The sequence below is a fragment of the Proteus sp. MB838 genome (assembly GCF_054767435.1).
This window is the reverse complement of record NZ_BAABMO010000011.1, coordinates 57,672-109,424: the sequence shown is the minus strand read 5'-3', so window position 1 is coordinate 109,424 and position 51,753 is coordinate 57,672. Positions and strand designations below refer to the sequence as shown.

The window sequence follows — 51,753 nt, the reverse complement described above, 5'->3', positions numbered from 1 at the left end:
GCTTTACAGTGTAAATTTTAAAATGAAATATAACTAATTGTTATTTATAGAATAAATAACCCTATTTCATTATCTGTCAATATATTATTACAAAATTCTACTAAATTTTGTCGCATTCTTTTCATTAAATGACTAGCTTAATTAAATTGTTTTTGCAATCTATAAAAAATGACATTAAATTAAACAAATGATTTATCTTAAATTAGAAATGGCAACTTCAATGTCTAATATCTAAAAAAAAACCACATCATAATAAAGAAAACATTCTATTTTTTATTTTTAATACTCTTTAAATAATAAAGAAGCTACTACTTTATATTCTTTTTATTTATTGGTATTAAATACAGTGATACTTATATAATAATTTTGGGCGAAAAATGAATACAATACAATGTGGTGAAAACACTAAACAAGATTGCGTTATTCAAAAACTCTCTTATTTTTATCCGCAATATCAAATATTAGAAAATAACCAAAAAGCTTTATACATAATCAGAAATAATGCGCTGGTATTACAAAACTGCACAAATACAATAACTATTAACAAAGATCAGATTATTTTCTTACAACAAGGAAATTATACCATAAAAACGCTAGGCAATGAGCCTTGTGAAACAATTTATATTCCTCTTTCTGATGATTTCTTAAGAAATTTCATGTCAAAAAATAGTGATATTCTCAGTAATATCGATAGAGAGGAAAATTTCTCATCGGCTTTTATCTGTTTTGAAGATTCACCTCTGATCCATTTTTGTAGTAATGGTTTTGATTATCTTTCTTCACAAAATTGTCCAGATACTTTTACTCAATTACGTATTGAAGAAATGCTCATTCTATTACTTTCTTCCGAGCAAGGTGCCAATCTTATGGCGTTACTACGCCAATTAAGTCATAGGCAAGTTGATCGCTTGAAAATATTTATGGAAAAAAACCATCTAAAAAATTGGAAGCTAAAACAGTTTGCTCGCGAGTTTGGTATGGGTCTCACCACATTTAAAGAGTTATTTAATCATGTTTATGGAACATCGCCAAGAACATGGATATGCGAAAGAAGAATTATTTACGCACATCAATTATTATTAACAACAGAAATGAGTATTGTCGATATTTCTATGGAGTCAGGATTCTCTAGCCAATCTTACTTTACACAAAGCTATCATCGACGTTTTAATATGACACCGAGTAAAGCGAGACATCTTAAATTAAAATTATAAAAAATCCGACCTATTATCATAATATCATCATTCAATTCATCGCTAGAATATGCAAAATTTGTTCTGATGAGTGAAACTATTGTGATAAAGCGACAAACTAATACTAGCAAATACCAATATTATCGTTATTTTAATTTGCTAAAAAAAATGATGGCAGATGAAAATAAGAAAACTGTTGATAATTTATTTAATCTTCAGTTTTCTTTACTTATTACAAATAATGATATAAATGAGAAACAAATTAAAATATTATCTCGTTTATTATGCCGTGAAGCTGTAGACAGTTTATTGCAATCCACATGGTTTTTACGCAAAAAACATTGCTCAGTGCCATTAACTAAAGAAAATATTAATGCCGTAGTAAATTTGGCTGATAAGTACCAATCTAATATATCAGATATTAATTGGAACGCTTTAAATGCAAAAATCAACATTGCTGATCATGCACGTTTAATTCAAGCTATCATAAAACCCATTTTTATTTGGTGGGTTGAGCATATAACACCGCATATATTTACACTTTATGAGATAAAAAAAGATCTCAAATATCAAATTAATCAATGTGAAAACATTAAATTATTTGAAGAAAAGGAACCATCAAATATAGCCTCTTCTTTTTTATCTTTAGAAGATATAAAAACAAAATTAGAAGCTGATAAAGCACGGATCGTTGTGATAGATGATTTGCTGAAAAAGGATATTAAATTAGTTATAGAAGCTTGGGAAAAAGAGCCAGTATTCAATAAAAAAATAAATAATACATTAGAGTACTTACAAAATACACAACCGCATCCTGAGTTATTACAACCATTATGGGATATTTTAATCACTATTCCACAACACCCTGAAAATTGTAAAAAACTAAAACACTGGCTAGTAGAACACTCTTTATGTTTAATTAATGATGAATTTATGTGGCATGTATAAAATATCAGCTCTTCATTATTTATAGAAGAGCTGACAACGGTAATTTATTAAAGGGTGCTATTTGATAGCTAAAATTTCAATTGTCACTATAGACATCGATTCTGGAGGTACTTGCCCTGGGATACCATCTTTCCCATACCCGCCATCAGGTTTAATATAAATTTTAGCTTTGCCATTTAAGCCTGCTTTAGCAACAAAAGTATTAAGAGGCAGTGGAAGTTGGCGGTATGGTAAAATTAACGGCTTAGCTTTGTCATAATTAAGTGTTACTGTACCATCAGTTAATTGTTCATGCATAGCGAAAACAACTGTTTTACCTGCAATTGAATCCACAGGTTTCCCTTGTTTTAGGATTTTAAAGTAAGTGTTATCATCGTATTGCACATAGTTCTGTTTTTGTATTTCCGACAGAATTGATTTATTTCGTTGGGCATTATCTTTACCGATAATTGAATAGGCATATGCAAGCTGACTTGCAATAATCTGCCCTTCTCCCATAGCTTTATCCAATTGCTGTTTTAATGTTTTATTCTCTTTTTGAACACTCGCACTTTCGCTATTTATTTTTTTAATTTCACTCTCTTTTTCTTTTAATTGCTCACTTAATTTTAATTCTTTTTCTTCAAGTGTTTTCGTTAGCGCACGCTGAGCTTCAAGCTGCTTAGAGACTTCATTAAACTCTTTTTGAGAATTCGCTAAAACACTTTCTTGTTGCTTAAATTGAGCCGTCGATTCTACTTGCTGCTGTTTTAATGAAGCAATTAGTTGGTTACTTTCAGAATTTTGTTTTGCTAACTGATCTTTAGCTTGTGTTAATTGTGTCGTTAATTTATCAGTAAGCGATTGTTTTTCTGCTAGTTGTTTCTCTAATTGAGCATAAGCGTTATCGTTCGCTATTTTGCTCTCTTTAAGTTGCCCAATGGTGGTATTGTTCTCTTTAAATTGGGTATCCAATGCTTGATACTTATTGGCGAGATCTGCCTGAGCTTTCTCTAATTTAGCGATTACACCATTTTTTTCTGAAATCAAAGCATCAAAAGCTTTCTCGCCCGTAGATAAACTTTTTTTCAGCTCAGCTAATTCATTAACCTTATTTTGTAACTCAAGCTTCAACGCTGGGATCTGTGTTAATTGATCATCTGCTTGTGCTTTTTGTTGTTGAAGAGTCACTAACGAATGATTTAACTGTTGTTGCTCTTGGTTTATTTTTTTATGTGATCGTTAAGTTGAGCTATCTGTTGGCGTTGGGTATCAATTAACTGATTATTCTTAGCTAGAGTAGCTTCAAAAGAGGCTTTGTTTTTAGCTAATTGATTTTCTAAAGATTGGCGCACTGCTGATAAATTAGTTAAAGAATTTTGTAGTACCTCAATCTCTTTTTTAGCACTGTTATTTGTTAATAACCGTTGAGCCTGCCCATATTGTGATTGTAGCTGCTGTTTTTGTTGCTCAAGTTGAGCAACATGGGTAGTCAATTGATTTAATTTTTGTGCCTGAATATCAAAATCTTCTTGCTGTTTAGTTAATACTTTATTTTTTTCTGTCGCATCAAACAGCAACTGATCTTTTTCAGCTAATTGTGCAAGCAACGTATCCTGCTCTTTTTTAGACTGTGCTAATTCATTTTGTAACTTAGCCACAGACTGTTTTAGGCTATCATCATTAAGTAAATTATTCGCTACAGCCAGTTTATCCTGCGTTTTTGCCAATTCCGCTGTTAATTGTTGAACTTTTTCTTCTGCGGTTTGCAGTTTAGTTAAACTTTCAGTTAATAACGCGGTTTGTTCAGTAAATTTCTGATACAGACGTTGATATTTTTCGCGAGTATTTGCTAAACGATTTAATAGCTCTTTATTAAAGAGAGGTTGCTTATGGTCAAGCAAAGAACGTTTAAATTGATATAAAAAATGAAAAGGTATTTCAGTCACTGAATACACTGTATTTGGAATGAAATCTAATAAAGTATTATCAGTAGACTGATATGGCTGCCCTGGATAACGCTTACGCGTATAAAGCATTAGAGGATTATAGACCACGGATTTACTTTGATAATACCGATTCAAGTCCTCAGGGGTAAATTGCGGTTTAATCGGTACAAACGAAAGCAGTGGTGTTAAATAATGAGTGTAATCACTGTTTATTTTGTTGGTATTTGTAGATACCACAGAGCATTGTTCAGACAAAGTCACCTGAGGTACAGAGGGAGTCGCCACTACTGGCTGATGCTCATTGCGTACCACGGTTTGATGTTCATTCCGTACAACAGGCTGTTTAGGCTGAATTTTTTGTTGTGGTTTTTGTGGTGGCTTTTCCTTTAATGTCACAGTGGAACGCACCGTTCCACTACGCTGATCGGGAGTAGATGAAGATGAAATTATTGCAGAGGGTTCAGGCTTAATATCAACGGGCTGTTGTGCTTCTAAATAACGGTCAAAATCTTCAATGACAAAATTAAACTCATTATTAGCAAAAGACAGCGCCGGAAACATCATAAAAGCGAGACAAGCACTCTGCTTTAATTTCATAGTAATTATTCACCTAATTTCTTCAATGTCGAATTCACAGACATAACCGAAAGATAGCGCACTTTAGCACATAGTACTTCGGTCTTAGATTCGATACTCATTTTTAATAATGCTAAGCTATCTTTACTGGCGGTATTTTCAACACTACGGTATAACGCATTAATTTCACTGATTTCCTTAAATTCATCCACCATAGATTTATACTCTGCTGGTGAAAATGTTTTTAAAGAATCAAGTTGCTTGATACATGCTGTTTGTGATGCCAGTTTTTGCTCCCCTACGTTCATCTGTTGATAATTATTATCAGCAGGTGAACTTACCGTGGATTGCACCTGTGTTGGCACCACCTCCACAGGTTGGCTATCACCAGATAAAATGCTACATCCCGATAGTGTGAGAACAGTAACTGCCATAGACAGAGCTAAAACATTGTTTTTATTTTTCAATAAGGACATCATTTTTCCTTAATTCCGATCAGTCTAAATAAGAGCGTATGTAGTATCGCATTTTAAGCTATCTTATTATAATTTTCTATTGTCTATTGCGTACTAAGTCAATAACCTAGCGCATAAATGACAATAACGGCTCCTATCCTTTCATTTCATTATTTTTTCTTACAACATTGCATCCGTCACATTAAAATCATCATTAAATGAGTATCGGTATTTTTAATTGGAAAAATGTTGTCGTGTTAGAAGCAGTTATTTCTACACAATGAAGATAATAGCAGATAATCAGAAAAATAATAACATCTAATTTTATCATTTAATTACCTTTATAAGGTGTAAAATAATACTCTTTTAATGTGTTATAATTACTTTTATTTTGTTGCTGTTTTCTATTATCAGGATAAAATCAAAATATGAATATCAAAATAGTAATTGATATTCATTGTTATCCTTCAATATAGGAGAGTTAAGATGAGTCATTTTAACATTGGTGTTGTAGTCGGAAGCTTAAGAAAAGATTCCTATAATAAACAAACAGCAAAAGCATTAACCTCGCTATTTCCTCAAGAATTTACTTTTCAGTTCCTTGATATCGGTACTCTTCCTCTCTACAACCAAGATGATGACGACAAAACACCTGAAGCCGTTGTCGAGTTTAAGCAACAAATTAAGCAATGCCAAGGCATTATCTTCGTAACACCTGAATATAACCGCTCAATCCCTGGTGTGCTAAAAAATGCGTTAGATCAAGCCTCTCGCCCTTATGGTACTAATGCATGGGATAGTATTCCTGCTGGGATCATCGGTGTTTCAATCGGTAATATTAGTACTGCTATTGCACAACAGCACCTGCGTAATTCATTAGCATTTTTAAATATGCCAACCTTAAATCAACCAGAATGTTTTTTAAAATGGTATGATGGAATGGTAGAAAACGGTCAGTTTTCTGAAAAAACAGCAGGTTTTATGCAAAACTGGGTTAATAGCTATATTAACTTTGTAAAGCATAATCAAAAATAGCTTAAAATAGTCCTAAATAGATTTCACAGAGTGTGGTTTATAATAATTACACTCTGTTTTATTTTAAAGAGAGGGAAAGTAAAACTAACTTGCTAACCAATCAATAAAAATATAATTAACTATTAATTATCAATATTTAAATAGTACCTCCTAATAATAACTAACTTTATTATAGCAAGTAGCTCATGTATAAAAATGACATTTAATAATCTATTTAAAATAGTAAGTGGTATGGTATTTTTAGTCTATTAGTTAGCGCAATTAAAAAACCAATCAATAAAATCATTATGTTATTCTTTCTATCTAGCTCATAAAAACTAATAAATTAGATATTACTTTAGTTACCAAAACAAGGGGAGAATAATTATTATCACTCATTTCACACATCTTGCGCCTATTAAACATATTGTGCGTTATATCTCTCAATAATCTCTTTCTATAATTGTGATATATAAAAAAATTACTTATATTAATAATCCATTAGATACTGACAGGTAAATCATGGATAACAACTTAAGAGAAATCGAATGCGAGCTCGCTGCTTTAAAAATAGTCACTAAATCTCTACTTTGTGCATTAAATGATAAGCAACGACGCGATATGTTAGGCAATATATCTTTAGTTATTGAAGATACTTCAAGCAGATATCCACATCACAATGAAGTTATAAATCTTACTGAGCAATATGTGAAAAAACTTATCCAAGCATAGACTCATTATATGATTTTAATGGTTTCCCCACCAATTTAACATCATAGGATGCACAATATTGCATCCTATGCTCTTCTTTTTACTAAAATAACGTTCACTCTTTTCTATTACTTAAGTCAAATATAACCTCTTACACTCTATCTTTATCCTCCAGTGATTAAGTTAATAAAATAGATCACTTTAGATAAAGCGCATCTGTAAAAGCGTTCTTTCTGTACTAATACATTTTTTACTTGGATTTACTTAAATAATTAATTAATATGCAAAATTATCCCATTGCTATCGTAATAGTTCCTCGGAAGAATATATGGAAAAAAAATTAGTTAACATAGAACATGAAGTTGCGGCATTAAAAGTGATTTTAAAATCACTATTACTTACATTAACAAATAAACAAAAGGAATCTGTTATATATGATATAAACAAAACCATTAGAAATGCTTATGCTGAACATCCACAATACCAAGATATAATAGAAAAAACCGAACAATACATAAAAAAGATACTCCAAAAATAGTTGTGATTTACATCACTATCAGTAAATAGCTATAACTATTTATATTGTTATTCATTATTTTTAGCTTTATATCTATAAATGCTGAGTTATTTTAATATGACATCATCAATGATTGATTGAGTTATAATATATGGCTATTATTTGCCATGTTATAAAAAAAACAACAACACAAAGAATTATTAAATTTATTAATAAATTACATACAGTTAAAATATTAAATCTAGTATATTATTTTTTTAGATATTCTCTACCCATTCTCTCCCATTGATCAGTTTGTTAAAGTTGTTGAATACACTCGCCAATTTCCTGAATCATTGATCACGGCATAATCTATCTTAGTTCCTTCAACAACGGATTGTGGTAAATCAAGATAGTTTTTTTCATAGGGCGCCAGCATAATATTATGCTGTCTACGCTTATCAATGCTAGTCATGATCACTAGACTCATATACCACGGTGTGGGGTTTGTTATCATCACACCATGTGAGGTAGCACTAAAATGTAGACGCTGTTCATCCTTTTCTGTCGGTACTTTTAATCCTGCGGGGCGAATAAAAACTTTTAATCGCAAACGTAGTGGTAAAATTAATTTTCGTGACACATCTTGTGTTGCGAGGTTTTCTGGTGGTATCTGATAAAGGTTAAGCCAAAATACACTTTCTCTATCGGTGGGTAAATTATCACGAGAACTAAGCACTAAACGAAGTGACCTCAACTCACCAGGAGCCATTTTAAAGATAGGTGGTAATATAATAAGTGGTGTTCTGTTCGTATCTGGTGAAGAGTGAATATCACCAATATCGGACCAAACCTGTACCAACATAGGTATCGCACTATCATTTGCAAGTGTTAGTGATTGGTTTATATCATTTGCTGCAAAAACTATCCGAGTTCGATCAACATTAATCGCAGCAAATGATGATATGACAATACCAATTGATAGAAATAGTAATATAACTAGCTTATTGAAAACTAACCACGGCTTGTAATTGTGCATTAACACTCCCCACGGTTACGGTTTGTCCACTAAGAGCTTCTAAAGAAGCAGTAAAATCACCATGCCAAGTTTCTATAGAACCATTTTCTTTTGTACCAGAAAACGTAGTAAGATCTTTATACGCATACCACCCTCGAGTACTTCCACTTGCCGTCACCATCCTGTCCGGTAGCAAATTAATTGCAGCACCTTGTTTATCATAGATTTTGATCCCAACCCCAGAAGCAACGCCTTTTTCACCATAATGTGTATCCAATAGCCATGTTAATCCACCACCAGATGTTGTTAGACCTAAACGACGGGCGGCCGCAACCGCCGTAGGTTGATTAACTAAAAAGCCCATTGCTACATTCGCAATATTAGTTGTAGGGTGAGTTGAAGACATTGCTCCTGATTCGCAATTAAGTGTAAGACTAAATGTTGCTTGACTGCTTTGCCCTGAAGAGAGTGCCCTAACAGTAATTTGAGGCAGGATAACTATTGAGGGATAATCCTCTATTGTACAAGTTGCACCTCGAATATAAGTAACTTGATTATAAGTTCCCCATGCGCCCGGCCATACATATGGCCATCCCAAATATTTATTGGCATGATCATCTCCTTCTTGGATAGCAAAAGTATCTAAGCCAGGCCCTTTAAAAGCAATATAACCTCGAGGTTGGTTATAAGTATCTTTATTAATTCTACCCGCATAAATAAACTGATCTGAGGCTGAGATTTTTATCATCTCATACAATATATTGCTAAATGCGCTAGCAGGAATATAAATAGCGTGATCATCTTGAAACCAACTATCTGCCGTAAGTTGGCGCTGTTTCCAATAACGACTATAATACTCTCCTGTACTAAGATTAGTCATACGTACAGCGACATTACGTTCTACATCATAATAGGCTCCTTCCAATTCTTTCGCCGGACGCCCTCCCACAAATATGTTATCACCATTGGTGGAATACAATTCATAAAGTTGCCCTGCATCCTTTAGCTCACAACGAAAAAGGATCTGTTTCGCACTATATGGTGTTCGAGTTGCTGATGTAAGAAAATTAGCAATAGAGCTCGCTAGTACAGTACCAGAAGGTTGAAATTTATTACTGGTACTCACACTAATTACAGATGGTAAGCCTAAATGCCCAATATTATCATCAAAGGCACCATACCAGTTACGAGCAGTATAGCCTGCCTTAATTGCACTATCGGATAGAAAACTATTATCTGTTACCTTAATACATACCGCTTTGCTTACAACGCTAAAGATCAGACTAATGAAACAAATAACTAATAGTAACATTCGGTGAAAATACAACATGGTTTATTTATCCTCACAAATTGTCGTTAGATAAATCACCTTTTTAGATGAATGTAAATCAATCTGGTAAGGAACTCGACAATATTGATTAACACTTTTTCCCCAACGAATAAGTAGTCTTCCTGAATTATGATTAATTCGGGCATAAACTTGCCCTCCTTGTCCGACCATTCCTATTACCGCCCCTTCATCACTGAGCACTTCAGCGCCCATTGGTGGTATACTGCCATCTTTCTTTTTCACGTCTATTAGTACCGCCTTACCTGTAATTGTTGCAAAATTGACTTTAGCCACTGCACCTGAATATGGAACAACTTGCTGGCTTCCCCCTGACAATTCGGTATCACGGTTCATATGGCGGGTATCAAGGGAGATATTATTGCGACGGTATGGTGATAAAGTGGGCAAAATGGCATAACCAAAATGATCGATGACGGCTCCTTGCCCATTTTGTACAACAGCACCTTGCGCCCCATCAGCATGAATTAAGGCAAAGGTATCACTAGTGTAAGGGCCTAAAGTTATCCCACCAGAATGCAAAACTAAGGTTCCTGACGTACCTAGGGATAATTGACGATAATTTTTACCCTGATCAAAACCTGCTCTCAGTGTTCCCAAGCTAGTATTTTGTTGAAAGCCAGCACCAAAGTTTGTCGATAAATGTTCCTTACCATAACGATGGTGATCATAACCACCATATAATGACCAAGAAAAATCACTTTGATCTCCACTAGAGCCAGTAATAGATAGCGTTGAAGATTGACTGTTTCGTGATTGGCTATAATTTATTGCTACCGAAGTACGGTTGTCTTTCCAATCAAATGGAATAGAAAGAGTCAATGACAGTATTGTTTCAGTATATTTTTGCTTTTGGCTTTGATCTTGCAATTCATCAATATGGTGATAAAAATGATCACCATAATCCTGAGTAGTACGCTGTCTTGCAAGGTTAAGACCGTAGCTTAACTTTCGCCACTGGTTGCTATAACCTATTTGTAACTGAGTGATCCGCGATTGATTATGGTAATAATCAGCGGTACTGGCACTAAGATTAACAGTACCGAACTGGCCTAATGGCTGGCTGATTGTTGCAGAAAGACGATTTTTTTGGTGAAGAATATCGGAATAGTAATCAATACCCGTTTTCAGTTGGCGACGTACACCAAGTACATCTTGTAAATCACGAAAACCATCCGTTGAATAGCGGTAAGCGGCTAAAACTAAGTTAGTCCCTGAAGAAAACGTTTTACTATAACTTAACTCTGCACGCCAACCTTGTTTGCGATCATCATGCTGTATACGCGCATGAGACAAAGTTGCATTCATGCCAATAGCGCCAAGGCGAGTTGCCCATACTGCGCCCCCCAACCAGGCGTAATAATCTTTGGCTAATCGCGATCCAAGATTAATGGTGAGGTTGTTATTAATACCAAACTGAGCAGTACCTTCAAAAAAACGGTTATCAACATGCTTATATTGCCTCACCTTCCCCAAAGAAAAAGAGTAATGCCAATTACCAGGACGTACCGAATCAGGAACCGATGAATAAGGAACAATAAAATGTGAAATTTTTCCGTTAGCTTCAATTACCTCAACCTGTAAATCCCCTTGATTCTTTGTGTTATAAAGATCATCAATATAGAATGGACCTGGTGGAACGTGAGTTTCATAAATTACTTTTCCCAACTGCTTAATCACGACTTGAGCACTGCTAGCCGCTACACCATGCACCTCTGGTGCATAGCCACGTTTACCTTGTGGCCACATACGTTCATCAGTTGCGAACTTTATGCCACTAAACAATAAACTACCAAATAGACTAGGATCTGTGTAATTATCTCCTAGTGTCATGATACTGTTAATCGCAGAAATTGGCCGTTGCAACCATGTACGAACACTCGTGTAATACCAGTCGCTACCCTGATTATGACTATCGGTATGGCGTAGATTTCCTTGATGCCGCACCTGCCATAATCCAAAATTGCTACCAACATTGATGCCACTCCATAAATATTGTGAGTGCAAGTGCTGGTCTGTATTTTCAGTATAAGTCCAATTGGTATTGTGACGTAAAAAAAGAGCTAGTACACCACTATCCCATTGTGAGGGAGATATATAGCCCCGTGGCCGATGAATTAATTCATTCATTGGGATGCTAAGTCGTAATTGTAAAGTAGCTCGATCAAAATGCCATTCCCCTTGTGATACCCATTGCCTAAGAGAACGACAACTTTTACCATGATCTACCGCCTTATCTGATAGCGATTTAACTTGTGCTTCTTGCATTAAAGATAAAGGTAAACACGGTTCCACTTGTTTTCCATTATTAATGGATTTGAAAATAATTTTCAGGCTTGATTTTATGAGAGTATCATTCACAAAAACATCCACAATGTACTCACCTGCCAATATTTCACCTCCATTAATACTGGCAATGCTTTTGCTATAAGCAGAACCTTGTAAAAGAGTGGGATCAAAATAGTACTCTTCCTCCGCCGCCTGACAGGTAAAGCAAATCGCTATCATAAAGGCCATATTTTTATAGTGAAATTTAACCTTCGTTAACATGATAATACTCACTTATCCTTGCACCTTGATCATTAATGAGTGTCACGGTAACAGTACCTCGTAGTGATTTGAGATTAAGCTTGCGAGGTAACCAAAAAGTATGGTGAGAAAAAGGGGATATCATTTCAATATCAAGTTGATGCGTCGTACCATTTAATGTAACGCTTAAGTTACTCATTGATGCAAACCATGGATTAGGGTTATCAACGGTGATGCCAATCCCTTTTTTAGTATCACGAAACATAGTTACATGGAGTTTTTTGACTAGATTATCTGGTGAGCCGATCTGTTCTGGTCGGTAAAAGAGTTTAATACGAGTGCGTAACATCACCAGGACTTTATTTTGTTTTTCCCCGCCTATATTGGCTGGAGGAACTTGTAACGCATTAAACCAAAATAAAGACTCACGATCTTGTGGTAAAGATTTATTAGCTCCATAAACAATGCGTACTATCTGCCCTGATTTCGGTAAAATACGAAACACTGGTGGGGTGGAGATAAAAGGAATAGTACTCGCGTTTTCTGGTTTAAGATCAATATCGCCATCATCAAACCAAGTTTGCACAATATAAGGGAATGCATCGTTATTTTTTAGTTGCACATCAACTGAAGGAGCGGTTGATGGATAAATAATACGACTACCAATAATAGTCACACTGGCCCATGATATAGTCATGGGAAAAATAAATAGCATTAGCGTAACGAGATAACGAATTGCAACGCAAGTAGCATCCTTTTTCATCTTAATAACTCCATGATGATTAAAAGCCCGACAAGTGATATCGGGCCGAATAACGGTGTTACAGATAAGAAACCGCATATTGTAGAGTTGCTTCAACAGTACCCGCTGATGCGGCACCTGTAGCATAGTATTGTGCAGTGTAAGTTGCGCTGGCTTGCGTTTCTCCTGGCTTTAATTGCAGATCTCCCTCACCTTTAAAACCACCAGTTAAATTGATAACTTTCTGAGCAGTATCCAGAAGTTGAATTTCCACATTGGTAGCGTTTCCCGTATTGCCAAGGTTGCCATTGCTGGTAACTTGATTGCCGACAAAAACCGTCGATATTTTAGTGGGTTTATCTGTATTACCTGTACAACCAGAAAGACCAATATCAAATGTTACCTGTCCTGCGGTATCTCCACTATCTTTTAGCTCCTTGGCACTAACAGTCGGTAAAATAACCACAGGTTTTGCCTGATTACCATTAATTGAGACAGAACAAGTTTCATCAGAAACTTCCCCCTGAAAAGTAATAGTATTATCAGATAACGCCAATGCATTAGTAGAAAGAAAGAACGTTGCAACAAATAAAGCTAGTGTTGTTTTTTTTAACATATTCGTATATTTCCTTTATTGATATTTATTTTTAATTAATATTACTTCTCTCTATAAGAAAACAGATAAAGTAGATATATTTATTCATTTTATATGACATTATTTTCTCGTTATATTTATATACAGAGGGTGCCTTAATGTTTATATGTTGATACATTAATCGCAACTTTCCCTATAAATAAATTAATTTGTTACATTAATCTTAAGCTAAGATTAAGAAACAACTTTATAAAAGTGCTTACAACACATCTGAATAACTCTTAATTTTTTCTTACTCACTAATTAAGTTAAATTTCAGAAGTTAGAATAAAGGTAAAAAAATAGCCCAAAACAAGAATAATGCATTGATAATTAATAAATAAATATCTTAATACACCTTATAAAATCATATCCATGCCCTTTATCCTAATATGAGAGATGTTAATAATGTGAATATATTGCTTTTATCCATGTTAATATAGTGTTCTACGCACAAAACTAGATAGTAGTATTAGATGAATTTAAATTCAGGCTTACTATGGATGAGAAAAAATTCTTAATTGATGAAAAAGTAATATTTGACAGCAATAAAATGATATTAGCTAACAATAATAAAATTATTAAGATCTCGGAATCAGAATCTAATTTATTACTTGCTTTCTATCAGGGGATATATAAGAAAGAAGATATTATTAATTTTGTTTGGAAAAACCGTGCAGGTTGTGTTTCTGAATCGAGTTATTACAAACTTATTAATCAGATACGTAATAATTTTACCCTTATAGGTTTAAATGCAGATGACATAGTGACTCGTCCAAGAATTGGTATCTCACTAACGGTAACACTAGAGCCAATAGTAACGGAAAAAACTACACCATACGAAAGCAGTAAAGAGTTAGAGAATACAAGGGATCAACAACCAAAAATAATTTCTAGCAATAGCATAATCCCCAGAAAAAAATTATTGATTATTTTGGGGAGTATCCTAATTCTACTGTCTACGATAGCGTTACTGATAGTGCATGGTCATGAATCACATAGATACCATAGTCACTTCCAGCTCCTTGGTCACTATGATAGTTATCATTTTTATAAAATGACTACAGATAAAGTGGCATTTGAAGAAGTGGTTGCAGCATACGATAGTCTGACACTACCAATATGTCGCGCAAATGGGCACTATCTTTATTATATCCGAGAGCCAAATATGGATCTTTTTTTACAATGTTTGAATCCTGTTGAATCGGCGGTACCTAAATGCATGACAATAAAAGAACGTTATTAATCATCCTATGTCTTTTGTTATGTGGATGTATCGCGCTAGTAATTTGGGTATTAGACAGCTATAAACGTGATACGCTGGAAATACAAAATCTTATTTGTACAGCAAAATCAACTATCTATATAAAACCTAAACATCTTATAATGAAAGGGACATTGGTTCTTGATTTACAATCGAATCGAATCGCTATCCACTATACCGTTCAACATAACCAACAGGAGCAACAGCTATTTTTTCAAGATATCATTATCAGTCCTCTTAGCCGTACAGGAGTGCAAAATTATACTTTCGCCGTTAAGTCAGTGCATAAATTTGATTCAGATACTACAGGAGAAATGTTTGCTTGGTTACGCCTTTTACAACCAACAACCATTAACGAGCTGACGATAAATAAAATAGGTCAAAACACCTATCTTTTTTCACTTAATAGGCAGATATATAATTTCTGTACAACAGGAGGAAGAGAAAAATTGTAGTTTTTATAAAACGATATAAGGTGATTTTGATGGCAACCATATCCCCTTTGGAAGATTAATGAGATGCTAGGAGAATTATGATGCTCTTGTTTATTTTTCGCTTCAAATATGACTGATTAAAAATAATGATAGTTATATTGTGATCTTTTAATATAGCCATATTCAACACAGCGATTATTATGGCTGAGTCCGATGATGATATCTTAACAGAAGGCCGTATAAGTAATGAGTAATAAGTATTTAATTGATAATAAGGTCATTCTTGATATCGATAGAATGACACTATCACACGATCATGAAAGTATTAAAATTTCTGAATCTGAGTGTAATTTGTTATGTGCTTTTCATGAGGGACTCTTTAAAAAAGAGGATTTAATTGATTGGGTATGGGGACGTAAAGGTGTCATTGTTTCTAATGCCAGTTATTATAAATTACTTAATCAATTACGAGGTTCATTTGAAAAAATAGGTCTTTCGGCATCCGCTATTTTAACTCGCCCTAAAGTAGGTGTGACGCTTTCTGTCACTATTGAAAAACTTCCTGATGAAATTGAACCCCCTTATTCAACAGAAGCTCCGTTGAATGATACACATGAACCAATTATAGAACTACCTGTGGTAACAAAACTCATACCTCGGCGAGTTTCTCTGCGTAAAGAATGGTTTTTTTAGTTTGTGCTACCCTGTTCCTTGCGAGCTTACTATTTCTATTTAACAAGCAGAATACCGACTATTTTTCTCCACTTGGAACCTACAATGGTTATCAATTTTATGGTGTCACCAAAGATAATCGTACTTTAGAAAATGCCGTAGAAGCTTATACGGAACTCAGTAGCCAAGTGTATAAGCAAAATGGTAATTTTATTTATTATATTCGTGTTCCTAATACGAATATTTTTGTTCAGTGTCTTAATCAGCTGAATGTTGAGGAGCCCAAATGTATAACTATAAAAGAAATATACTGAGAGGAAGCACATTGCTTATTTTAGCGGTTGCTATTGTGTTACTGATTTTATTAATACAACGCCAACGCCAACCTAATCCTGATTCCTTTTTATGCACAGCCAAAACAGTAACGAATATTCAACCTAAGAATTTTAATGTAAGTGGTAGTATCGTTCTTGATTTTAAAAAGAAAAGGATCACTTTGCAGTATGACATCATCACAAATGAACAGGTGAAAAAAGTACTCTATCGAGATATCTACATTAATAACCTACATACTCCACAACCGGGTGTTTATACTTTCGATGTTGACTCAGTGAAAATTTTTGCCACTGATACAGCGGGCGATTTTTTATCTCATTTTAGGCTACTACACTCAGGTGCAGCGAATGAAATACGGATCACAAAAGTAGGGAATAATACTTATTTATATTCATTAAATAAGCAAATTTATAATGTTTGTACTGCACAATAGTTCTATTAATTATTTGAAAAATAAAGATTGATATACCACTTACAATCTTAATAACTGCATATTAAATTTTCTGAAAATGTTAGTAAAAAATCTGTAAGACTAATTTCATAACTTTCACTCACCATTTCTGGTTATATAGTTGGCGCAATTATGTCTTATTACGATTTGCCATAGATATAGATATAGTCATTTTTCTACTAACAAGGGGTTTTTAAATGCAGCGTATATTGTCGTTATTCATGCTGTCAGCACTATTATTCGCCACGCCATTTGCGTTTGCGACAAAAAATACCACGGTATCACTCGGCTATGCTCAAACCCATATGGGAGCATTAAAAAACTCTGCCAGTAACGACCTTCGGGGATTAAGTGTAAGGCTCCGTTATGAGTCTAGCGCAGTATCTAATGCCAATTGGGGATTATTGGCCTCTTATACAGTAACAACCCGCGATATAACCAACTATCGCTGGGAAGATGGAAAATTACATAAAGAGAATAATGATACCGTAAGATATGGATCCTTTATGATGGGTCCCACTTATCGTGTTAATAATTTTCTGAGCTTATATGGCAATATTGGTGGAGCGGCGATGAAAATAAAACATAAAGAGCGAGCTAGTGAATCAGAAACTTCATTTGCCTATGGTGCAGGTTTTATTATGGAGCCATTTACTAACCTTTCACTCGATTTTTCTTGGGAAGCAAGTAAGTTCGATTTTGCAAATACAAATACTTTTGGCATGGGTATTGGCTATCGTTTTTAAGCCCGATTATCTCGATAAATTGAGTCAACGATGATTATCACAATGATATTACTGGCTATACCCTATAAATAACGAGCTCTTTTATTAACACATTAACAATATATGAGTCTTTCAAATATAGAAAGGACTAGCCTTGTATTTTTTGATTTTCAGGAAAATCATATGAACAAGATCTTTATTTTTATTACCACATTACTATTAACCGCATGCAGTGCCAACTCACTTCACTCAGGTGCACAAATGGTACGTATTACACACAATGAGCCAAATGCATCTTGCCGATATTTAGGTGATGTCACAGGAAGTCAGGGAAACTTCTTCACTGGTGGCTGGACATCAAATAGCAACCTAGAAACAGGCGCCCGCAATGATCTAAAAAATAAAGCATGGAAAATGGGGGGAAATGTGGTTGTATTATTAACTCAACGGGCAGGACAAACGGGAAGCGCTTACCGTGGAAGTGGCTCAAGTCAACAAACCAACGTTACATTAAGTGGTGCTGTATATCACTGTCCACAATAATAGTCGTCTTATGTAGCTTTAGATACATGATCAAACTCATTAATCAGGATTGATAGAGTTGAGTAAATAGATGGAGCGGGCGAAGGGAATCGAACCCTCGTATAGAGCTTGGGAAGCTCTCGTTCTACCATTGAACTACGCCCGCAGTAGATTTTCTGATTATACTCCAGCAAATTTTAACGGCAATCCCCTGCCTATTTAAATGGTTATCAAATAGACAATATAGAGTGTAATCCCTTGAAATTTAGACATAAAAAAGCCATCTTGCGATGGCTTTTTTCATATGGCGTATTTATCGTGACTCAACAATTATTTTCCCGGACGCATCGCTGGGAATAAAATAACATCACGAATAGTATGACTATTGGTAAATAGCATTACCATACGGTCAATACCAATACCTAAACCTGCTGTAGGTGGTAACCCATGCTCTAATGCAGTGATATAGTCATGATCAAAGAACATGGCTTCATCGTCACCCGCTTCTTTTTGACGAACTTGCTCTTCAAAACGCTCCGCTTGATCTTGCGCATCATTAAGCTCAGAGAAACCATTACCGATTTCACGACCACCAATAAAGAACTCAAAGCGATCGGTAATAAATGGATTATCATCATTACGACGAGCCAGTGGTGAAACTTCTGCTGGATATTCAATGATAAAAGTTGGCTGGATCAAATGGCTTTCAGCTACTTCTTCAAAAATTTCACATTGAACACGGCCTAACCCCCAACTCTTTTCAATCTTAATACCAATAGATTGAGCAATAGCAACGGCTTTATCCATATCATCTAGATCAGCCATATTGGTTTCAGGACGATATTTGCAAATAGCTTCTTTCATGGTCAGTTTTTCAAACGGTTTACCGAAATCAAACTCTTCATCACCATATTTGACGATAGTCGAACCTAATACATCTTGAGTTAATGTACGGAATAACTCTTCAGTCAATTCGATAAGATCACGATAATCAGCATAAGCCATATAGAGTTCCATCATTGTGAACTCAGGGTTATGACGTGGTGATACACCTTCATTACGGAAGTTACGGTTGATTTCAAAAACGCGATCAAACCCACCAATAACTAAACGTTTTAAATATAATTCAGGTGCAATACGTAGATACATATCAATATCTAGCGCGTTATGGTGAGTGATAAACGGACGTGCACTTGCTCCACCTGGGATAGTTTGCATCATCGGTGTTTCTACTTCCATAAAGCCTTTATTCACCATAAATTGGCGAATAGCAGACATGATTTTCGAGCGGATCTTAAAAGTATTACGTGAATTTTCATTAGAGATCAGGTCTAAATAACGCTGACGATAACGTGTCTCTTGGTCAGCTAGACCGTGGAATTTATCAGGTAACGGACGTAGCGCTTTAGTCAGTAAACGTAACTCAGTACAATGAATACTCAGTTCGCCTGTTTTGGTTTTAAATACACGGCCACGGCCACCTAAAATATCACCGAGATCCCATTTTTTAAACTGCTCGTTATAAACGCCTTCAGGCAGATCATCACGAGAGACATAAAGCTGGATACGGCCACCCATGTCTTGCAATGTAGCGAAAGATGCTTTCCCCATAATACGGCGAGTCATCATACGACCTGCAATAGCAACTTCCACATTAGCAGCGTCTAACTCTTCTGCACTCATTGCATCATATTTTTGATGTAATTCGTCAGACATGGCATCTCTGCGGAAATCATTTGGGAATGCGTTACCATTATCACGTAAAGCTGATAATTTTTCGCGGCGAGTTTGCAGTTCGTTATTTAAATCAGGTGCCTGCTCCGCACCTTGTTGCTGTTGCGACATGTTTTTCCTCACAGGCCCGCTTTTAAGCTAGCTTCAATAAATTTATCGAGATCACCATCTAACACTGCTTGTGTATTACGCGTTTCCACACCAGTGCGTAAATCTTTAATTCGTGAATCATCTAGAACATAAGAGCGGATTTGGCTACCCCAGCCAATATCTGACTTATTATCTTCCATCACTTGCTTATCTGCATTTTTCTTTTGCATTTCCAGTTCATACAACTTCGCTTTCATCTGTTTCATTGCCTGATCTTTGTTCTTATGTTGAGAGCGATCATTTTGGCATTGTGTGACAAGCCCTGTAGGAACGTGGGTAATACGTACCGCAGATTCTGTTTTATTAACGTGCTGACCACCAGCGCCTGATGCGCGGTAAACGTCGATACGCAGATCGGCTGGGTTGATTTCAATATCAATATTGTCATCAACTTCAGGGTAAACAAAAGCAGAGCTAAATGAAGTATGGCGACGTCCACCTGAGTCAAATGGGCTTTTACGCACTAAACGGTGAACCCCAGTTTCTGTACGTAGCCAACCATAGGCATATTCTCCTATGATTTTGATTGTTGCTGATTTTAAACCTGCAACATCACCGTCAGACTCTTCAATAATTTCTGTTTTAAAGCCTCTAGATTCAGCCCAACGTAAGTACATACGCATTAGCATACTTGCCCAATCTTGTGCCTCTGTACCGCCAGAGCCTGCTTGTAAATCAAGATAGCAATCAGCACTGTCATATTCACCAGAGAACATACGACGGAACTCTAATTGCTCAAGCTTTTTGTTTAATCCTTCTAACTCAGCAACTGCTTCGTTAAATGTTTCTTCATCATCGGCTTCAACAGCAAGGTCAAGTAAACCAGAAACATCTTCTAGTCCTTGTTCGAGTTGGTCGATTGTTTCTACAATAGCTTCAAGAGATGAGCGTTCTTTTCCTAACGCCTGCGCCTTTTCAGGCTCATTCCACACGTCAGGTTGCTCTAATTCTGCGTTGACTTCTTCTAAACGCTCTTTCTTGGCATCATAGTCAAAGATACCCCCTGAGGACTTGAGTCCGCTCAGCGACTTCTTCTATTTGGTGTTTTACTGGATTGATTTCAAACATACTTTTTCGTCTTAACGTTGTTTTTAAAAACAATTGGAATAAATTTTGAACCGCATATTGTAACGGATCTCAGCGCGGGTTTATAGCATTTATATACAATTGTCTATCGGATTATTGTGCTCATAACAGCGCGCTGCTCAATACAACCATAAAATGACTTATCTATCGCGATTAACAAGGCCAAATATGCTCCACCAGCAGTTGTGCATTGCGCTGTCCTCTAAATTCATTGACGTCTAATCGGTAAGCAAGCTCAACCGTTTTAATACTGTTATCCGGCCATATATTAACATCAACATTAAATGCAATAGCATCAATCATTACATGGCTATTTATCGGTTGAAGCATCATTTTTAAATGTTTGCTTCCCACAATACGTTGCTGTAGTAAGGTGAATTTGCCATCGAAAAGTGGCTCAGGAAAGGCTTGCCCCCAAGGCCCTGCTTCTCTTAACATTTCCGCAATAGGTAAAGATAACTGACTGTCGCTTAACTCGCCGTCTGTTAAAATCACGCCTTGTAATTGTTCAGCAGAAACTAATTCCGCCATAAGTGCCGAAAAGTGACGCTGAAAAAGTGGAAATTTATCTTCTTCCAGAGATAGTCCGGCCGCCATCGCATGGCCACCAAACTTCACCATTAATCCCGGATTTAACGTATTCAAACGTTCTAATGCATCTCGCAAGTGTACACCATGAATAGAGCGTCCGGAGCCTTTTAGTAAACCATCACCGCTTGGGGCAAAAGCAATCACTGGGCGATGTAGTTTTTCTTTAATTCGTGAAGCGAGAATGCCAACCACACCTTGATGCCACTGAGGATGATAAATAGCTAATCCATTCGGTAAGTCATCTTGTGTGGTGATAAATTGGCGAAAAATTGTCGATGCTTCTTCTTGCATTCCCGCTTCTATTTCACGACGAGTCTGATTTAATCCATCCAGTTCATTGGCAATTTCACGGGCGACACCAATATCATTAGTTAGCAGTAAAGCAACGCCAACAGACATATCATCAAGACGCCCAGCCGCATTAAGTCTTGGCCCTAATGCAAAACCTAAGTCACTGCTGACTAATTGTGACAACGTTTTACGTGAAACTTCCGTCAAGGCTTTGATCCCTGCACAGCAACGTCCTGCACGAATACGGCGTAATCCCTCATAAACAAAAATACGGTTATTTTCATCAAGAGGAACCACATCAGCAACCGTGCCTAATGCGACTAAATCAAGGTAATCGGCCATATTGGGGCGAGCTAATCCCTGTGCTGTAAACCAACCTTGTTTTTCTAATTCAGCTCTTAATGCGGTCATTAAATAGAAAGTGACACCGACACCCGCTAATGATTTCGACAAAAAGGCACAATCCGCTAAATTAGGATTGATAATTGCATCAGCTTGAGGAAGGGAGTGACCCGGCAAATGGTGATCAGTAACCAATACACGGATACCATATTCATGAGCAACATCAACACCTTCAAAAGAGGAGATCCCATTATCAACCGTAATAATCAGATCTACGCCTTTCTTTGCCACATCATGAACCACTTGAGGGCTAAGTCCATAACCATCATCAAAACGATTAGGAATATGGTAACTTACTTGCTGAAATCCCATTTGCCGTAACGCTTTAATAGCAAGAGCTGTACTGGTTGCCCCGTCGGCATCAAAATCCCCTACAATAACGATCCGCGATTGCAGCTTTAATGCCTCAACTAATAAAGAGATAGCAACATCAATACCGTTTAAATCTTGATAATGCAATAAGCCCTTTAACGAGCGCTCGAGCTGAGTTTCAGAGGTAATACCTCGATTGGCATAAATTTGCCGTAATAAGGGATCGAGGCTTTCTGGCAATGCTGTTGCTTCCGCCACACGCCGACGTAATGTCGGTTCAATAGTAACCATAAAACGCTATCACTTCTCTTTTTTATTTAATAATTCAAGTAGATTAGTCGCCGATATATATCCGCCATAAATACTCGCATCAGGTAATACAATCGCAGGCGTACCTTGAATGCCCATCATAGTGCCAAGTTTAAAGTGCTCATTGATATTAATTTTTTTACAGTCATCAATCGCAATAATTTTGTCACCTTTAAACGCACTATCGAGTGATTTTTTAGGAAAACCGCTACACCATACGGCATTCATCTGTTGACTGACCACATTATTTTTCACCCCGTTACGAGGAAAAGCCAAATAACGTACCGTGACACCTTGCTTATTTAGCTCTGGTACTTCTTGATGCAATTTTTGGCAATAAGGGCAACTAATATCGGTAAAAACCGTGATCACATATTTTTCATTAGCAGCCTTATAAACAATCATTTCATTTTTCAGTGAATCAATTTTTTTCATGATCACTTGATTAGCGATACTGACAGGCTCCTCACCATTAATATTATAAATCGGCCCTGCTGTAAGGTATTTCCCATCATCAGTAATATAAAAAATGCCTTTATCAGAAAGCACTGCATTTAAACCCACTATCGGTGTCGGTTGAATGCTCTCTGCTTTTATCTGCATTTTTGCCAGTTGCGCTTTAATAGCAGCGTTATCTGCAAACACTGGCATTGACACCATACTGAATAAAATGGGTAACCAGAGTAATTTCTTTTTCATTTGAATTCCTATTTAACACCAGCCATTCGGCGGTTATCCCCTTGGGTGATGTTGCTGATGAAGCACTTTTAAGCGCTCTGTAGCAACATGGGTATAAATCTGTGTTGTAGAGAGGTCACTGTGCCCCAATAACATCTGTACAACACGCAAGTCTGCTCCATGATTTAATAGATGTGTTGCAAAGGCGTGGCGTAACACATGGGGTGATAATTTCTCTGAATCAATTCCGGCGATCACCGCGTAATGTTTTATACGATGCCAAAATGTTTGTCGCGTCATTTTTTGGCCTCTTAAGCTTGGAAACACAATATCATCGGTTTTCCCTTGCATAAGGGCTGGTCTACCATATTGCAGATATTGTTCTAACCAGTAAATAGCTTCTTCACCTAAAGGAACTAATCGTTCTTTATCGCCCTTACCTATCACACGTAACACCCCTTGCCGTAAGCTAATATCAGATAAAGACAATCCTACTAGCTCAGAAACCCGTAATCCACAGGCATAAAGAACCTCAAGCATCGCTTTGTCACGTAATTCTATTGGCTCATCAATACAAGGAGCACTAAGTAAATTTTCTACTTGCTGTTCACTTAAGTCTTTGGGTAAACGTTTGGGTAATTTAGGTGTAGAAAGCAAAGCGCTGGGATCATCTTGGCGTAATTTCTCACGATAAAGATATTGGAAAAACCGACGTAAGGTACTTAACAGTCGTGCCGCACTGGTTGCTTTATAGCCCTCATCCAAACGAGTGGCAAGAAAAGCGTGTAAATCTAACGTCGTCACCGATAACCAATTGAGTTTTTGTGTGACCAGCCACTGGCTTAACGCCTGCAAATCTAAACGATAAGCGCTGAGTGTATTCGCAGATAACCCTTGCTCTAGCCAAATACTATCGAGAAATTGTTCTATGATAACGTCATTATCTTCATGGTTATTATCTGTTGTCGTTTGTGTCGATAACTTGGTCTGGGTCACGGGTTTACTCTCTCTTCTTTACGTTGTTACTTGTACATTATGCCTCATAGAAAAAGTTTTCTGGTACAATAGTGACCTTTATTAGCAAAAATATCCTAAAAATCTTTATGAAAATTGGTCTATTTTACGGTTCCAGCACCTGTTATACCGAAATGGCGGCAGAGAAAATTCGTGACATTCTCGGTGAAGAGTTTATTGATCTTCATAATGTTCAAGAGTGCGATATTACTCTGATGCAAGAGTATGACATTCTTATTTTAGGTATTCCAACCTGGGACTTTGGTGAGATCCAAGAAGATTGGCTCGCAATTTGGGAAACGCTACCAACATTAGATCTCAAAGATAAACTCGTTGCTATGTATGGAATGGGGGATCAAATTGATTATGGTGAATGGTTTTTAGATGCATTAGGTATGCTCTACCACCATTTACTGCCAAGTGGTGTTAAATTTATCGGTTTTTGGCCTATTGAAGGGTATGAATTTACCAGTCCTAAACCACTTACTGATGATGGTAAACATTTTGTCGGGCTCGCATTAGATGAGGTGAATCAATTTGAAGAAAGTGATGAACGTTTATCACAGTGGTGTATGCAAATTTTACGAGAAATAGAAGAAAACTTGTAAATCGCAATCAATCTATTGCTTCAGGTTATCTACCGCAAGGTAACACTTTTAACCTTAGTCAATCAGTAAGCATTCTAACGGTTTATATACATACCCAGAATTAAATATCTGGGTATTGCATCAGCAGTTGTGAAAAATTTCGCCACTCATTTTCCGGCATACTATCAAAAGCAACCCATAGCGTGATTTGCTTATTATTTAAGATAGAATCTAACGTTATTTTTGCACCAAATCGGCTGATCCACGGTTGTTTTGCAATCTGCCATTCATGATATTTCCATTGAATACGATTGCCATTAAGCAGCACTAAATCCCCTTTCCTTTTATTGATATTTTTTTGGCTAAAATACCAACCTAATATAAGTAAAAGTAACAAAGGAACCCAGATATAAATAAAGCCAGGTGGCCAAGGATATAACAGCAATGCTATTTCAAAAATAACGTAAACACTAGTTGAAAATAACTGTGTAAACCAAGAAACTGTTAAATGTGATTTCCATAAAGTCACGAGTGATATTAGCTCCTGCTTTAATATCTTATTATTACAACAAGATATCGTCGTCGTTTTTTAATAGCATAACTGATTTTTGTAAAAAAAGGAGAATATAAAAAATAAAATGACGATCCTCTATTTTTTCTTTGAAATGCCACGCAAAATTATTGTCACTAAGATTTAATATTACCTCATTAAAATTTTCTATTCTTCGTTTTTTACTTACTAAAACGCCCTTATTCATTTAATGAATAAGGGCGTGATACTTAGTACTTCAGGCTTTATTTAATGCACTTGGTTTTATATTCTATTTTTATTAGTGCTAATACTTATTAACAATTTCAGCCATACGAATTCTATTACGCTCTTGAATTAACTTTACCATGTAATAAAGATCTTCATCATCAGGGCGGCCGTGGTTCATCAACCAATTAAATAAATCAGGATCAGCACATTCAAGTAAACGAACAAAGAGCCTTTTGTCGTCATCAGAGAGTGTGTCGTACTCGTTTTCGAAAAAAGGCATGATAGAAATATCTAGTTCACGCATTCCACGGCGACATGCCCAATTTATTCGTGCTTTATTTTCTATATCGATAGTCATATTCTGCTCTTTAATATGTTCACTTCAAGAAATACCACTATTTCTTCCTGCCTTGATGATAGTCTTATCGCACTCTTTTTAACATCAAAATGATCACAATTTGTCGCTTTCGTCCAATAGCAACGCTTTGAAGCATCAATAAATTGTTATGCACAAAATTCTTTCTGTGCGCTGAAAATAATAATGACTTGCATTGTCTTGTGACTCTTTTACCATAAACAGTGTATCGGATTAACTACATAGCGGGTGATGTCATGACTCAAAATTCTACTCAGACAAAACGCCCTCATGCCGCAATCAATTTACCACTCACCTTGATCTCTTTAGATGATTGGTCATTGATAACTGCAACAGGGGCTGATAGTGAAAAATACTTACAAGGCCAACTAACAGCGGATATTGCCGCATTACCGACTACAGAGCACACTTTAGCCGCTCATTGTGAAGCTAAAGGGAAAATGTGGAGTACATTGCGCATTTTCCATCAACAAGCAGGATTTGCTTATATATTGCGGAAAAATGTTGCTGAAAAACAACTTACTGAGCTTAAAAAATACGCCGTATTTTCAAAAGTGACTTTTACTGAAAATACAGATGCGGTGTTATTAGGACTTGCGGGGCAAGGCGCGGCACAAGCCTTAGCGGAATTCTTCCCTGAGATCCCCCGTAAAGCCAATGAAGTGGTTAATCACCAAAATAGCTACTTACTGCAACTCCCGTTACCTACAGAGCGCTTTTTAATTGTTACAGATGAAGAGACTGCCAAAAAACTAGCCACGACATTGCCCGCAGAAACCAGTGATAGTGACCAGTGGTTAGCCCTTGATATCGAGGCGGGTTATCCCATTATTGATACCCCTAATATCGAACAATTCTTACCACAAGCGACTAACTTACAAGCATTACCATTAAGTATTTGCTTTAAAAAAGGTTGCTATACAGGTCAAGAAATGGTGTCTCGTGCCAAATTCAGAGGCGCAAATAAACGTGCTATGTATCTGTTATCAGGTGGCGCAGCACAATTGCCGGACATTGGCGGTAGCGTTGAGTGGCAATTAGGTGAAGATAAATGGCGCAAAACGGGCACGGTATTAAGTGCGGTTCGTATGGCCGATAACACGATTATCGCCGAAGTGGTGATGAATAATGATATGGATGCTGACAGCGTATTTCGTGTCCAAGGTGATACCACCAGCCGCTTAACGATTAAACCTTTGCCTTACTCTTTAGAAGATGAGTGATAGCACTTCCATATGAACGGATTTTTATGACACAACAAACTAATGGGGCTTTTGGCCCCTTTTCAGATACCATCAATTTTATTATTGAACTCGATAAACTCAAACGCGTTTACCGCAAAAATAATGTATTAGACAATAGCCGTGCTGAAAATACCGCTGAGCATAGTTGGCACTTTGCTGTTGCAGCAATGAGTTTTCAACCTTATGCCGGTGATATTGATATAGGTAGAGCGATCCAGCTAGCTTTAGTGCATGATATTGTCGAAATCGATGCTGGCGATGTGATGGTTTATGATGTTGCTGCTCGTGAAGCGATTAAAGAGCAAGAGCAAAAAGCAGCCAGACGTATTTTTTCGTTGTTACCTGCACCACAAAGTGAATATTTTCTTAATCTCTGGCTTGAATATGATGCAGCACAAACCCCTGAGTCACAATTTGCCAATATTTTAGATCGCGCAATGCCAATGTTAATGAATCTACATAACGAAGGGCAAAGCTGGGTTGAAAATAATATCCGTTTAGAACAAGTGATTGCACGAAATCTATTTATCGAAAAACAGTGGCCAGAATTTTGGCAATACCTCTATCCTCAATTACTAGAGGCTCAGAAAAAAGGCTGGTTAAAATAATTTTTTGCTGTTCATTTGATGATGACCAAAAAAATACCGAAGGTAGATTTTGAATTTACCCTCGGTATTTTATTTAGTAATAGCGCTAAATTAACCTTTATTCATAATCACTTATTGGCGCACAAGAACAATGCAAATGACGATCACCATAAACATCATCAAGGCGTTTTACTGCCGGCCAATATTTATTGCGTTTCGTTGCTTCACTTGGGAATACCGCACATTCACGGCTATAGCTATGTGACCATTCTTGCACTAATTCATACTGTGTATGTGGTGCATTCACTAGCGGATTATCATCAATCGGCCATACCCCGTCATCGACTTGTGCAATTTCAGCACGAATCGAGAGTAACGCATCAATAAAGCGGTCAATTTCAACTTTGCTTTCAGATTCGGTTGGCTCAATCATTAATGTCCCCGCAACAGGGAATGACATGGTTGGCGCATGGAAGCCGTAATCAATTAGACGCTTCGCCACATCCATTTCACTGATACCATAGTTAGCTTTGAGTGGACGAATATCAATAATACATTCATGGGCAACATAACCTTCCGCCCCAGAATAGAGGATGTCATAGTCATCTTTTAAGCGTTGAGCAATATAGTTAGCATTTAAAATCGCTACTTGGCTCGCTTGTTTAAGCCCTTCTGAGCCCATCATACGGATGTACATCCAGCTAATAGGTAATATTGAGGCACTACCAAACTGTGCTGCTGACACGGCACCTTGGGTCGTAACACCGTCCATTTCCACGACACTATGTCCAGGTACAAATGGCGCTAAATGTGCTTTTACGCCAATAGGTCCCATACCTGGGCCACCACCGCCATGGGGGATACAGAAAGTTTTATGTAAGTTTAAGTGTGATACATCAGAGCCGATAAAGCCTGGCGTCGTGATCCCCACTTGCGCATTCATATTGGCGCCATCAAGATAAACCTGTCCGCCATATTGATGAATGATCTCACAAACTTCACGTATACCCTCTTCATAAACACCGTGGGTTGAAGGATAAGTCACCATCACACAAGAAAGCTCAGCTTGGTGCTTCTCTGCTTTCGCTTTTAAGTCTGCAATGTCGATATTACCATTTTCATCACATCCCACGACAACCACCGTCATACCCGCCATATGGGCTGATGCAGGGTTTGTACCATGGGCTGAGCTTGGAATTAAACAGATATGGCGATTTCCTTCTCCTCGGCTTTGATGGTAACGACGAATAGCTAACAAGCCAGCATACTCCCCTTGCGCCCCTGAGTTAGGTTGCATACACATCGCATCATAACCCGTTATGGCAGCCAACCAATTAGATAGCTGCTCAATCATTATCTGGTAGCCTTGCGCTTGATAAGGTGGGCAGAATGGGTGCATTTCGGTAAATTCAGGCCATGTGATCGGCAGCATTTCAGCCGCAGCATTAAGCTTCATAGTACATGAGCCTAACGGGATCATTGCTTGGTTAAGCGCTAAATCTTTATTTTCTAAACGATGCATATAGCGCATCATTTCAGTTTCACTGTGATAAAGATGGAAGTTTTCATGGGTTAACACCGCATCTTTACGCAACATTGCCGTTGGAATTGAGGTCGATGAAGAAGCTACCAGTGCATCTAATGTATCAATGTCATCAGAGAAAGCTTTACCACTGATAATCTCAATCAATCTGACAACATCTTCGCGAGTCGTCACTTCACTTAAAGTGACACCTACTGCACCAACAATATCGGTTCGTAAGTTAATTTCAGCATCTTTAGCACGTTGTAATACACCCGATTTATCCGCTGTTTCAACGGTTAAAGTATCAAACCATGTCTGATGGCGTAATGTCATGCCATTTTGAATTAAACCCGCGGCTAAAATATCCGTTAAGCGATGAATACGCTGAGCAATATTTTTTAGACCTTCAGGCCCATGATATACCGCATACATGGCAGCAATATTGGCCAGTAATACCTGTGAAGTACAAATATTCGAGTTAGCTTTTTCACGGCGAATATGCTGTTCACGAGTTTGCATTGCCATACGTAACGCTCTGTTACCTGCAGCATCACGCGAGACACCGATAATACGTCCTGGCATGGCTCGTTTATATTCATCTCGACAGGCAAAGAAAGCAGCATGTGGACCACCATATCCCATTGGCACCCCAAAGCGTTGGGCTGAGCCTAATACAATATCCGCTCCTTGTTGCCCTGGAGCCGTTAATAACACCAGTGCCATTAGATCAGCCGCTACACTGGTAATAATTTTTCGCGTTTTTAGTTCACTAATGAGCTGACTATAATCATGAATTTCACCGGTTGTGCCGACTTGCTGTAATAGCACACCAAAGACACCTTCTAGCTCTAACACTTTTTCAGCTTTATCGACAATCACTTCAAAACCAAAGGTGTTAGCTCGGGTTTTTACTACGTCTAGTGTTTGGGGATGAATATCATCAGCGACAAAAAAACGCTCCGCATTTTTTAGTTTACTAACACGTTTTGCCATTGCCATAGCTTCAGCGGCAGCAGTGGCTTCATCTAATAGCGAAGCAGAGGCTAAATCCATGCCAGTATAATCAATGGTTACTTGTTGAAAGTTAAGTAATGATTCAAGACGCCCTTGAGAAACTTCTGGCTGATAAGGAGTATAAGCAGTATACCAACCTGGATTTTCTAGCAAATTACGTAAAATAACAGGAGGCAATACAGAAGGCGCATATCCCATACCGATATAAGAGGTAAAACGTTTATTTTTACGGGCTATCGCTTTTAGTTCTGCTAATGCTTCTTGTTCAGTAGCCCCCCCTCCGACATTAGGCGGCGTTGCTAATTGGATATTATCGGGAACAATCTTTTGTGTTAATTCATTTAATGAGGAGATGCCAACAACATCAAGCATCTCTTTAATCTGTTCTGGCGATGAGCCAATATGGCGACGAATAAATTCATCACGATATTCTAATTGAGTTAAAGTTTGTGTCATTGCGGGTAATTCCTGAATTCACAATAAATGGATAAGCTGTTCTTACTGATTTGAAAATAGGCTGATAAATAAAAACGCCCCGACTTTTTAATGACGAGGCGTTTATTTTTACTCTTCGTTTTCAACTAACTCTTGGTAGCCAGCCGCATCAAGGAGATCGTTTAATTCGCTTTCATCTTTTGCTTTTATGCGAAATAACCATCCATCCCCATAAGGATCACTATTAACCAGCTCTGGTGAACCATCCAACTCCTCATTTACTGCAATAATTTCGCCAGATAATGGGGCATAAATATCTGATGCAGCTTTTACTGATTCAGCCACAGCACAATCATCCCCAAGATCAACTTCACTGCCTACATCAGGAAGATCAACAAACACCATATCACCTAACAACTCTTGAGCATGTTCAGTGATGCCGATAGTGTATTCGCCATTGCCTTCAGAACGGATCCACTCATGAGATTGCGCATATTTTAATTCACTAGGTATTTGACTCATTGACCGTACTCTCCATTTAAAATAATAATGCTTTATACCAATGCTTTACCTGAACGAACAAAACCAGGTTTTACCACCTCTACCGGTATTTCACGATTACGCAATAAAACAATTGCGCTATCTTTAATACCTGCGGGTACTCTGGCTAATGCAATACTAAAGCCCAATGTCGGTGAAAATGTGCCACTAGTAATAACGCCTTCTCTTAATTCACCTAAATCATCGGTAAAGTGCACGGCACTACCTGCACGTAACACCCCTTTTTCTCGCATCACCAGACCAACCAGTTTATCTGTGCCTGTTGCGCGTAATTTTTCTAATGCTTCTCTACCAATAAATTGACGATCTTCGGGTAACCAGGCAATCGTCCATCCCATATTAGCCTCAAGAGGATTAATAGTTTCATCCATCTCTTGACCATAAAGATCCATACCCGCTTCTAAACGTAAAGTGTCTCGAGCACCTAACCCCGCGGGCTTAACCCCCACTGCTAATAACTTTTGCCAATAATCAACAGCTTGCTCTTTTGGCATGGCGATTTCATAACCTGCTTCACCGGTATAACCTGTCGTCGCGACGAAGAGATCATCAAGTTGTACGCCATAGAAAGGCTTCATCGCTGCCACTATTTGGCGATGCGATTCACTAAATAAACGCTGTACTTTTTCTTGTGCGTGAGGGCCTTGTACTGCAATTAATGCTAAATCATCACGTACTTGAATATCGACGACATAATCTTTGGCATGCTCAGTGATCCACGCTAAATCTTTTTCGCGGGTTGCGGAGTTAACCACCAGACGATAGAAAGTCTCATCAAAGTAGTAAACAATCAGATCGTCAATCACACCACCAGACGCATTTAGCATACCAGTATAAAGTGCTTTGCCTTTTTCGGTGAGTTTAGCGACATCATTCGCTAATAGATAACGTAGAAAGTCTTTAACTTGCGGGCCATGTAAATCAACAATCGTCATGTGAGATACATCAAACATACCTGCATCTTGACGCACATTATGGTGTTCATCAATTTGAGAGCCATAATGCAGTGGCATCATCCAACCATGAAAATCAACCATACGAGCACCACAGGCGACGTGCTCATCATATAACGGAGTCTGTTTTGCCATTCTTCCCTCTTTCTATTTTTAGTTTAGATGATCCAGAGAACGCAATTTGTTAAATATAAAATTAAACTTGATTAAAAATCAGCGTGTTAATTACAAGCTTAAGTTTATTTTTAAACATTATTTTAACAAATATGAGCAATTAACGTACAACGCAAACGATACCTTTACTTTGAACTTATCACTAAGAGAAAAAATAAACCATAAGTTAAAATAGGGTATTACCTCTACCAATCATAATGTAGAGAAATAAGTATGCAGAATGAATGATTGTAATTATGCGTATCAGCCCTCATTTTTAGTGAATAATGACTAAAAAAAGGGGAGCAATACAAAGAATAGACTGAAAAAATAGCTATTTTTAGTGTTATTTTTCCAGTCTGTTATAAAGAAAAGTAATGTGAAATGGCTGTTGAATTAGATTTTTTCAGCTGAAACAGAATTTTTATGCTTTAGCCATTCTGGTAAATCAGAAAGTCCCATCGCCTGTTCAAGTAACTTTGGTTTTACTCCTGGTAAACTATCTGCTAACGAAAGACCGATATCACGCACCCACTTTTTAATAGGGTTATTACCTTCAAATAATTCGCGGAACCCTTGCATAGTCGCTAACATGACCGCAGCGGCATGTTTACGGCGGCGCTCAAAACGTCTTAAATAGAGATACTCACCAAAATCTTTACCTTCTGCTTTTAAACGACGGATTTCACCAATTAATTCAGCAACATCCATAAAGCCAAGGTTAACCCCTTGTCCAGCTAAAGGGTGGATGGTATGCGCGGCATCACCTAATAACGCTAACCGTGGAGCGGCAAATTGACGTGCATAGCGACCCGTTAATGGAATTGTCATACGTTCACTGACTAATTCACACTGGCCTAAGCACATATCAAAAGTAACACCTAGCGTACGTTCAAATCGCGTTTTATCTGCACTCTTATAATCTTCAGCCAATGAGCTAGGTAGCGACCACACAATAGAACAAGTATGAGGATCTGCAAGAGGTAAAAAGGCTAAAATCCCCTCACCATGAAACACTTGGCGCGCCACATTATCGTGGGGCTGTTCTGTGCGTATGGTTGCGACTAAAGCGTGATGTTCATAATCCCAAAAAGTCAGTGGAATATCAGCATTTTTACGCAACCAAGAATTCGCACCATCGGCGCCAACAACCAGCCTAGCGGTTAACATTTCGCCGTCATTTAAACTGATAAAGGCTTCATTTTCTCCCCACACAATGCGTTCAATTTGAGCAGGGGAATAACAGGTAATATCACTATGACTGGTGACCTTTTGCCACAGCACTTCACGAATAAGATGATTTTCAATAATAGTGCCAAGATGAGATAACCCTTCTTGTTGCGCTGAAAACGCAATACGTCCAAAACTATCTTGATCCCATACTTCCATACCTTGATAAGGAGCTGTACGTAATGCCGTTAAGTTTTCCCATACCCCCAATTTCTTGAGTAATAACTCACTGGCAGTATTAATCGCAGATACCCGTAATGCAAAATCATCTTGCGGATGGAAATGCGTGGTGACTGGGTGATTTTCTATTATCGCTATACGTAATCCACAGCCATGTAATCCGCAGGCTAATGCAAGCCCGACCATTCCACCACCAGCAATAACAACATCAAATGATTTCATAATAAAAGTATCCTAAAAAGCAATTATGCTCAGTTTGTCCAACCTAATGTTTGGTGTGCTAATTTGTTACGAAGTGCAGGCACTAATTCCATCGTCATTAAGCCTAGATTACGGGAGATAATTAACGGCATACAACGATTCGCAAACACTTTCACTAAGCCATCAGTGATCGTGATAGTACTTTCTCTATCCTGTTCGCGAAGCTGTTGATATTGTGATAATACGCGATAACTGCCGATATCAAGACCTGATTGTATGGCCGAGGTTAATGTATTGGCTAATGTCATTACATCGCGTAAACCAAGATTAAAACCTTGCCCTGCAATAGGGTGCAAGGTTTGAGATGCATTACCTATCAATGCTAAACGATGGCTGATCATTTGCTGTGCTTTTTGCAAAACTAATGGATAGCAATGACGCTGTCCTACTTGTTCAATCTTACCCAAACGCCAGCCAAAATCCCGTTGTAACTGTGCAATGGTTGTTTGATCATCCCATTGTGAAACTTGCTCTAATTTTTCAATAGGATGGCACCACACCAATGAACTACGCCCTTCGCTCATGGGTAACATTGCTAATGGACCAAATTGTGTAAATCGCTCAAATGCACAACCTTTGGGATCAATCTCTGTTTTTACATTGGCGATCACCGCAACTTGATGATAAGGCGTTTTCTGCCATTGAATATGACATTGATGACCAATGGGTGAATGTGTACCATCTGCGGCAACCAGTAAATCACCGCTAAGTTGCGTACCATCATCAAGTGTCACTTCAACGTTATCGAGATGGCGCTGAACATGCTCCACTTTAGCGGGACAATATAGCGTAATATTGGGTTGTTTTTTCAACTGTGCAAACAGTTGACGCCCCGCATCATGTAATTCAATAACATAACCGAGTGCGTCAATATCGTAGTCCTGTGCATTTATGTTCACAAAACCGCAATGGCCTCTATCAGAAACATGAACGTGATTAATAGGTGTCACAAAGGGTTTTAAGACCGACCATAATCCGATTTGTGCTAATCGCTTTGCTGTGCCATGCGCTAAAGCGATCGCTCTAGCATCGAATCCGGGATGCCCATTATCTGGCTCTCGCGCTTCAATAAGCGAAATGGAAATATTCCCCTTATTTAATGCAGAAAGTGCTAGTGCTAACGTTGCACCCACCATTCCGCCACCCACAATAATCACATTCATGCTGATTTTAGCCTTAAATTTTTCCTGCCATCAGAGCTTCAATTTCATCAGGATCTTTAACAACCATAGCCGTTAAATTTTCATTACCTGTTTCAGTAATAACAATGTCATCTTCAATGCGAATACCAATACCACGATACTCTTGTGGTACATCTGCATCTGGCGCAATGTAAAGTCCTGGTTCAATAGTCAACACCATACCCGGCTCTAAGATACGATCGCGATCGGTGCCATAGTGTCCAACATCATGAACATCAAGACCTAACCAGTGACTTAAGCTATGCATAAAGAAGCGCTGATAGGCTTTTGTCTCAATGAGGTGTTCGATATCACCGTGCATAATGCCGAGCTTAACTAAGCCTTCCACCATGATATACACGACATGTTGAGTGACTTCTTTGATGCTTGTACCCGGTTTATACAATTCGAGGGATACATTGAGTGATTTTAAAACAATCTCGTAAATTTCACGTTGTTGACGGCTAAATTTACCATTAACAGGGAAAGTTCGCGTAATATCACCCGCATAACCTTCATATTCACAGCCTGCATCAATAAGGACTAAATCCCCATCACGCATTTTAGTTTCATTTTCAGTATAATGTAAGATACAACCGTTCTCACCACTACCGACAATACTGTTATAGGAAGGGAAACGCGCACCATGAGAGATAAACTCATGTTCAATTTCCCCTTGTAATTGATACTCATACATACCTGGCTGACATTTTTGCATTGCGCGAGTATGGGCTAACGCAGAAATTTTTCCGGCTTTGCGCAGTAATTCAATTTCAGCATCAGATTTAAATAACCGCAGTTCGTGCACTATTGGGCGCCAATCAATAAGCGTTTGTGGCGCTTTTAAATTACGGCGAGAGCCTTTTCTTAAGGTATCCAGAGCATTAAAGACGATTTCATCGGCAAACGCATATTCACCTTGGGCATGATAAACAATATCCAATCCATTGAGTAATTGATAAAGTTGCTCACCTACATCTTCGTAAGGTAGCGCTTTATCAACACCTAATTTTTCAGGGGCAGCTTCTTGCCCAAGACGACGACCAAACCAGATTTCCGCGGTTAAATCTCTAACCCGATTAAACAGTACGCTATGATTATGTGTTTCATCACTTTTAATCAACACAAGGATAGCTTCTGGCTCACTAAATCCGGTGAGATACAAGAAGTCACTATGTTGGCGATAGGGATATTCACTATCAGCATTGCGTTGTGCTTCTGGCGCAGCAAAAAAGATAGCTGCACTTGCTGGTTTCATCTGAGCTAATAATGCCTGACGACGGGATAAAAATTCTTGCTTATTCATACCCACTCCTATCCTTTATTGATCTTTTGGTTATCTAATTAATAAGGCAATTATTAATGTAATGTCCGTTGTTCATCTTGTTTATCATTTTCTGTTGTTGTCTCTTTTGAGGCGACAAAAGTGATATAGCACAGCTGAACAGAGACTTTGACATATTCTGTAACTTCTTCGAGTGCATCTTCAAGCTCTTGTTGATTTTCATCTTCTTCATAGCCTAATGCACCAATATTACGCAAATCAGTGATAACTTCCGTCAACTCTTTATGCTCAGATAACTTAGGTTGTGCAACACCTAATCCTAATAGAAAATGATTAACCCACCCTGCAAGGGCATCAGCTCGAGGAAAAACAGATTCTGCATCGTCAGGTAACAGCATAGAAAAATTAAATACGCTGTCATCAAGTTGCTCATGAGTGACGTGATAAAGTGATTCAAGGGGTTCTGATAACGATTTAGGGAACGCTAAGCCCTCATTAGTCAGTTCATGTAACAAAGTTTTCCAACTATTGTCATGTACTGCTCCACAAATAAACCCAGTAATTAGGCCATGCATCTCTGCGGCAGTTAAAGGCACGGCATGTTGTTGTAATAATGAATCAATTGCTGAGTAATCTGGTAATGTGTTTTGTATTGACATAAGAATAAACGTCGCATTTAGGGGAATAGTTCAAGATATGCTACCATCAATAGAACGCACTGTACCAGTTAAGCTATGTTAAACATTGGAATTTTTGCAGTAATAGCGTTTAATACTGCCTTATAACCGTATACACTACTAAACACGTAGCACAGATTTTATGTCAGGAAGGAATCATGTCCGCACAACCCGTTGATCTTCAAATTTTTGGGCGCTCATTACGTGTCAATTACCCACCAGAACAAAAAGATGCTTTACTGGCTTCTGCTGCTGAACTTGAACAACGATTACAAGATCTCAAAGAACGCAGTGGTGTTTCCAATACTGAGCACTTAATTTTTATCGTGGCATTAAATATGAGTCATGAGTTGGCAGAAGAAAAGTTAAAAACGAGAGACTATGCCTACAATATGGAAGAGAAAATAAAAATGCTACAACAATCTATTGAACAAGCTTTACACGATCAAGGCAAGCACCATGATCGCACTTTTTCAACATCAAAGTAGATTTGTTCAGAAAGCATGCGCACACCACGAAATTAACAGATAATAGGTTGCTTTCTACAATTAAAATAATACAATAGTTCATAGATAAGGTGCTTAACAGCACCCACCTAATTTCTCTGAGATGTTCGTCAGTGGGTAAGTCCCCTGAGCCGATATTTCAAAAAAAATAGAATGTGGTGATCTATTACTTGTGAGCATACCTGATTCGTTCAGGCAGCCTAATGGTGATAGCACTATGTTCACCTTGGACCACGGGTTCAAGGGTTACAGCCTACAACGGCATCTTGGAGACCCCAATTCAAGTTCTAAACACTGAGTACTGATTAAGTATTTAATGTTTAGAGCTTTTTTTATTTCTTTTGCCCCTATCTTTCTTGGCTTTTCTCTTTTTTACCTCTAAAATGTAATAAATTCATAGAAGTGATATATTTTTATTCATACTAATTCCTTGCTGATGGATTAATCATGACACAACCCCCTGTTTTCCAGCAAAGAGATCAGATACGTAAAGCTATCCGCCAAAAACGCCGTCAACTTACTGTGGCACAGCAGCAAGATGCTGCACATAAACTCTCTGAACGGGTACTCCATCATCCCAAAGTCAAGCAAGCTAAAACAATTGCCTTATTTCTCTCTTTTGACGGCGAGATTGATACTACTCCCCTAATCACTCATTTATGGGATTTAAATAAACAGGTTTGTCTGCCCGTATTACACCCTTTTCATCGCCATCATTTACTTTTTTTACGTTACGCTCCCACCACGCAGTTAGTGAAAAATCGTTTTAATATTTTTGAACCGCCACTCAATGTGAATAACATTATTCCAATATCTGATATTGATATTATCTTTACGCCACTGGTTGCCTTCGATGAAAGCGGTCAACGACTCGGTATGGGCGGAGGTTTTTATGATAGAACATTAGAAAATTGGCAACGGCAGTCATTTTATCCTATGGGACTTGCTCACACATGCCAACAAGTTCATTCGTTACCGAGCGCAGATTGGGATATACCGTTACCTGAAATTATTACACCTGATAAAGTATGGCGTTTTAATGAACAACTGATACAGAGAAATTAAGACGAGCTTTTAACGCTATCTTTGTTTTTTTATATTATTATCTTATTTTATAAGGTTAAATCTCTATTTTTAACCACATTGTATTTAATATGAAAAATAGAGAAAGTACGAAATTTATAAAAAGCATTAATATCATTCTTAATCTTTCGGGAAAACAATTAGATAATACAAAACCAAACATTAATAAATACGATGATACTATCGCATCATTAGAAAAAAAACATGCTTTTAAACTAAAGAAAAAAAACATTCATTATATTTTTAAAAAACAATTACACTACCCTATGATTTTTTTAGATCGTTCTAAAAATATATTTATTCTTTTAAAATATAACAATAATGAATTTCTAATTTATAATCTACAAACTGACAATATGGAGACATGGAATAAAGAGAGATTAATAAATAACAGTATAAATCACTATTACTATCTGGACTTTGCAGAAAAGCATTTTTTTGATATCACTTGGTTTGTCCCAACCTTTATGAAATATCGTATATTATTTCAAAGTGTATTATTTTACTCGTTAATTCTTCAACTGCTAGCACTTGCCTCCCCGATTATTACGCAAATAATTATGGATAAGGTAATTATCCATCAAGCCCTATCCACGCTTGATGTGTTAATAATAGGTCTTATTTTTGTCGCCGTTTCAGAATCTGTATTAAAGGGGATAAGAGAGTATATTTATCATCATACAGCAAATAAAATTGATATGTTGCTAAGTTTGAAATTAACTAATCATTTATTCAAACTTCCTATCAGTTATTTTAAATCTCGCCAAACAGGTATTATTGTTACACGAGTAAAAGAGCTTGATATCATTCGAGAGTTTATAACAAAAACCTTATTAATGTTATTGGTTGATTTCTCATTTATCTTTATTTTCCTATTTGTTATGGCTTATTTGTCATTAAAGTTAACATTAATCTTTCTTGCCACCATCCCACTCTATTTTATCTTAGCTAAATTAATTGCCCCTAAAATAGAAAAAACCGTACAACAGCTTTATCAATATTCAGCAACAAATAGTGCTTTTTTAACAGAAACCCTAGGAGGTATAGAAACAATAAAAAGCCTTTCATTAGAACCACGTTTTACACAACAGTGGCATACGCAAATCCATCAACTGACTAATGAAAATTTAAAATTACAAAATATTGATAACTTATCGCAATACATTGTTTCATTTTTACAAAAAATAACGACAGCGATACTTTTATGTCTAGGTGCTTTTGAAGTCATTTCACTTGCAATGACAATAGGTCAACTCATTGCTTTTAATATGCTATTAAACCACTGTCTACAACCTTTAAGTTCTGCAATAGAAGTTTGGGGAAAGTATATCCGAGCCAAAACGGCTATTTATAATTTACAAGACATTCTTAATCTCCCAATAGAGCAAGAAAAAGCCAATAAGAAAATGACCTTACAAGGTGAAGTGAGTTTTGAGAATGTCAGTTTTAGTTATCAACATGATGCCCCCCCTGTTGTAAGGCAAATTTCATTTAGAATAAATAAATATGAAACTATTGGTATCGTCGGGACGTCTGGATCAGGGAAAAGTACATTAGCGCGCATCATCGCAGGGCTTTATATCCCACAATTAGGTCAAGTTAAGCTTGATGGCATTCCGGTTTGTGAAATTCCCCCCGCAGTATTACGTCAACAAATAGGGTTTGTCTTACAAGAGAATTTTTTATTTCATTTAACCGTGCTCGACAATATCCGTTTAACGCAGCCATCAGCCTCATTAGATGAGGTTATTCATGTAGCTAAATTAGCAGGTGCTCATGAGTTTATTTTAAAACTTCCTTTAGGGTACGACACACTCATTGCTGAAAATGGCAGATCTTTATCTGGGGGACAATGCCAACGTATTGCAATTGCTAGAGCCTTACTCTCATCCCCTAAAATTTTAATTTTTGATGAAGCTACCAGCGCATTGGATGGTGAGTCTCAAGCCATCATCGAAAAAAATCTTCCCCTTATTACCCAAGATAAGACCGTCATTATGATTGCTCATCGCCTTTCCACAATAAAAAACTGTGACCGCATTATTGTATTAGAAAAAGGCCAGATAATTGAAGAAGGCAAACATAATGAATTGATTAGAAAAGATGGCGCTTATAAGAAACTTTGGCAACATCAACAAGGATAACAATGATGAAATCAAAAATAAAACAAATGATTGCTCACTACTTTAAAACTAAAAAAGAGCCTAAAAACTATGATTTTTACCCTAATCATATCACCGTACTTGAGAAACCGCCGACACCTTATAGTCGTATTATTGCAATAATAATTTCATTAAGTGTGATTATATTTTTACTCTGGGCATATATAGGTAAATTAGATGTGCTTTCTTCAGCTATAGGAAAATTAGTGGTTTCAGGTTATTCGCAACAAATTCAAATTTATGAACATAGTCGCTTAAGCGCCATTCATGTAAAAAATGGCCAACAAGTTACCAAAGGAGAAGCGTTATTAACACTTGATATTTTAGGTGTTGATGAGGAGATTAATAATCTAAAAAATAAGATAGAAAATCTATTATTACTAAAAATTCGTTATCAAGCATTAGGTCAAAACACCCGACCTGATGCAATTGATGATTTTAATTTACTAAATAAAGAAAAAAAAGAAGCGATTCTATTAAGTTATCAAAAAGAAAAGGATGAATTTGATGCTAGTATTAATCACATTAACTCTGAAATAGAAACCAACAATAAAAACAAGCTTCTTACTCACCAAGAAATCAATTCATTAAATGAATTAAAAAACAATATTGAAAAACGTTTTAATATAAAGAAAAAACTCTATGATAAAAAAATCATTAGTACCATGGAGTTTTTAGAAAATAAAAAGGAGTTATTAGAAATTAATCAAATCATTAAAAGAAAATCATCAGAACTGGTTATTTTATCCAGTCAAGAGCAACAATATATAAAAAATCGCGATAAATTAGAAAAACAAAAACACCTAGAGTGGCATGACAAATTTAAACAATATGAAAGCGAAGTTTTTATTTATCAACAAAATCTTTATCATGTTCAGAAACGTCAACAATTAAAAATTGTTCGTTCTCCTGTTACAGGTACAGTACAACAACTCGCTGTTCATACCCTAGGAGCCGTATTGCAACCTTCACAAGCGGTGATGGTGATAGTGCCCGATACTCAGCATAATGTTGCTGAGGTGAATATTCTCAATAAAGATATTGGTTTTATCTATCCGGGTCAAAAAGCGGTGATTAAAATTGATGCCTTTCCTTATACCCGTTATGGCACCATTGAAGGTACCATTGTCAATATAGCAAAAGATTCCATACAACATGAACAATTAGGCTTAGTTTATCCCGTCCTGATTGAACTTGATAAGCAAGTAATGGGTGAAGATGAAGCACAATATAAACTGGCTACAGGTATGTCTTTAGTTGCCGATATAAAAATTGAAAAACGTCGAGTGATTGATTATTTACTCAGTCCAATAGAAGTTTATCAACATGAAGCATTAAGAGAAAAATAATAGCGAGATATCTATGAACTATATAACTGAAAATACGCCATCTCTTCATCCTTCAATTATTGATGGGCTTATTTATTTTTCAAAAAAAAATAAAGGAACATTAAAAAAAGAGCAGCTTATTCATTTTTTAGGTAATGATGACAATCTCTCTGAATTAAATATCATAGAAGCCGCTCAACAACTCAATTTAAAATGCGAATTTTCATTTTTTAATAGTGAAAGTGAGTATAAAGATAAAATAATTATTGATACACTTATCGAAATTAATGGTTATTGGTATATTCTAAAAAATAGAATAAGTGATAAATTAATTATTATTGACCCAAGCACTAACACAGAGAGTCATTATCATATTGATAAAAAAATCACTTATACCACACTGCTAATTATTAATAAGATATTTACCCCTAAACAGAGCAAGTTTAGCTTAATGTGGTGCATTCCATCACTATTAAAACAAAAAAAATCATTATATTTAATTTTTATTTTATCTTGTTTTATTCAATTATTTGCTTTAGTTAATCCAATTATTTTGGAAAAAATTATTGATAAGGTATTAACAGGAAGAAGCCTCTCTAATTTGCAAGTTTTAGGGGTACTCCTCGTGCTGCTTGCTATTATAGAGCCTATCTATCTTTTATTACGAGATAAACTTTATGCTTTTGTTTCTTGTACCCTAGGTGCCGAATTCTCAGGGAAAATTTATCAACACCTCATTCGGCTACCCAGTCAGTTTTTTAATCAACGTCAATCTGGGCAAATTATTGCTCGTATTCAAGAGCTTGCTCATATTCGCCAGTTTATTACTGGCTCTGCGTTGATGATGGTACTGGATTTTATTTTTATTATCGTATTTCTTTCAGTAATGTTTGCTTATTCCGTATTATTAACTTGGATAACCATAGCAGCATTAGTCGTTTACTTTTTATTTTGGCTGATACTTGGCCCCATGATCCGTTATTGGGTTGAACAAGAGTATCAAGCAAATGCTGATAATACGAGCTTATTAACAGAGGCTATTAATGGTATAGAAACCATAAAAATAACAGCAACAGAACATCAATTTATTGAAAAGTGGCAATATAAACTCACTAATTATATCCTTAAGCGTTTTTCAGCGGCCAAAAAAGCGTTATTTGCTCAGCAATTAATTGGGGCTATTCATAAAATTACTATGGCAATTATCTTGTGGCATGGTGTTAATCTGATTATGAAAGCGCAATTAAGTGTGGGCGAATTAGTGGCTTTTAATATGTTTGCCGCCCATATTACACAACCTATTTTACGTTTAGCCCAACTTTGGCAAGATGTTCAACAAACAGGCATCTCTATACGTCGTATTGGCGAGATCGTTAATACTCCCACAGAGCATCAGCATCAAGGACTTGCTACTGTACCTAATATTGCAGGAAGTATAGTATTTTCTCATGTACGCTTTCGTTATACAGCCAATACTCCAGATGTGATTGAGCAACTCTCTTTTTCGATCCCCGCGGGCAAGTTTATTGGTATTACAGGACCCTCGGGTTCAGGGAAAAGTACTATCACACGTTTAATTCAACGTTTTTATACTCCTCAACAAGGCCAGATTTATATTGATGGTATGGATCTCGCCATTGCCAATCCCCTTACTTTACGCCAATCAATTAGTGTTGTTTTACAAGATAATTTTTTATTTAGTGGCACTATTATGGAAAATATTCGGTTATCAAAACCCGATTGTAGTGAAGAAGATATTATTGAAGCGAGTAAATTAGCCGGCGCTTTTCATTTTATTACTCAACTCCCTGAGGGATTTAATACACAAGTGGGTGAAAGAGGTAGTAATTTGTCAGGAGGACAGCGTCAGCGTATTGCGCTAGCAAGAGCACTTTTACCTGATCCACGAATTCTTATTTTAGATGAGGCAACATCGGCGTTAGATTATGCCTCAGAAGCGGAAATTTTAGCCAATCTTCCGGCTATTTGTAAAAATAGAACGGTAATTTGTATTGCTCACCGACTTAATGCTATTTCTATTTCAGATTATATTTATGTTATTAATAAAGGTCGTATATTAGAAGAAGGTACACATAGCGATTTATTAAATAAGAAAACACTTTATCAGCAATTGTGGCAGCAACAGACACAGCAATAAACCGTGATAAGTAATGAACCATAAAAATAAAGGCTCTAATTATTGAGCCTTTATACTTAATATAAAAATAGCGATATTAGTACAACATACGAGCACGAATGGTACCCGGTAGTCCTTTTAGTTTCTGCAATACTAACTCAGCTTGTGCTTTCGTTTGTGTAGTAACGTCAATCACTACATAACCCACATTCCCAGCTGTACGTAGATATTGCGCAGCAACGTTAATATTTTCTTCTGTAAATACGTTATTGATACTATTCATAATACCCGGACGGTTTTCATGAATATGCAGTAAACGGTTTACATCATCACCATGACTAGGCAATGATACTTCAGGGAAATTAACCGCAGATAATGTAGAACCATTATCAGAATATTTAGCTAACTTACCAGCAACTTCATAACCAATATTTTCTTGGGCTTCTTGGGTTGAACCACCAATATGTGGCGTTAAGATCACATTATCAAATTTAATTAATTCTGATACAAAAGGATCGTTCGTATCGTTATTTGCCCCCGGCTCCGTTGGGAAAACGTCCACCGCTGCACCTGATAAATGTTTACTCTCTAGCGCTTGTGCTAATGCCGGAATATCAACCACAGTTCCACGAGAGGCATTAATAAGAATAGCGCCTGGCTTCATTCGTAATAGCTCTTCGTGACCAATCATATTTTTTGTTGATGGCGTTTCTGGCACGTGTAAGCTAACAATGTCACACATATTCAGCAGTTCGGATAAGTGGCGAACTTGGGTTGCATTTCCTAAAGGAAGTTTGTTTTCAATATCATAAAAATAGACATCTAAACCAACACTTTCCGCCAATATCCCTAACTGGGTGCCTATATGACCATAGCCAATAATCCCCAGTTTTTTACCTCGCGCTTCAAAACAGCCTTTAGCTTGTTTATCCCAAATACCACGATGGGCTTTAGCATTAGCTTCTGGAATACGACGCAGTAATAACAGTAATTCCCCTAACACCATTTCAGCCACGGAACGAGTGTTTGAAAAAGGTGCATTAAAAACAGGGATCCCACGACGGGCAGCCGCATCTAAGTCAACTTGGTTAGTACCAATGCAGAAGCAGCCTACAGCAACTAATTTTTCAGCGGCTGCAAAAATTTCTTCTGTTAAGTGAGTGCGGGAACGGATCCCCACAAAGCGTGCATCACGGATAGCTTGTTTTAATTCTTCTCCCGATAATGCACCTTTATGATATTCGATGTTGGTATAACCTGCTGCTCTTAAATTCTCTACCGCACTTTGGTGTACACCTTCCAATAGTAGGAACTTTATCTTTTCTTTTTCCAAAGATACCTTGACCATTTACCCTGCCCTATTTGTGTTACATGAATAAAAACGAAATCCTGTTTCACCAACATAACAAAAATAGATTTTGAGGCAATACAACCGATTGCACTGTTGACAGAATAAGCGATAGATAAAGTGATTTTCTACCGAGCAAAATGATTTTGACAATAAAAATGGCAGCATTTTAAAGAGAGATATCTCTATCGTGTGATATATATCACTGAATTTATGGTTTTCAAAATAATTTGCAAAAAGTCATCATTCTGATTATCTAAGGGGAAAGATAAAAGAGAGTGGGAAAACAATATAGTTCTCCCACTCTCTTTAAGAGGATGTTGTTATCTCTGACTAGAGATACAATTTAATCGTGTTATTTAATGGTTTTCACACCTTCAGAAGTCCCCATTAATACAATGTCTGCTCCGCGATTAGCGAAAAGCCCGACAGTGACCACCCCTGCAATACTATTAATTTTATTTTCTAGCTCGATAGGGTTCAAAATAGTGAGATTATAAACGTCTAAGATCACGTTACCATTATCCGTCACGACGTTTTCACGATATTCAGGTAACCCACCTAATTTAACCAGCTCGCGAGCCACATAAGAGCGAGCCATTGGGATAACTTCAACAGGCAGAGGGAATTTACCCAAAACATCCACTTGTTTTGATTCATCGACAATACACACAAAGGTTTTTGCCACCGCTGCAATGATTTTTTCACGGGTTAATGCCGCACCACCACCTTTGATCATCTGCATTTGATGGTTAATTTCATCAGCACCGTCTACGTAGATATCGAGCGAATCAACTTCATTACAGTCAAAAACGGGAATGCCATAGCTTTTTAGTTTTGCCGTTGAAGCCTCTGAGCTAGAAACTGCCCCTTCAATTTGACCTTTCATTGTTGCAAGAGCATCAATAAAATGAGAAGCCGTAGAGCCTGTTCCAACGCCCACGATAGTACCCGGTTTTACATATTCAAGGGCGGCCCAACCTACTGCTTTTTTTAATTCATCTTGAGTCATTTACAAAACCTTATTTTTCACATTTATCGAATAAGAATAGCATAGTGCCCATAAAATCCGCACAAGGTGTATCAAAATTTGAGACACAACATTTTAACTCATAAAAACTAAAAATATGGCATAGTACACAGTAGAACATAAAATCAAAGAGAATCTGTCAATGAAACGTCCTGATTATCGGGCCCTGCAAGCCCTTGATGCCGTTATTCGAGAGCGTGGTTTTGAACGAGCCGCACAAAAACTATGTATTACGCAATCTGCCGTTTCACAAAGAATAAAACAACTTGAGAATCTATTTGGACAACCTTTATTAGTACGTACGGTTCCGCCCCAACCCACAGAGCAAGGGCAAAAGCTACTCGCATTACTGCATCAGGTCGAAATGTTAGAAGAGCAGTGGTTAGGTGATGAAAATAGTGGCTCGACGCCTCTTTTACTCTCTTTAGCTGTCAACGCGGATAGTTTAGCTACTTGGTTATTGCCTGCTTTGCACCCGGTATTAACACAACTTCCTATCCGGCTTAATATTCAAGTAGAAGATGAAACTCGTACCCAAGAGCGATTAAGACGTGGTGAAGTGGTTGGCGCTATCAGTATTCAGCCTCAAGCATTGCCTAGCTGTCTAGTCGACCAATTAGGCGCATTAGACTATCTTTTTGTGGCATCCCCTGATTTTGCCCAACGTTATTTTGCTAATGGGGTCACTAAATCATCTCTGTTAAAAGCCCCCGCCGTCGCATTTGACCATCTTGATGATATGCATCAGGCTTTCTTACAGCAAAACTTCGGTTTATCTCCCGGTAGTGTGCCCTGCCATATTGTTAATTCTTCCGAAGCCTTTGTTCAGTTAGCTAAACAAGGCTCAACATGTTGTATGATCCCTCATCTACAAATTGCCGATGAGCTAAAAAGTGGTGAATTGATTGATTTAACGCCAGGATTATGCCAACGCCGCATGTTGTATTGGCACCGTTTTGCCCCAGAAAGCAGAACGATGAGAAAGGTAACGGATGCGTTACTTGATTATGGTCGTAAAGTGCTTAAGCAAGATGAAGAGTAAAAAGTAACGTTGATGATGTTGTTTCTTGATCAATATTATCGCTATTCTTAGAAAGGGATTTAACCAGTGTGTTCCATCAACCGGTTTAACTCACAGTGAGGAGTTGATGTTTTCCTCTACCGGAAGAAGCAAATTTAAGTTTTATTGGCATTTAACGGGCATAATATTGTATAATAAATGAACATAGGAAAAGGAGATTCAGATGAGCACTTTTATTCGTCGAAGTCGCAACGTTGCTCTAGCCATTGATGCTGGACGTAAAAGTGGTAGTGCTAACATAGAAGGTAATACCCCTGCTGATATTCAAGCCAGCCTGCTGAAAAGCTTAGGTGAGTTTACTGCATCTATTCCAACTACAAAACAACAACCTTACGTGAAAGGATCTCACGGTGCCAATCATAAAAAAACCTATTTCGGGCGTTGATCTCCGTGCAAGTTTTTATTTGACTTCCCAAAGTTTAGGATATCCTTCAAATAAACAGGCAATATTAATGGCTGATATTGCCACATTAATAGCTAAATGGAGGAATGGCTTAGAGGTCGAAATTTATACGGAAAATTATGAATTTAGATATGGTAGGATTAAGTCTTCACGTTTTAACGCCTCTGGTGAGGAAAGCGTATATTATGCAACTTACTTTCATACTCGTGCCAAGCCAAAGGACAATGATCCATTTCTAATAATTACTTTTGATCCCGTTGTTGGACAAGACGATTTTATGTTCATTGAGACCATTATTGATCATAGAACCTATTTTGGTTCACCGGGTGCAAGTAAAACTAAATCTCATATTGAAAGACGGTCATCTGATTTAAAACGCCGCATTGAAAATGGAAAAAAAATTAGTTCCGAACCTTCATCTTCAGTTCAAAACGTTAATAAAAATAACAATGATTCGCCTGATCAAGAAAATAAGTAAAGATGCTTTTTATATATGTAATATTTTCTGACATAAAATCATTTTAAAATATAAGCTTAATAACTGCTTTTCGCACCCAAAAGAACTATCAAATCAGATCCTGCGCTATAACATAGATGTATCAGCTCACTGCTGAGCCAATACATCTTATCTTTTGATGGTAAAGATTATTTAGCTGTTTTTAATTCAAATACCACGTCAACGTAATCTTTAAACTCAATGCTTTGTTGTTGATAGGTCTCTTTTACTGCTTCCGGTGACGGGGCACTTAATGCCATAGCATCCATTTTCATTCGTGCTATCGGATAAGGTGTTGCTTCTGGTGCGCGATAACTTACGCTATAAACAGCCCCTAAATCAGCACCAAACCCTTTTGCCACTGAACTTGCCTGTTGTATGGCATTTTTAATTGCCACTTCTCGTGCTTTGGCTTTGTACTGTTCTGGATCATTAACGCCAAACTCAACATTATTAATTTCATTTAGCCCTGCTGCTAATGCCCCATCCAGTAAGGTATTAAGCTGATCAAGTTTTTTGATTTTTACATCTACGGTTCGTGTTGCTGTATAGCCATTAATCACCGAACGTTCTGCTTTTTTATCATACTCATAATTAGGCTGTGTACGAATGTTGGCAGCATCAATATCTTCTTTCGTCACACCGTTTTCTTTTAAAAAGGCAAAATATTTTGCAACACGCTCATCCACTTGTTTTTTAGCTTGAGCTGCATCTTTTGCTTTTTCACTAACCTGAATATTAAGTGTCGCCATATCAGGAGTCGCTTTAATTGTTGCATTACCTGATGTAGTTATATGGGGTCCTTCAGGTACCGCCCCGGCTAAAGCGATTGAGGGTGCTCCAAGGGCTAACATGGATGCTAATACCATTGCTTTTACTTTCACAAAAACCTCCTGACAAAAATCATGTATGGGTATTGTCACTAAATTACAGTTATAACAACATTAGCATATCTGTTGTAAAGTTCTTTCAGATTAAAAGAGGTTTTTCCATCCCTGAGCGGCCAATTGCAGAGCAATAAACCACATCACACACCCCACAAACAAGTTGATGATACGTTGAGCGGTCACTTGGCTTAAAATAGGTGAAAACCAAGCCGCTAGTAGTGATAAAGCAAAAAACCAACTAATCGATGCGAATACCGCGCCAAAAGTAAACCAAGGACGTAATTCTGCTGATAATTGCCCTCCGATACTGCCAAGCACTACAAAGGTATCAAGATAAACATGGGGATTTAGCCAAGTGACGGCAACTAAAGTTACAATCACCCGCCAACGACTTTTCACTTGATTTTTATGTTGTGATAATTCAATCTCTTTTGTAAAAGCGGTTTTAAACGCATTCCAGCCATACCACAATAAAAAAGCCACACCGCCCCAAGTGATCAGTAATAAAAGATATTCTGATTGGCTCAGTAATGCACTTCCACCAAAGACTCCCCCGCTAATTAATATCACATCACTTAAAGCGCATAAAAATGCACTCATTAAATGGTATTGTTTTTTACTACCTTGTTGCAAAACAAAGGCATTTTGCGCACCAATGGGCAATATCATTGCTGCACTTAATAAAAACCCCTGAAAAAATGTTGTTAACATGCAAAATATCCTAATAATTATTCATTAAATTAAGAAAAATAATAAAAGGATTTTGTTATTAGAGGAAATGAATCATTCTTATTGATAATAAGAAAAACTAATAGCGGTAAAAATAAAAGAGCCACGCTTAATCGGTGGCTCTTGAGATGTGTTTTATAACAATAGTGCTTATTCTGCTTTCATCACGGTATTTTGTGCTTGATGCATATAGACATCCATTTGTGGGAATGGAATACCAATATTATTTGCATCTAGCGCGCGTTTAAAGTTTTCCATAAGATCCCAATAAACTGGCCATGCATCATCATTGGTGGTCCAAACACGTACCACAAAGTTTAATGAAGAAGGCGCCATTTCATGTAAACGTATTGTCACGCCTTGGTTATGTTGAATACGTTTATCTTGCGCAACAACATCACCGAGCACTTTTTTGACTTTATCAATATCAGCATCATAAGCAACGCCGACAATAATTTGTGTACGACGATTTGGCTCACGGCTAAGGTTAATAACCTCACTACTGATAATTTTGCTATTTGGAATAACAATGATCCGGTCATCCGCTGAACGTAATGTGGTCGAGAATATTTGTACATCTCGCACCGTACCTTCGACAGCACCAATCATCACGTATTCACCAGCACGAATAGGACGGAAGATAACAATTAAAACACCCGCTGCAAAGTTAGAGAGTGAGCCTTGTAATGCTAAACCAACCGCTAAACCTGCCGCACCAAGTACTGCGATAACAGAAGCTGTTTGAACCCCTAATCGACCTAATACTGCAATCAAAGTGAATGCAATAACGGTATAACGCACCAAGACAGACAAGAATGTCACAACAGTTGCGTCGATATGGCGTAACGTTAAAATTCGTGCAACCCCTTTACTGACCATTTTAGCGACAAAAAGACCAATAAATAGGATCAAGAATGCAGCAACGATATTCACAGCATATTGAATAAAGAGTTCTTGATTAGCAACAAACCAACCTGTTGCTTCATCTAAA

At 37.2% G+C, this 51,753-nt stretch carries 48 protein-coding genes, 1 tRNA gene, 1 other RNA gene and 1 pseudogene (1 of these 51 cut by a window edge); 23 read left to right on the top strand and 28 right to left on the bottom strand.

The genetic code is table 11. The features are described from left to right. The first annotated feature begins 377 nt into the window (after window positions 1–377). Together ACYUCW_RS07165 and ACYUCW_RS07160 are read left to right on the top strand one after the other, a co-directional pair. On the top strand, window positions 378–1,214 hold the full coding sequence (locus ACYUCW_RS07165) for a helix-turn-helix domain-containing protein (RefSeq protein ID WP_004244000.1): 837 nt from the start codon (window positions 378–380) through the stop codon (window positions 1,212–1,214). A 66-nt stretch (window positions 1,215–1,280) separates the two neighbouring features. Next, entirely contained in the window at window positions 1,281–2,141 is an 861-nt protein-coding gene (locus ACYUCW_RS07160) for a T3SS regulon anti-activator ExsD domain-containing protein (protein WP_460408317.1), read from the top strand. A 57-nt stretch (window positions 2,142–2,198) separates the two neighbouring features. Here ACYUCW_RS07160 and ACYUCW_RS07155 read toward each other — a convergent pair whose 3' ends face one another. Genes ACYUCW_RS07155 through ACYUCW_RS07145 form a run of 3 tightly spaced genes read right to left on the bottom strand, consistent with a single transcriptional unit; the run spans window position 2,199 to window position 5,124 of the window. After that, window positions 2,199–3,311, bottom strand: a complete 1,113-nt coding sequence (locus ACYUCW_RS07155; protein ID WP_239508370.1) for an FKBP-type peptidyl-prolyl cis-trans isomerase — start codon at window positions 3,309–3,311, stop codon at window positions 2,199–2,201. A gap of 32 nt (window positions 3,312–3,343) precedes the next feature. Then, window positions 3,344–4,666: a hypothetical protein gene (locus ACYUCW_RS07150; protein ID WP_460408316.1), complete on the bottom strand. Its 1,323-nt coding sequence runs from the start codon at window positions 4,664–4,666 to the stop codon at window positions 3,344–3,346. A 5-nt stretch (window positions 4,667–4,671) separates the two neighbouring features. Continuing rightward, window positions 4,672–5,124 (bottom strand): outer membrane protein assembly factor BamD, encoded by a 453-nt coding sequence (locus ACYUCW_RS07145; RefSeq protein WP_087726437.1) that lies wholly within the window; start codon window positions 5,122–5,124, stop codon window positions 4,672–4,674. Window positions 5,125–5,586: 462 nt separating this feature from the next. On the opposite strand from ACYUCW_RS07145, the gene ACYUCW_RS07140 reads away from it, so the two are divergent. The 3 genes from ACYUCW_RS07140 to ACYUCW_RS07130 all read left to right on the top strand — a co-directional run bounded on the left by ACYUCW_RS07140 (window position 5,587) and on the right by ACYUCW_RS07130 (window position 7,363). After that, on the top strand, window positions 5,587–6,135 hold the full coding sequence (locus ACYUCW_RS07140) for an NADPH-dependent FMN reductase (RefSeq protein WP_004244004.1): 549 nt from the start codon (window positions 5,587–5,589) through the stop codon (window positions 6,133–6,135). A 501-nt stretch (window positions 6,136–6,636) separates the two neighbouring features. Then, window positions 6,637–6,846 carry a hypothetical protein gene (locus ACYUCW_RS07135; RefSeq protein ID WP_004244005.1) on the top strand — a complete coding sequence of 70 codons (210 nt, stop codon included), beginning with the start codon at window positions 6,637–6,639 and terminating at the stop codon, window positions 6,844–6,846. A 307-nt stretch (window positions 6,847–7,153) separates the two neighbouring features. After that, entirely contained in the window at window positions 7,154–7,363 is a 210-nt protein-coding gene (locus ACYUCW_RS07130; protein WP_004244007.1) for a sigma-S stabilization anti-adapter protein IraP, read from the top strand. A gap of 268 nt (window positions 7,364–7,631) precedes the next feature. Here ACYUCW_RS07130 and ACYUCW_RS07125 read toward each other — a convergent pair whose 3' ends face one another. The 5 genes from ACYUCW_RS07125 to ACYUCW_RS07105 are packed head-to-tail and all read right to left on the bottom strand — an operon-like array spanning window position 7,632 to window position 13,574. Then, window positions 7,632–8,360, bottom strand: a complete 729-nt coding sequence (locus tag ACYUCW_RS07125; RefSeq protein ID WP_004244011.1) for a fimbrial assembly chaperone — start codon at window positions 8,358–8,360, stop codon at window positions 7,632–7,634. Continuing rightward, the gene (gene stbD, locus ACYUCW_RS07120) at window positions 8,326–9,669 is read right to left on the bottom strand and encodes a fimbrial usher protein StbD (protein ID WP_163748548.1); all 1,344 of its coding nucleotides are present in this window, start codon (window positions 9,667–9,669) and stop codon (window positions 8,326–8,328) included. Before stbD ends, ACYUCW_RS07125 begins: the two co-directional genes overlap by 35 nt. A 3-nt stretch (window positions 9,670–9,672) precedes the next feature. Then, window positions 9,673–12,237, bottom strand: coding sequence for a fimbrial outer membrane usher protein (locus ACYUCW_RS07115; protein ID WP_163748546.1), 2,565 nt, complete (start codon window positions 12,235–12,237; stop codon window positions 9,673–9,675). Then, window positions 12,221–12,979, bottom strand: a complete 759-nt coding sequence (locus ACYUCW_RS07110) for a fimbria/pilus periplasmic chaperone (RefSeq protein WP_049213459.1) — start codon at window positions 12,977–12,979, stop codon at window positions 12,221–12,223. The genes ACYUCW_RS07115 and ACYUCW_RS07110 overlap by 17 nt, the downstream gene beginning before the upstream one ends. 58 nt (window positions 12,980–13,037) lie before the next feature. Next, window positions 13,038–13,574: a fimbrial protein gene (locus tag ACYUCW_RS07105; protein WP_004244016.1), complete on the bottom strand. Its 537-nt coding sequence runs from the start codon at window positions 13,572–13,574 to the stop codon at window positions 13,038–13,040. 517 nt (window positions 13,575–14,091) lie between these two features. Between ACYUCW_RS07105 and ACYUCW_RS07100 the strand changes: the two genes are divergently transcribed. From ACYUCW_RS07100 to ACYUCW_RS07075, 6 genes and pseudogenes are all read left to right on the top strand, one after another. Further along, window positions 14,092–14,838 carry a winged helix-turn-helix domain-containing protein gene (locus ACYUCW_RS07100; protein ID WP_049213457.1) on the top strand — a complete coding sequence of 249 codons (747 nt, stop codon included), beginning with the start codon at window positions 14,092–14,094 and terminating at the stop codon, window positions 14,836–14,838. Between the two features lie 140 nt (window positions 14,839–14,978). Further along, entirely contained in the window at window positions 14,979–15,311 is a 333-nt protein-coding gene (locus ACYUCW_RS07095; protein WP_223302940.1) for a hypothetical protein, read from the top strand. 225 nt (window positions 15,312–15,536) lie between these two features. Continuing rightward, window positions 15,537–16,276: pseudogene (locus ACYUCW_RS07090) on the top strand (winged helix-turn-helix domain-containing protein). Further along, the gene (locus ACYUCW_RS07085; RefSeq protein WP_049213453.1) at window positions 16,249–16,731 is read left to right on the top strand and encodes a hypothetical protein; all 483 of its coding nucleotides are present in this window, start codon (window positions 16,249–16,251) and stop codon (window positions 16,729–16,731) included. Before ACYUCW_RS07090 ends, ACYUCW_RS07085 begins: the two are co-directional and overlap by 28 nt. A gap of 215 nt (window positions 16,732–16,946) precedes the next feature. Then, window positions 16,947–17,495 carry an Ail/Lom family outer membrane beta-barrel protein gene (locus ACYUCW_RS07080; protein WP_017827172.1) on the top strand — a complete coding sequence of 183 codons (549 nt, stop codon included), beginning with the start codon at window positions 16,947–16,949 and terminating at the stop codon, window positions 17,493–17,495. A gap of 162 nt (window positions 17,496–17,657) precedes the next feature. Beyond that, complete coding sequence (locus ACYUCW_RS07075; protein WP_017827173.1) at window positions 17,658–18,017, top strand: DUF4156 domain-containing protein; 360 nt, start codon at window positions 17,658–17,660, stop codon at window positions 18,015–18,017. Between the two features lie 71 nt (window positions 18,018–18,088). Here ACYUCW_RS07075 and ACYUCW_RS07070 read toward each other — a convergent pair. The 6 genes from ACYUCW_RS07070 to xerD form a co-directional block, all read right to left on the bottom strand. After that, window positions 18,089–18,162 (bottom strand) — tRNA-Gly (locus tag ACYUCW_RS07070). 164 nt (window positions 18,163–18,326) lie between these two features. After that, window positions 18,327–19,841, bottom strand: coding sequence for a lysine--tRNA ligase (lysS, locus tag ACYUCW_RS07065; protein ID WP_049213452.1), 1,515 nt, complete (start codon window positions 19,839–19,841; stop codon window positions 18,327–18,329). Between the two features lie 8 nt (window positions 19,842–19,849). After that, window positions 19,850–20,948, bottom strand: a protein-coding gene (gene prfB, locus ACYUCW_RS07060) for a peptide chain release factor 2 (protein WP_096043105.1) whose coding sequence is annotated in 2 segments (ribosomal slippage) — window positions 19,850–20,872 and window positions 20,874–20,948 — 1,098 coding nt in all. Because the reading frame shifts where the segments join, the coding sequence is not laid out codon by codon here. 171 nt (window positions 20,949–21,119) lie between these two features. After that, complete coding sequence (recJ, locus tag ACYUCW_RS07055) at window positions 21,120–22,853, bottom strand: single-stranded-DNA-specific exonuclease RecJ (protein WP_049213450.1); 1,734 nt, start codon at window positions 22,851–22,853, stop codon at window positions 21,120–21,122. 9 nt (window positions 22,854–22,862) lie between these two features. Beyond that, complete coding sequence (gene dsbC, locus ACYUCW_RS07050) at window positions 22,863–23,570, bottom strand: bifunctional protein-disulfide isomerase/oxidoreductase DsbC (RefSeq protein WP_004244030.1); 708 nt, start codon at window positions 23,568–23,570, stop codon at window positions 22,863–22,865. Between the two features lie 33 nt (window positions 23,571–23,603). Further along, entirely contained in the window at window positions 23,604–24,545 is a 942-nt protein-coding gene (gene xerD / locus ACYUCW_RS07045; RefSeq protein ID WP_049198773.1) for a site-specific tyrosine recombinase XerD, read from the bottom strand. Window positions 24,546–24,652: 107 nt separating this feature from the next. Here xerD and fldB point away from each other — a divergent pair, with 107 nt between their 5' ends. Continuing rightward, window positions 24,653–25,171: a flavodoxin FldB gene (fldB, locus tag ACYUCW_RS07040; protein WP_004244033.1), complete on the top strand. Its 519-nt coding sequence runs from the start codon at window positions 24,653–24,655 to the stop codon at window positions 25,169–25,171. A 100-nt stretch (window positions 25,172–25,271) separates the two neighbouring features. Here fldB and ACYUCW_RS07035 read toward each other — a convergent pair whose 3' ends face one another. Together ACYUCW_RS07035 and sdhE are read right to left on the bottom strand one after the other, a co-directional pair. Then, window positions 25,272–25,679: a protein YgfX gene (locus ACYUCW_RS07035; protein WP_004244035.1), complete on the bottom strand. Its 408-nt coding sequence runs from the start codon at window positions 25,677–25,679 to the stop codon at window positions 25,272–25,274. A gap of 307 nt (window positions 25,680–25,986) precedes the next feature. Further along, the gene (gene sdhE / locus ACYUCW_RS07030; RefSeq protein WP_026090407.1) at window positions 25,987–26,262 is read right to left on the bottom strand and encodes an FAD assembly factor SdhE; all 276 of its coding nucleotides are present in this window, start codon (window positions 26,260–26,262) and stop codon (window positions 25,987–25,989) included. A gap of 260 nt (window positions 26,263–26,522) precedes the next feature. Between sdhE and ygfZ the strand changes: the two genes are divergently transcribed. Together ygfZ and ACYUCW_RS07020 are read left to right on the top strand one after the other, a co-directional pair. Further along, window positions 26,523–27,509, top strand: a complete 987-nt coding sequence (ygfZ, locus tag ACYUCW_RS07025) for a tRNA-modifying protein YgfZ (RefSeq protein WP_004248524.1) — start codon at window positions 26,523–26,525, stop codon at window positions 27,507–27,509. 26 nt (window positions 27,510–27,535) lie between these two features. Beyond that, the gene (locus ACYUCW_RS07020) at window positions 27,536–28,138 is read left to right on the top strand and encodes an HD domain-containing protein (RefSeq protein WP_004248526.1); all 603 of its coding nucleotides are present in this window, start codon (window positions 27,536–27,538) and stop codon (window positions 28,136–28,138) included. A gap of 97 nt (window positions 28,139–28,235) precedes the next feature. Here ACYUCW_RS07020 and gcvP read toward each other — a convergent pair whose 3' ends face one another. From gcvP to ACYUCW_RS06985, 7 genes are all read right to left on the bottom strand, one after another. Next, entirely contained in the window at window positions 28,236–31,112 is a 2,877-nt protein-coding gene (gene gcvP / locus ACYUCW_RS07015; protein ID WP_163748545.1) for an aminomethyl-transferring glycine dehydrogenase, read from the bottom strand. Between the two features lie 108 nt (window positions 31,113–31,220). Continuing rightward, window positions 31,221–31,613 carry a glycine cleavage system protein GcvH gene (gene gcvH / locus ACYUCW_RS07010; protein WP_004248528.1) on the bottom strand — a complete coding sequence of 131 codons (393 nt, stop codon included), beginning with the start codon at window positions 31,611–31,613 and terminating at the stop codon, window positions 31,221–31,223. A gap of 32 nt (window positions 31,614–31,645) precedes the next feature. Further along, window positions 31,646–32,740, bottom strand: a complete 1,095-nt coding sequence (gcvT, locus tag ACYUCW_RS07005) for a glycine cleavage system aminomethyltransferase GcvT (protein ID WP_163748543.1) — start codon at window positions 32,738–32,740, stop codon at window positions 31,646–31,648. A gap of 414 nt (window positions 32,741–33,154) precedes the next feature. Continuing rightward, on the bottom strand, window positions 33,155–34,390 hold the full coding sequence (ubiI, locus tag ACYUCW_RS07000; RefSeq protein ID WP_004248529.1) for an FAD-dependent 2-octaprenylphenol hydroxylase: 1,236 nt from the start codon (window positions 34,388–34,390) through the stop codon (window positions 33,155–33,157). 29 nt (window positions 34,391–34,419) lie between these two features. Next, window positions 34,420–35,592 (bottom strand): 2-octaprenyl-6-methoxyphenyl hydroxylase, encoded by a 1,173-nt coding sequence (gene ubiH / locus ACYUCW_RS06995; protein WP_460408315.1) that lies wholly within the window; start codon window positions 35,590–35,592, stop codon window positions 34,420–34,422. A gap of 13 nt (window positions 35,593–35,605) precedes the next feature. Beyond that, window positions 35,606–36,916 (bottom strand): Xaa-Pro aminopeptidase, encoded by a 1,311-nt coding sequence (gene pepP / locus ACYUCW_RS06990; RefSeq protein ID WP_046334650.1) that lies wholly within the window; start codon window positions 36,914–36,916, stop codon window positions 35,606–35,608. 53 nt (window positions 36,917–36,969) lie between these two features. Beyond that, entirely contained in the window at window positions 36,970–37,554 is a 585-nt protein-coding gene (locus tag ACYUCW_RS06985; RefSeq protein WP_004244047.1) for a YecA/YgfB family protein, read from the bottom strand. Window positions 37,555–37,730: 176 nt separating this feature from the next. Between ACYUCW_RS06985 and zapA the strand changes: the two genes are divergently transcribed. From zapA to ACYUCW_RS06955, 6 genes are all read left to right on the top strand, one after another. Continuing rightward, window positions 37,731–38,060 (top strand): cell division protein ZapA, encoded by a 330-nt coding sequence (gene zapA, locus ACYUCW_RS06980; protein WP_460408314.1) that lies wholly within the window; start codon window positions 37,731–37,733, stop codon window positions 38,058–38,060. Window positions 38,061–38,170: 110 nt separating this feature from the next. Further along, window positions 38,171–38,355, top strand: a non-coding RNA gene (gene ssrS / locus ACYUCW_RS06975) — 6S RNA. A 170-nt stretch (window positions 38,356–38,525) separates the two neighbouring features. Then, entirely contained in the window at window positions 38,526–39,143 is a 618-nt protein-coding gene (locus ACYUCW_RS06970; RefSeq protein WP_004250384.1) for a 5-formyltetrahydrofolate cyclo-ligase, read from the top strand. Window positions 39,144–39,232: 89 nt separating this feature from the next. Further along, entirely contained in the window at window positions 39,233–41,305 is a 2,073-nt protein-coding gene (locus ACYUCW_RS06965) for a peptidase domain-containing ABC transporter (protein WP_036895454.1), read from the top strand. Window positions 41,306–41,310: 5 nt separating this feature from the next. Continuing rightward, complete coding sequence (locus ACYUCW_RS06960; protein ID WP_460408313.1) at window positions 41,311–42,672, top strand: HlyD family type I secretion periplasmic adaptor subunit; 1,362 nt, start codon at window positions 41,311–41,313, stop codon at window positions 42,670–42,672. 13 nt (window positions 42,673–42,685) lie between these two features. Next, complete coding sequence (locus tag ACYUCW_RS06955) at window positions 42,686–44,809, top strand: type I secretion system permease/ATPase (protein WP_163823028.1); 2,124 nt, start codon at window positions 42,686–42,688, stop codon at window positions 44,807–44,809. A gap of 76 nt (window positions 44,810–44,885) precedes the next feature. Here the strand turns inward: ACYUCW_RS06955 and serA are convergent, their stop codons facing one another. Together serA and rpiA are read right to left on the bottom strand one after the other, a co-directional pair. Beyond that, window positions 44,886–46,136 carry a phosphoglycerate dehydrogenase gene (serA, locus tag ACYUCW_RS06950; protein WP_163748239.1) on the bottom strand — a complete coding sequence of 417 codons (1,251 nt, stop codon included), beginning with the start codon at window positions 46,134–46,136 and terminating at the stop codon, window positions 44,886–44,888. A 355-nt stretch (window positions 46,137–46,491) separates the two neighbouring features. Continuing rightward, on the bottom strand, window positions 46,492–47,148 hold the full coding sequence (gene rpiA / locus ACYUCW_RS06945) for a ribose-5-phosphate isomerase RpiA (protein ID WP_004244058.1): 657 nt from the start codon (window positions 47,146–47,148) through the stop codon (window positions 46,492–46,494). A 160-nt stretch (window positions 47,149–47,308) separates the two neighbouring features. On the opposite strand from rpiA, the gene ACYUCW_RS06940 reads away from it, so the two are divergent. The 3 genes from ACYUCW_RS06940 (at window position 47,309) to ACYUCW_RS06930 (ending at window position 49,128) form a co-directional block, all read left to right on the top strand. Next, complete coding sequence (locus tag ACYUCW_RS06940) at window positions 47,309–48,208, top strand: LysR family transcriptional regulator ArgP (protein WP_004244059.1); 900 nt, start codon at window positions 47,309–47,311, stop codon at window positions 48,206–48,208. Between the two features lie 202 nt (window positions 48,209–48,410). After that, complete coding sequence (locus ACYUCW_RS06935; RefSeq protein ID WP_004244060.1) at window positions 48,411–48,632, top strand: hypothetical protein; 222 nt, start codon at window positions 48,411–48,413, stop codon at window positions 48,630–48,632. Then, window positions 48,598–49,128: a hypothetical protein gene (locus tag ACYUCW_RS06930; RefSeq protein ID WP_004248536.1), complete on the top strand. Its 531-nt coding sequence runs from the start codon at window positions 48,598–48,600 to the stop codon at window positions 49,126–49,128. The genes ACYUCW_RS06935 and ACYUCW_RS06930 overlap by 35 nt, the downstream gene beginning before the upstream one ends. Before the next feature lie 167 nt (window positions 49,129–49,295). Here the strand turns inward: ACYUCW_RS06930 and ACYUCW_RS06925 are convergent, their stop codons facing one another. From ACYUCW_RS06925 to mscS, 3 genes are all read right to left on the bottom strand, one after another. Further along, window positions 49,296–50,030 carry an oxidative stress defense protein gene (locus tag ACYUCW_RS06925; RefSeq protein WP_004248538.1) on the bottom strand — a complete coding sequence of 245 codons (735 nt, stop codon included), beginning with the start codon at window positions 50,028–50,030 and terminating at the stop codon, window positions 49,296–49,298. Window positions 50,031–50,120: 90 nt separating this feature from the next. Further along, the gene (argO, locus tag ACYUCW_RS06920; RefSeq protein WP_004244063.1) at window positions 50,121–50,744 is read right to left on the bottom strand and encodes an arginine exporter ArgO; all 624 of its coding nucleotides are present in this window, start codon (window positions 50,742–50,744) and stop codon (window positions 50,121–50,123) included. A 168-nt stretch (window positions 50,745–50,912) separates the two neighbouring features. Continuing rightward, window positions 50,913–51,753: the 3' portion of a small-conductance mechanosensitive channel MscS gene (mscS, locus tag ACYUCW_RS06915; RefSeq protein WP_004248539.1), read on the bottom strand. It continues 20 nt past the right edge of the window; 841 of the gene's 861 nt are visible here — the last part of the coding sequence; its start codon lies beyond the right edge, outside the window; it ends in the stop codon at window positions 50,913–50,915.

Coding starts and splice junctions, on each gene's coding strand:
- ACYUCW_RS07160 (WP_460408317.1), top strand. CDS start 1,281: ATGAGTGAAACTATTGTGATAAAGCGACAAACTAATACTAGCAAATAC.
- ACYUCW_RS07105 (WP_004244016.1), bottom strand. CDS start 13,574: ATGTTAAAAAAAACAACACTAGCTTTATTTGTTGCAACGTTCTTTCTT.
- ACYUCW_RS07080 (WP_017827172.1), top strand. CDS start 16,947: ATGCAGCGTATATTGTCGTTATTCATGCTGTCAGCACTATTATTCGCC.
- gcvH (WP_004248528.1), bottom strand. CDS start 31,613: ATGAGTCAAATACCTAGTGAATTAAAATATGCGCAATCTCATGAGTGG.
- gcvT (WP_163748543.1), bottom strand. CDS start 32,740: ATGGCAAAACAGACTCCGTTATATGATGAGCACGTCGCCTGTGGTGCT.
- ubiI (WP_004248529.1), bottom strand. CDS start 34,390: ATGAAATCATTTGATGTTGTTATTGCTGGTGGTGGAATGGTCGGGCTT.
- ACYUCW_RS07020 (WP_004248526.1), top strand. CDS start 27,536: ATGACACAACAAACTAATGGGGCTTTTGGCCCCTTTTCAGATACCATC.
- ygfZ (WP_004248524.1), top strand. CDS start 26,523: ATGACTCAAAATTCTACTCAGACAAAACGCCCTCATGCCGCAATCAAT.
- zapA (WP_460408314.1), top strand. CDS start 37,731: ATGTCCGCACAACCCGTTGATCTTCAAATTTTTGGGCGCTCATTACGT.
- ACYUCW_RS07115 (WP_163748546.1), bottom strand. CDS start 12,237: ATGTTAACGAAGGTTAAATTTCACTATAAAAATATGGCCTTTATGATA.
- ACYUCW_RS07140 (WP_004244004.1), top strand. CDS start 5,587: ATGAGTCATTTTAACATTGGTGTTGTAGTCGGAAGCTTAAGAAAAGAT.
- serA (WP_163748239.1), bottom strand. CDS start 46,136: ATGGTCAAGGTATCTTTGGAAAAAGAAAAGATAAAGTTCCTACTATTG.
- gcvP (WP_163748545.1), bottom strand. CDS start 31,112: ATGACACAAACTTTAACTCAATTAGAATATCGTGATGAATTTATTCGT.
- ubiH (WP_460408315.1), bottom strand. CDS start 35,592: ATGAATGTGATTATTGTGGGTGGCGGAATGGTGGGTGCAACGTTAGCA.
- ACYUCW_RS07145 (WP_087726437.1), bottom strand. CDS start 5,124: ATGATGTCCTTATTGAAAAATAAAAACAATGTTTTAGCTCTGTCTATG.
- ACYUCW_RS06985 (WP_004244047.1), bottom strand. CDS start 37,554: ATGTCAATACAAAACACATTACCAGATTACTCAGCAATTGATTCATTA.
- recJ (WP_049213450.1), bottom strand. CDS start 22,853: ATGGTTACTATTGAACCGACATTACGTCGGCGTGTGGCGGAAGCAACA.
- rpiA (WP_004244058.1), bottom strand. CDS start 47,148: ATGACTCAAGATGAATTAAAAAAAGCAGTAGGTTGGGCCGCCCTTGAA.
- ACYUCW_RS07110 (WP_049213459.1), bottom strand. CDS start 12,979: ATGAAAAAGGATGCTACTTGCGTTGCAATTCGTTATCTCGTTACGCTA.
- ACYUCW_RS06935 (WP_004244060.1), top strand. CDS start 48,411: ATGAGCACTTTTATTCGTCGAAGTCGCAACGTTGCTCTAGCCATTGAT.
- ACYUCW_RS06960 (WP_460408313.1), top strand. CDS start 41,311: ATGAAATCAAAAATAAAACAAATGATTGCTCACTACTTTAAAACTAAA.
- ACYUCW_RS06965 (WP_036895454.1), top strand. CDS start 39,233: ATGAAAAATAGAGAAAGTACGAAATTTATAAAAAGCATTAATATCATT.
- ACYUCW_RS07150 (WP_460408316.1), bottom strand. CDS start 4,666: ATGAAATTAAAGCAGAGTGCTTGTCTCGCTTTTATGATGTTTCCGGCG.
- ACYUCW_RS07100 (WP_049213457.1), top strand. CDS start 14,092: ATGGATGAGAAAAAATTCTTAATTGATGAAAAAGTAATATTTGACAGC.
- ACYUCW_RS07135 (WP_004244005.1), top strand. CDS start 6,637: ATGGATAACAACTTAAGAGAAATCGAATGCGAGCTCGCTGCTTTAAAA.
- argO (WP_004244063.1), bottom strand. CDS start 50,744: ATGTTAACAACATTTTTTCAGGGGTTTTTATTAAGTGCAGCAATGATA.
- ACYUCW_RS06955 (WP_163823028.1), top strand. CDS start 42,686: ATGAACTATATAACTGAAAATACGCCATCTCTTCATCCTTCAATTATT.
- ACYUCW_RS07130 (WP_004244007.1), top strand. CDS start 7,154: ATGGAAAAAAAATTAGTTAACATAGAACATGAAGTTGCGGCATTAAAA.
- dsbC (WP_004244030.1), bottom strand. CDS start 23,570: ATGAAAAAGAAATTACTCTGGTTACCCATTTTATTCAGTATGGTGTCA.
- ACYUCW_RS07075 (WP_017827173.1), top strand. CDS start 17,658: ATGAACAAGATCTTTATTTTTATTACCACATTACTATTAACCGCATGC.
- fldB (WP_004244033.1), top strand. CDS start 24,653: ATGAAAATTGGTCTATTTTACGGTTCCAGCACCTGTTATACCGAAATG.
- ACYUCW_RS07125 (WP_004244011.1), bottom strand. CDS start 8,360: ATGCACAATTACAAGCCGTGGTTAGTTTTCAATAAGCTAGTTATATTA.
- ACYUCW_RS07165 (WP_004244000.1), top strand. CDS start 378: ATGAATACAATACAATGTGGTGAAAACACTAAACAAGATTGCGTTATT.
- stbD (WP_163748548.1), bottom strand. CDS start 9,669: ATGTTGTATTTTCACCGAATGTTACTATTAGTTATTTGTTTCATTAGT.
- lysS (WP_049213452.1), bottom strand. CDS start 19,841: ATGTCGCAACAGCAACAAGGTGCGGAGCAGGCACCTGATTTAAATAAC.
- ACYUCW_RS07095 (WP_223302940.1), top strand. CDS start 14,979: ATGAAAGGGACATTGGTTCTTGATTTACAATCGAATCGAATCGCTATC.
- pepP (WP_046334650.1), bottom strand. CDS start 36,916: ATGAATAAGCAAGAATTTTTATCCCGTCGTCAGGCATTATTAGCTCAG.
- ACYUCW_RS07085 (WP_049213453.1), top strand. CDS start 16,249: ATGTATAACTATAAAAGAAATATACTGAGAGGAAGCACATTGCTTATT.
- ACYUCW_RS06970 (WP_004250384.1), top strand. CDS start 38,526: ATGACACAACCCCCTGTTTTCCAGCAAAGAGATCAGATACGTAAAGCT.
- ACYUCW_RS06940 (WP_004244059.1), top strand. CDS start 47,309: ATGAAACGTCCTGATTATCGGGCCCTGCAAGCCCTTGATGCCGTTATT.